This window comes from Paenibacillus sp. P22 (assembly GCF_000469945.2).
GTDB lineage: Bacteria > Bacillota > Bacilli > Paenibacillales > Paenibacillaceae > Paenibacillus_O > Paenibacillus_O humicus.
Genome location: NZ_CBRA020000006.1, coordinates 1 through 57,671, shown reverse-complemented (window position 1 = coordinate 57,671; position 57,671 = coordinate 1). Strand labels below are relative to the sequence as shown.

The 57,671-nt window shown below is 59.7% G+C and carries 47 protein-coding genes, 3 pseudogenes and 1 riboswitch (1 of these 51 running past the window's edge); of the genes and pseudogenes, 35 read left to right on the top strand and 15 right to left on the bottom strand.

Annotated features, from left to right (window positions below):
- The 11 genes and pseudogenes from BN871_RS02015 to BN871_RS01965 form a co-directional block, all read left to right on the top strand.
- Positions 1-417: the final stretch of a Zn-dependent hydrolase gene (locus BN871_RS02015; RefSeq protein WP_048744120.1), read on the top strand. The gene continues 885 nt to the left of window position 1, outside the view; the window shows 417 of its 1,302 coding nt (coding positions 886-1,302); its start codon lies beyond the left edge, outside the window; it ends in the stop codon at positions 415-417.
- On the top strand, positions 389-1,762 hold the full coding sequence (locus BN871_RS02010) for an NAD(P)-dependent oxidoreductase (protein WP_048744118.1): 1,374 nt from the start codon (positions 389-391) through the stop codon (positions 1,760-1,762). Before BN871_RS02015 ends, BN871_RS02010 begins: the two co-directional genes overlap by 29 nt.
- A 115-nt stretch (positions 1,763-1,877) precedes the next feature.
- Complete coding sequence (preA, locus tag BN871_RS02005; RefSeq protein ID WP_021880783.1) at positions 1,878-3,164, top strand: NAD-dependent dihydropyrimidine dehydrogenase subunit PreA; 1,287 nt, start codon at positions 1,878-1,880, stop codon at positions 3,162-3,164.
- A 2-nt stretch (positions 3,165-3,166) separates the two neighbouring features.
- A pseudogene (hydA, locus tag BN871_RS02000) lies at positions 3,167-4,602 on the top strand (dihydropyrimidinase).
- Positions 4,599-4,838: a hypothetical protein gene (locus tag BN871_RS01995; protein WP_021880781.1), complete on the top strand. Its 240-nt coding sequence runs from the start codon at positions 4,599-4,601 to the stop codon at positions 4,836-4,838. Before hydA ends, BN871_RS01995 begins: the two are co-directional and overlap by 4 nt.
- Positions 4,839-5,101: 263 nt before the next feature.
- Positions 5,102-5,776, top strand: coding sequence for a deoxyribose-phosphate aldolase (gene deoC, locus BN871_RS01990; protein WP_021880780.1), 675 nt, complete (start codon positions 5,102-5,104; stop codon positions 5,774-5,776).
- Positions 5,777-6,008: 232 nt separating this feature from the next.
- Positions 6,009-7,190, top strand: coding sequence for a phosphopentomutase (gene deoB / locus BN871_RS01985; RefSeq protein ID WP_048744112.1), 1,182 nt, complete (start codon positions 6,009-6,011; stop codon positions 7,188-7,190).
- A 48-nt stretch (positions 7,191-7,238) separates the two neighbouring features.
- Positions 7,239-7,955 (top strand): purine-nucleoside phosphorylase, encoded by a 717-nt coding sequence (deoD, locus tag BN871_RS01980; RefSeq protein ID WP_048744110.1) that lies wholly within the window; start codon positions 7,239-7,241, stop codon positions 7,953-7,955.
- A 169-nt stretch (positions 7,956-8,124) separates the two neighbouring features.
- Positions 8,125-9,425 (top strand): annotated as a pseudogene (locus BN871_RS01975) (pyrimidine-nucleoside phosphorylase).
- A 204-nt stretch (positions 9,426-9,629) separates the two neighbouring features.
- Entirely contained in the window at positions 9,630-10,676 is a 1,047-nt protein-coding gene (locus BN871_RS01970) for a M42 family metallopeptidase (protein ID WP_021880775.1), read from the top strand.
- A 52-nt stretch (positions 10,677-10,728) separates the two neighbouring features.
- On the top strand, positions 10,729-11,340 hold the full coding sequence (locus BN871_RS01965; RefSeq protein ID WP_048744107.1) for a thymidine kinase: 612 nt from the start codon (positions 10,729-10,731) through the stop codon (positions 11,338-11,340).
- Positions 11,341-11,427: 87 nt separating this feature from the next.
- Here the strand turns inward: BN871_RS01965 and BN871_RS29555 are convergent, their stop codons facing one another.
- Positions 11,428-11,556: a hypothetical protein gene (locus tag BN871_RS29555; RefSeq protein WP_021881879.1), complete on the bottom strand. Its 129-nt coding sequence runs from the start codon at positions 11,554-11,556 to the stop codon at positions 11,428-11,430.
- A 216-nt stretch (positions 11,557-11,772) separates the two neighbouring features.
- Here BN871_RS29555 and BN871_RS01960 point away from each other — a divergent pair, with 216 nt between their 5' ends.
- A complete protein-coding gene (locus tag BN871_RS01960) occupies positions 11,773-12,033 on the top strand; it encodes an HPr family phosphocarrier protein (RefSeq protein ID WP_021881878.1) in 261 nt (86 codons plus the stop codon).
- Between the two features lie 81 nt (positions 12,034-12,114).
- Here the strand turns inward: BN871_RS01960 and BN871_RS01955 are convergent, their stop codons facing one another.
- Positions 12,115-13,053 (bottom strand): DMT family transporter, encoded by a 939-nt coding sequence (locus BN871_RS01955; protein WP_048744104.1) that lies wholly within the window; start codon positions 13,051-13,053, stop codon positions 12,115-12,117.
- A 124-nt stretch (positions 13,054-13,177) separates the two neighbouring features.
- Here BN871_RS01955 and BN871_RS01950 point away from each other — a divergent pair, with 124 nt between their 5' ends.
- A complete protein-coding gene (locus BN871_RS01950; protein WP_021881876.1) occupies positions 13,178-13,501 on the top strand; it encodes an antibiotic biosynthesis monooxygenase in 324 nt (107 codons plus the stop codon).
- 79 nt (positions 13,502-13,580) lie between these two features.
- Positions 13,581-13,772 (top strand): hypothetical protein, encoded by a 192-nt coding sequence (locus tag BN871_RS01945; protein ID WP_021881875.1) that lies wholly within the window; start codon positions 13,581-13,583, stop codon positions 13,770-13,772.
- 85 nt (positions 13,773-13,857) lie between these two features.
- Here BN871_RS01945 and BN871_RS01940 read toward each other — a convergent pair whose 3' ends face one another.
- The gene (locus tag BN871_RS01940) at positions 13,858-14,559 is read right to left on the bottom strand and encodes an HAD family hydrolase (protein WP_048744100.1); all 702 of its coding nucleotides are present in this window, start codon (positions 14,557-14,559) and stop codon (positions 13,858-13,860) included.
- Between the two features lie 167 nt (positions 14,560-14,726).
- Between BN871_RS01940 and BN871_RS29550 the strand changes: the two genes are divergently transcribed.
- A complete protein-coding gene (locus tag BN871_RS29550) occupies positions 14,727-15,770 on the top strand; it encodes a globin-coupled sensor protein (RefSeq protein WP_048744098.1) in 1,044 nt (347 codons plus the stop codon).
- A gap of 68 nt (positions 15,771-15,838) precedes the next feature.
- On the opposite strand, the gene BN871_RS01930 is transcribed toward BN871_RS29550, so the two are convergent.
- Positions 15,839-17,302, bottom strand: coding sequence for an NAD(P)/FAD-dependent oxidoreductase (locus tag BN871_RS01930; RefSeq protein WP_048744097.1), 1,464 nt, complete (start codon positions 17,300-17,302; stop codon positions 15,839-15,841).
- Between the two features lie 48 nt (positions 17,303-17,350).
- Positions 17,351-17,450: riboswitch (purine riboswitch) on the bottom strand.
- Positions 17,451-17,740: 290 nt separating this feature from the next.
- On the opposite strand from BN871_RS01930, the gene BN871_RS01925 reads away from it, so the two are divergent.
- From BN871_RS01925 to BN871_RS01915, 3 genes are all read left to right on the top strand, one after another.
- Entirely contained in the window at positions 17,741-18,427 is a 687-nt protein-coding gene (locus tag BN871_RS01925) for a Na-translocating system protein MpsC family protein (RefSeq protein WP_021880766.1), read from the top strand.
- Positions 18,428-18,535: 108 nt separating this feature from the next.
- On the top strand, positions 18,536-19,420 hold the full coding sequence (locus BN871_RS01920; RefSeq protein ID WP_021880767.1) for a histidine kinase dimerization/phospho-acceptor domain-containing protein: 885 nt from the start codon (positions 18,536-18,538) through the stop codon (positions 19,418-19,420).
- Positions 19,383-19,574: a hypothetical protein gene (locus BN871_RS01915; RefSeq protein WP_048744093.1), complete on the top strand. Its 192-nt coding sequence runs from the start codon at positions 19,383-19,385 to the stop codon at positions 19,572-19,574. Before BN871_RS01920 ends, BN871_RS01915 begins: the two co-directional genes overlap by 38 nt.
- On the opposite strand, the gene glsA is transcribed toward BN871_RS01915, so the two are convergent.
- Entirely contained in the window at positions 19,571-20,512 is a 942-nt protein-coding gene (gene glsA / locus BN871_RS01910) for a glutaminase A (protein WP_021880768.1), read from the bottom strand. The two genes, BN871_RS01915 and glsA, sit on opposite strands and share 4 nt — an antisense overlap.
- A gap of 203 nt (positions 20,513-20,715) precedes the next feature.
- On the opposite strand from glsA, the gene BN871_RS01905 reads away from it, so the two are divergent.
- On the top strand, positions 20,716-22,065 hold the full coding sequence (locus tag BN871_RS01905) for a PDZ domain-containing protein (protein ID WP_021880769.1): 1,350 nt from the start codon (positions 20,716-20,718) through the stop codon (positions 22,063-22,065).
- A gap of 59 nt (positions 22,066-22,124) precedes the next feature.
- Here the strand turns inward: BN871_RS01905 and BN871_RS01900 are convergent, their stop codons facing one another.
- Entirely contained in the window at positions 22,125-23,195 is a 1,071-nt protein-coding gene (locus BN871_RS01900) for a permease (RefSeq protein ID WP_021880770.1), read from the bottom strand.
- Positions 23,196-23,377: 182 nt separating this feature from the next.
- On the opposite strand from BN871_RS01900, the gene selD reads away from it, so the two are divergent.
- Both selD and mnmH read left to right on the top strand, forming a co-directional pair.
- Positions 23,378-24,427 (top strand): selenide, water dikinase SelD, encoded by a 1,050-nt coding sequence (selD, locus tag BN871_RS01895; protein WP_021880771.1) that lies wholly within the window; start codon positions 23,378-23,380, stop codon positions 24,425-24,427.
- Between the two features lie 11 nt (positions 24,428-24,438).
- Entirely contained in the window at positions 24,439-25,482 is a 1,044-nt protein-coding gene (mnmH, locus tag BN871_RS01890) for a tRNA 2-selenouridine(34) synthase MnmH (protein ID WP_048744088.1), read from the top strand.
- A gap of 114 nt (positions 25,483-25,596) precedes the next feature.
- Here the strand turns inward: mnmH and BN871_RS01885 are convergent, their stop codons facing one another.
- From BN871_RS01885 to BN871_RS01870, 4 genes are all read right to left on the bottom strand, one after another.
- Complete coding sequence (locus BN871_RS01885; RefSeq protein ID WP_048744085.1) at positions 25,597-26,460, bottom strand: SDR family oxidoreductase; 864 nt, start codon at positions 26,458-26,460, stop codon at positions 25,597-25,599.
- An 80-nt stretch (positions 26,461-26,540) separates the two neighbouring features.
- Positions 26,541-27,512 (bottom strand): electron transfer flavoprotein subunit alpha/FixB family protein, encoded by a 972-nt coding sequence (locus BN871_RS01880; RefSeq protein ID WP_048744083.1) that lies wholly within the window; start codon positions 27,510-27,512, stop codon positions 26,541-26,543.
- A 35-nt stretch (positions 27,513-27,547) separates the two neighbouring features.
- Positions 27,548-28,315 (bottom strand): electron transfer flavoprotein subunit beta/FixA family protein, encoded by a 768-nt coding sequence (locus tag BN871_RS01875; RefSeq protein ID WP_048744081.1) that lies wholly within the window; start codon positions 28,313-28,315, stop codon positions 27,548-27,550.
- A gap of 33 nt (positions 28,316-28,348) precedes the next feature.
- Positions 28,349-28,933: a TetR/AcrR family transcriptional regulator gene (locus BN871_RS01870; protein ID WP_048744078.1), complete on the bottom strand. Its 585-nt coding sequence runs from the start codon at positions 28,931-28,933 to the stop codon at positions 28,349-28,351.
- A 343-nt stretch (positions 28,934-29,276) separates the two neighbouring features.
- Here BN871_RS01870 and BN871_RS01865 point away from each other — a divergent pair, with 343 nt between their 5' ends.
- From BN871_RS01865 to BN871_RS01850, 4 genes are all read left to right on the top strand, one after another.
- On the top strand, positions 29,277-31,547 hold the full coding sequence (locus BN871_RS01865; protein ID WP_021881710.1) for a (Fe-S)-binding protein: 2,271 nt from the start codon (positions 29,277-29,279) through the stop codon (positions 31,545-31,547).
- Positions 31,548-31,705: 158 nt separating this feature from the next.
- A complete protein-coding gene (locus tag BN871_RS01860; RefSeq protein WP_048744074.1) occupies positions 31,706-34,105 on the top strand; it encodes a 3-hydroxyacyl-CoA dehydrogenase/enoyl-CoA hydratase family protein in 2,400 nt (799 codons plus the stop codon).
- Positions 34,106-34,382: 277 nt separating this feature from the next.
- Complete coding sequence (locus BN871_RS01855) at positions 34,383-35,567, top strand: acetyl-CoA C-acyltransferase (protein WP_048744135.1); 1,185 nt, start codon at positions 34,383-34,385, stop codon at positions 35,565-35,567.
- 145 nt (positions 35,568-35,712) lie between these two features.
- The gene (locus BN871_RS01850) at positions 35,713-37,422 is read left to right on the top strand and encodes an acyl-CoA dehydrogenase family protein (RefSeq protein WP_083436189.1); all 1,710 of its coding nucleotides are present in this window, start codon (positions 35,713-35,715) and stop codon (positions 37,420-37,422) included.
- A 115-nt stretch (positions 37,423-37,537) separates the two neighbouring features.
- On the opposite strand, the pseudogene BN871_RS26475 reads toward BN871_RS01850, so the two are convergent.
- A pseudogene (locus BN871_RS26475) lies at positions 37,538-37,756 on the bottom strand (AraC family ligand binding domain-containing protein); the annotation flags it as partial.
- 652 nt (positions 37,757-38,408) lie between these two features.
- Here BN871_RS26475 and BN871_RS01845 point away from each other — a divergent pair.
- The 9 genes from BN871_RS01845 (at position 38,409) to BN871_RS01810 (ending at position 52,136) form a co-directional block, all read left to right on the top strand.
- On the top strand, positions 38,409-43,895 hold the full coding sequence (locus BN871_RS01845) for a S8 family serine peptidase (protein WP_083436186.1): 5,487 nt from the start codon (positions 38,409-38,411) through the stop codon (positions 43,893-43,895).
- Between the two features lie 215 nt (positions 43,896-44,110).
- The gene (locus BN871_RS01840; protein ID WP_048744070.1) at positions 44,111-45,445 is read left to right on the top strand and encodes a maltose ABC transporter substrate-binding protein; all 1,335 of its coding nucleotides are present in this window, start codon (positions 44,111-44,113) and stop codon (positions 45,443-45,445) included.
- A gap of 132 nt (positions 45,446-45,577) precedes the next feature.
- Positions 45,578-46,912: a carbohydrate ABC transporter permease gene (locus tag BN871_RS01835; RefSeq protein ID WP_048744129.1), complete on the top strand. Its 1,335-nt coding sequence runs from the start codon at positions 45,578-45,580 to the stop codon at positions 46,910-46,912.
- Positions 46,909-47,751 (top strand): sugar ABC transporter permease, encoded by an 843-nt coding sequence (locus tag BN871_RS01830; protein WP_048744067.1) that lies wholly within the window; start codon positions 46,909-46,911, stop codon positions 47,749-47,751. Before BN871_RS01835 ends, BN871_RS01830 begins: the two co-directional genes overlap by 4 nt.
- Positions 47,748-49,241 (top strand): alpha-amylase family glycosyl hydrolase, encoded by a 1,494-nt coding sequence (locus tag BN871_RS01825; protein ID WP_232312757.1) that lies wholly within the window; start codon positions 47,748-47,750, stop codon positions 49,239-49,241. Before BN871_RS01830 ends, BN871_RS01825 begins: the two co-directional genes overlap by 4 nt.
- A 14-nt stretch (positions 49,242-49,255) precedes the next feature.
- Positions 49,256-49,417: a hypothetical protein gene (locus BN871_RS28760; protein WP_021881065.1), complete on the top strand. Its 162-nt coding sequence runs from the start codon at positions 49,256-49,258 to the stop codon at positions 49,415-49,417.
- Positions 49,418-49,693: 276 nt separating this feature from the next.
- A complete protein-coding gene (locus BN871_RS01820) occupies positions 49,694-50,107 on the top strand; it encodes an SET domain-containing protein (protein ID WP_048744127.1) in 414 nt (137 codons plus the stop codon).
- Between the two features lie 350 nt (positions 50,108-50,457).
- Positions 50,458-51,147: a helix-turn-helix domain-containing protein gene (locus BN871_RS01815; protein WP_021881063.1), complete on the top strand. Its 690-nt coding sequence runs from the start codon at positions 50,458-50,460 to the stop codon at positions 51,145-51,147.
- 17 nt (positions 51,148-51,164) lie between these two features.
- The gene (locus BN871_RS01810) at positions 51,165-52,136 is read left to right on the top strand and encodes an S-layer homology domain-containing protein (protein ID WP_048744065.1); all 972 of its coding nucleotides are present in this window, start codon (positions 51,165-51,167) and stop codon (positions 52,134-52,136) included.
- Positions 52,137-52,199: 63 nt separating this feature from the next.
- On the opposite strand, the gene BN871_RS01805 is transcribed toward BN871_RS01810, so the two are convergent.
- The 4 genes from BN871_RS01805 to BN871_RS01795 form a co-directional block, all read right to left on the bottom strand.
- The gene (locus tag BN871_RS01805) at positions 52,200-53,291 is read right to left on the bottom strand and encodes an amidase domain-containing protein (RefSeq protein ID WP_021881061.1); all 1,092 of its coding nucleotides are present in this window, start codon (positions 53,289-53,291) and stop codon (positions 52,200-52,202) included.
- A 196-nt stretch (positions 53,292-53,487) separates the two neighbouring features.
- On the bottom strand, positions 53,488-53,640 hold the full coding sequence (locus tag BN871_RS27345) for a hypothetical protein (protein ID WP_021881060.1): 153 nt from the start codon (positions 53,638-53,640) through the stop codon (positions 53,488-53,490).
- A 10-nt stretch (positions 53,641-53,650) separates the two neighbouring features.
- Complete coding sequence (locus tag BN871_RS01800) at positions 53,651-55,426, bottom strand: alpha-glycosidase (RefSeq protein ID WP_048744061.1); 1,776 nt, start codon at positions 55,424-55,426, stop codon at positions 53,651-53,653.
- A gap of 174 nt (positions 55,427-55,600) precedes the next feature.
- Positions 55,601-57,007, bottom strand: a complete 1,407-nt coding sequence (locus tag BN871_RS01795) for an FAD-dependent oxidoreductase (protein WP_083436184.1) — start codon at positions 57,005-57,007, stop codon at positions 55,601-55,603.
- A gap of 348 nt (positions 57,008-57,355) precedes the next feature.
- Here BN871_RS01795 and BN871_RS28755 point away from each other — a divergent pair.
- The coding region (locus BN871_RS28755; RefSeq protein ID WP_232312756.1) for a hypothetical protein at positions 57,356-57,671 on the top strand (316 nt) is incomplete at its 3' end.

Sequence of the window (57,671 nt, the reverse complement as noted above, 5' to 3'; positions counted from 1 at the left end):
GACATGTCGAGGCGCGGCAGGCTGGAGCGTCGGCTCCGCCTTCTCATCGCGGACAAGGCGGCCGACAACGGCTTGGAATGGGACCTTGTCGTCGATACGGACAGCGAGCCCCGCTATTGCGATCCGGACTTGATGGCTGCCGTCAGGGAAGCGGCGGCCGAAGCGGGCCTGCCGCTGCCGGAGCTGATGAGCGGTCCGTTCCACGATGCGCTTGCGATGTCCCATGTGTGCCCGTACGCCATGATCTTCATCCGCTCGCGCGATGGAATCAGCCATAATCCGCTTGAATATTCGAGCCCGGAGGATATCGCGGCAGGCACGGAGCTGCTGGCCCGGACGCTCATGCGCCTGGCGGCCCGGCCGCCGTACGGGGAAGGAGGACGGCGCGATGGGAATCGACAAGCTGAGAAGCTTTGAGGAGGCGGGCGGCCCATTCGCCGAGCTGACGCTGCCGCTAAGCCGCGCCGCCGCTATGGAAGAATCCAACCGCTGCCTGTACTGCTATGATGCGCCCTGCATCCGGGCCTGTCCGACCGGCATCGACGTGCCTGCCTTCATCAAGCGCATCGCAACGGGCAATACGGCCGGTGCCGCTTATACAATCCTGGACGCCAATCCCTTGGGAGCGAGCTGCGCGCGCGTCTGTCCGACGGAGCTGCTCTGCGAAGGGGCCTGCGTGCTCGGCGGCCCGTCCGCGCCGATCATGATCGGCAGGCTGCAGCGCTATGCTACGGACGATGCCGCCGCGAGCGGACGCCAGCTGTTCCAGGCCGGCGAGCCCAATGGACGCAGCGTCGCTGTCGTCGGCAGCGGCCCGGCGGGACTGTCGGCCGCCCGCGAGCTCGCGAGAGGCGGCTTCAAGGTTGTCGTCTATGAAGCCAAGGCCGAGGCGGGAGGGCTCGGGCATTCCGGAATCGTCTCCTTCCGCCTCCCGCCTCATGTGCCCCGCTGGGAAATTTCCCAGATCGAGGGGCTTGGCGTCGAGATCCGCACCGGCGTCCGCATCGGCGGCTCGGTGAGCGCGCAAGAGCTGCTGGGCGGGTACGACGCGGTTCTGCTTGCGGCAGGCATGGGATATGTGCCTCCGCTCGGACTGCCGGGAGAGGAGCTGGATGGCGTCTACGACGCGATCCGCCTCATCGAGACGACGAAATCGGGCCGCATCCCCTCGAGGCTGGAAGGAGCGCGGGTCGCCGTCATCGGAGCCGGCAATACGGCCGTCGATGCGGCGACGAGCGCGCTGAGGCTCGGCGCGGCTTCCGTCCGCATCGTCTATCGGCGGACGCAAACGGAGATGACGGCTTATCCGTTCGAATACGAGTTCGCCAAGCGGGAGGGAGTGGAATTCCGCTGGCTCACCCTACCGGTCGGCATTGCCGGCGACGGTTCGGGAGGAGTCGCCGGACTGGATTGCGTGCGGCTGGAGCTGACCGGGGAGCGGGGACGGGACGGCCGGAAAATTCCGGTTCCGCTTCCTTCCTCGGAGTTCCGCATGGCAGCGGATGCGGTCATTTTGGCTACGGGACAGCAAAGGCTGATCTCCCTTTCGGAGCAGTTCGGCCTTCGCCATGAACGCGGAATTCCGGAGGTCGACCCCCTCACCGGGAGAACTTCTCATCCGCGGGTCTATGCGGCAGGGGATATGATCCACGGCTCCGGATCCGGGGAAGCGACCGTCGTCTCGGCGGCGGAGCAGGGCAAGCGGGCCGCCGCGGCGATCGCCTCCGCTCTGGCGGGGGGGACGGAAGCTGCGGCCGGATGACAGCAGCGCCGTCAGAAGACTGCGAGGCTGCCAGAAGACAGCGAGGCTGCCAGAAGACAGCAAGGCCGGCAGATGACTAGGGACCGTCCCAGGTCCACCGACAGGAGGCGAAGGCATGGCCGATTTATCGATTTCCATGGCGGGAATCACATCGCCGAACCCGTTCTGGCTGGCGTCCGCTCCGCCTACCAATACAGGGTATCAGGTGCAGAGAGCGTTTGAAGCCGGCTGGGGAGGAGCGGTCTGGAAAACGCTCGGCGAGCCGATCATCAATACGTCCTCCCGCTTCGCGGCCGTCCACTACGGCGGGAGGCGCGTGGCCGGCTTCAACAATATCGAGCTGATTTCCGACAGGCCGCTGGAAGTGAATCTGCGGGAAATCAGGGAAACGAAAAGGCTTTATCCGAAGCACGCTGTGGTCGCCTCGCTGATGGTCGAGCCGAAGCGGGAGAAGTGGCATGAGATCGTGAAGCGCGTCGAGGATGCGGGAGTGGATGGACTGGAGCTCAACTTCGGCTGTCCGCACGGAATGGCGGAGCGCGGCATGGGCGCGGCATCGGGGCAGCAGCCGGATCTCGTCGAGATGCAGACGCTGTGGGCCAAGGAAGCCGCCTCGACGCCGGTGATCGTGAAGCTGACCCCTAACATTACGGACGTCAGGATAACGGCCCGCCATGCGGTACTTGGCGGCGCGGACGCGGTCAGCCTGATCAACACGATCAACAGCTTGGCCGGAGTCGACCTCGATACGTGGAACACCGTTCCCCATGTCGGCGGCCTGGGAGCGCATGGAGGCTACTGCGGTCCGGCCGTGAAGCCGATCGCCTTGAACATGGTGGCGGAATGCGCCCGGGATTCCGAGATAGGCGTGCCGATCTCCGGCATCGGGGGGATCTCCTCCTGGCAGGATGCGGTCGAGTTCATGCTGATGGGCGCTTCGGGCGTGCAGGTATGCACGGCGGCGATGCACCACGGCTTTCGGATCGTCGGGGACATGATCGACGGCCTGAACCGGTATCTGGACGACAAGGGGCTGGCAGCGGCGAGCGAGCTGACCGGCCGCAGCGTCGGCCGCTACGGAGACTGGGGCGATCTGGATCTCAACTACAGAGTCGTCGCGCGGATCGATACGGCGGCCTGCATCAACTGCAACAAATGCCATATCGCCTGCGAGGACGCTTCGCATCAATGCATCGACATGCTGACAGGAAGCGGCGGCAAGCCGTTCCTGCAGGTGAGGGAAGAGGATTGCGTCGGCTGCAACCTCTGCTCGATCGTCTGCCCGGCCGACGGCGCGATCGAGATGGTGGAGCTGCCGGGAGCCGCGCCCCTTACGTGGAATGAACGCCAGCGGGCGCTGGAGAAGCTGAATGCCGATTCGGCCGAGATGGAGGCGGTATGACGATGAGCTCAACGAAAGTGATTGTCGGCGGGACGATTGTGACGGCAAGCGATATGTACCAAGCCGATATTCGGATCGAGAACGGCATCGTGGCGGCGATCGGCAGCCGCCTCGATGCTGCCGGAGCCGAAATCATCGATGCGGCAGGCTTGTATGTATTTCCGGGTGGAATCGATCCCCACACCCATCTGGACATGCCGTTCGGCGGCACCGTCACCGCGGACGACTTCGAGAGCGGCACGATTGCGGCCGCATTCGGAGGCACGACGACGGTGCTCGATTTTTGCCTGACCAAACGGGGCGAACCGCTGTCCGAGGCGGTGCGGACCTGGCATGCCAAAGCGGCCGGCAAAGCGGCCGTCGATTACGGATTCCATCTCATGGTGGCGGATGCCGGAGAGCAGGCGCTGAGGGAGCTGCCGGAAATTATCGGGAGGGAAGGCATTACCTCTCTCAAGGTGTTCATGGCCTACAAGGACGTCTTTCAGGTGGATGACGGAACGATGTTCCGGACGCTGCAGCTTGCCAGGGAGGAAGGAGCGCTCGTCATGGTCCATGCCGAGAACGGGGACGTCATCGACTTTCTCGTCGAGCAGGCGCTGGCGCGGGGCGACACCGATCCGATCCATCATGCCCTTACCCGTCCTCCCGAGCTGGAAGGAGAGGCGACCGGGCGGGCCGCGGAGCTGGCGGGGCTTGCGGGAGCTCCCTCTATGTCGTCCACGTCACCTGCGCGCAGGCGGTTCAGCGCATCGGGGAGGCCAGGGCGAGGGGACTGGCGGTATACGGCGAGACCTGCCCCCAGTATTTGACTCTGGACATCTCCAGCCTGGAAAAGCCGGATTTCGAAGGAGCCAAATACGTCTGGTCTCCGCCGCTGCGGGAACGGGAGCATCAGCAGGTTTTGTGGGACGCCTTGTCCAGCGGAACGCTGCAGACGGTCGGGTCGGATCAATGCTCCTTTCATTTCAAAGGACAAAAGGAGCTGGGACGCGGCGATTTCTCCAAAATACCGAACGGCGGCCCTACGATCGAGGACCGGTTCACTCTTCTCTATTCCGAGGGCGTGGAGAAGGGGAGAATCACGATCCATCAGTTCGTCGACCTCGTATCGACGGCAAGCGCCAAGCTGTTCGGGCTGTTTCCGCGCAAAGGCACGATAGCGGTAGGGAGCGATGCCGATCTCGTCCTGTTCGACCCGTCCGCCAAACGGATTTTATCGGCGGATTCCCATCATCTTAAAGTCGATTACAGCGCCTTTGAAGGGATGGAGGCGACGGGGAAGCCGGTATCGGTGCTTCTGCGCGGACAGTTCGTCGTTCGCGACGGCGAGTTCGTCGGTCAAGCCGGCCGCGGACGGTACGTGCCGAGAGCCAGATTCGGTGCAAGGACGCCGATATCCGTACCGGAAGCTTCTGCGGGGGGGAGGGGGGGATGAGCGCCTGCGAATCCGCATGGGAAGAGAAGCGGCTGCTGGACCGGCTGCTGGAGGAAGAGCGGAGCATCCTGGACGTCCGCGAGGATTTGGACGGAACTGTCGTCCGCTTCTCCGCTCCGGTCGCCGGTTCCGGCCGGCATGCTTCTGCCCCTTGCCTCATCCGGCTGCAATCGGCCGATGCCCGCAAATACGTCGCCAATCTGGTCATCCTTCAGATTCATGCGGCGGAGTTATAGGCGGCTGGGGACGATCGAATCGATAGGAGAAATGTGCAGGCTGCCGCAGCTTGCAAGCTGCATCGGCCAGACCGGGGCGTGCAATCCGAAATTCGTAATGAGAGAAGATGGAAAAACCGAGAAGCCTGCCGAATAATCGGCAGGCTTTTTATGGCATTCTAGGGATAGGAAACCGGTTGAACAAATGCTTATCTACCGTTTTACAATTGTTCAGAGCGGTGATATGATGAAGGCAGCATGCATAATTAGGGGATGATGAGCACATGGAGCATAAGCAATTGGCAGGCATGATCGACCACACGCTGCTTCGCGCGGACGCGGTCAAGGAAGAGATCCTCAAGCTGACGGAGGAGGCGAAGCAATACGGCTTCGCTTCGGTCTGCGTGAACCCGGCATGGGTAGAGCTTGCGGCGGCGCAGCTTGGCGGAACGGACGTGAAGGTATGCACGGTGATCGGCTTCCCGCTCGGGGCGTCGACAAAAGAGGCGAAGGCTTTTGAAACGACGGACGCAATCGCCAACGGCGCCGGAGAAATCGACATGGTCGTCAATGTCGGCGCTCTCAAAGGCGGAGACGACGCGCTTGTCGAGGCCGACATCCGCGCTGTCGTCGAGGCGGCTGCGGGCAAAGCTGTTGTCAAGGTCATTATCGAGACCTGCCTGCTGACGGATGAGGAGAAAGTCCGCGCCTGCGAGGCTGCCGTGCGCGCCGGAGCCGACTTCGTGAAGACGTCTACAGGCTTCTCTACGGGCGGCGCCACTCCGGAGGACGTGGCGCTGATGCGCCGCACGGTCGGTCCGGACCTGGGCGTCAAGGCATCGGGCGGCGTCCGCAGCCTCGAGGACATGCAGCGGATGGTGTCCGCAGGCGCGACCCGAATCGGAGCAAGCTCCGGCGTCAAGATCATGCAGGGCGGCCAATCCACCGCTGCTTACTGAGGAGCTCGATCCGAAGCAAGGCTTCCATGAAGCCGGAAGAACCGGAAGGTTTTTCCGGCTTTTGATTTTGCGCGCGCAGCGGCTTCGCGCCGGCATTTGCCGCGAAGCCTGCCTCGGGCTATGATGGAAGAAGCGGCTCCCGAGACGCGGCGTCTGCCGGCCATTCTACCGGCCCAACAGCATCCGGTTCGATCGTCCGCTTACTTATGGAATTCAGAAAGGAAGGGCCCAAATGCAGCCATTCAAACGCATTCATGTCATCGTCATGGACTCCGTCGGCATCGGAGAAGCTCCGGATTCAGCCGATTTCGGAGATCATGGCGTCAACACTTTGGGACATATAGCCGATCATATGGGCGGGCTCTCGATGCCCAACATGGAGAAGCTGGGGTTGTCCAACATCGCTCCGATTCTCGGAGTCGAGCCGGCGACGGCTCCGCAGGCCTATTACGGCCTCATGCAGGAAGCCTCCAGCGGCAAGGACACGATGACGGGCCACTGGGAGATGATGGGGCTGCGCATCGATACGCCTTTCCGCGTATTCGAGCATGGATTCCCGCAGGAGCTGATCCAGCGGATCGAGGAGCATACCGGCCGCAAGGTCATCGGCAACAAGCCGGCCAGCGGAACGGAAATCATCGACGAACTGGGCGAGGAGCATATGCGCACCGGAGCGTTGATCGTGTATACATCGGCTGACTCGGTGCTGCAGATCGCTGCGCACGAGGAGATCGTGCCGCTGAAGGAGCTGTACGACATCTGCGAATTCTGCCGCGAAATCACGCTCGAGGACCCATATATGCTCGGACGGATCATCGCCCGCCCGTTCATCGGCGAGCCGGGGACGTTCAAGAGAACGGCCGGACGGCATGATTATGCCCTCAAGCCGTTCCAGCCGACCGTCATGAATACTCTCCAGGAGGCCGGGCTTGACGTTGTCGCAATCGGCAAGATTTCCGATATATTCGACGGCGAAGGCGTAACCCGCTCTATCCGCACCGCGAGCAATATGGAAGGGATGGACAGGCTGGCCGAAGTGTGCGGCGAGGATTTCACCGGCATGAGCTTCCTCAACCTGGTCGATTTCGATGCCCTGTACGGGCACAGGCGCGACCCGCAGGGGTATGGAGAGGCTCTGCAGGAGTACGATGCTCGCCTGCCTGAAGTGATCGGGAAGCTTGGCGAGGACGATCTGCTTGTCATTACGGCGGATCACGGGAATGATCCGACCTATATCGGCACCGACCATACGCGCGAATACGTGCCGCTGCTGGTCTATTCCCCGCGTTTCCAAGGCCGCGTCAGCGCTCTGCCGCTCAGGACGACTTTTGCTGACGTAGGGGCTACGATCGCCGACAACTTCAAGGTGAAGGCTCCCGAGCACGGCCATAGCTTCCTGGGGGAGCTGCAGTAGCTCTCCCGCTTTCGTTTTTCAGACCGACAATGCAAAGGAGAAATGAGCATGAGCGTACATATCGGAGCCAAGGAAGGCCAGATCGCGGAGACGGTGCTTCTGCCCGGAGACCCGCTGAGAGCCAAATATATCGCTGAAACGTATTTGTCCGAGGTGGAGCTTTACAATGAAGTCCGCGGAATGCTGGGCTATACGGGCATGTACAAAGGACAGCGCGTCTCCGTGCAGGGCTCGGGCATGGGGCTGCCGTCCATCAGCATCTACGCCCAGGAGCTGATCCGCAGCTACGGCGTCAAGAACCTGATCCGGGTCGGCACCTGCGGAGCGATGCAGCAGCATGTCCGGGTGAGGGACGTCATTCTCGCTCAAGCGTCATGCACCGACTCCAGCATGAACCGCCATCAATTCCTCGGCTACGACTATGCCCCGATCGCGGACTTCCAGCTGCTGAGCAAAGCCCATGAGCTGACATCTGCAGCCGGCATGAAAGTCCATGTCGGCAACATCTTCAGCACCGATGTCTTCTACAAGGAAGACACCTCCGCAGTTCAGCGCCTGATGGATCATGGCGTGCTCGGAGTGGAGATGGAGACGACGGCGCTGTACACGATCGCCGCCCGCCACGGCGTCAAGGCGCTGACCGTGCTTACCGTCAGCGACCATCTGCTTACCGGAGAGGAAACGACGGCAGAAGAGCGCCAATCGACCTTCAACGACATGATGGCAGCCGCTCTCGATACCGCCGTGTCGATCGATCCGAAGTAGCTGCAGGGCCGCATCATTGATGCCGTTAAATTTCGACAGAAGCTTCCGGATTCCGGCAAATCGATTAGCGTCATTAAAAATGGGCGGATAGGCTCTGTAGGGGCATGGGATGAGAATTAATCGTATATATCATTTACGACATTAACTATTGAAGGGATGGTCTTCGTTCATGAGAATGGTGGACTTGATCGAGAAAAAGCGCGACGGACATGAATTGAGCGAAGAGGAAATCGCCTTCATCATCCAAGGCTATACGAACGGGGATATACCCGATTATCAGATCAGCGCCTGGGCGATGGCGATCTTCTTCCGCGACATGTCCAGACGCGAGAGGGCGGATCTGACGATGGCGATGGTCCGTTCCGGCGATTCCATCGACCTGTCGGATATCGAGGGCATCAAGGTCGACAAGCATTCGACGGGAGCGTCGGCGATACGACGACGCTCGTACTTGCTCCTCTCGTTGCCGCTGCCGGCGTGCCGGTGGCGAAGATGTCGGGGCGCGGGCTCGGCCATACGGGCGGCACGATCGACAAGCTCGAGGCGGTGGAGGGTTTCCATGTAGAGCTGACCAAGGAAGATTTCACCCGTCTCGTCAACGAGCATGGCATCGCCATCATCGGCCAGAGCGGCAATCTGACGCCGGCCGACAAGAAGCTGTACGCTCTCAGGGACGTCACGGCTACGGTCGATTCCATCCCGCTGATCGCGAGCTCCATCATGAGCAAGAAGATCGCGGCCGGAGCCGATGCGATCGTCCTCGACGTGAAGACCGGCGCCGGCGCATTCATGAAGGATGAGAAGGATGCGAGGGAGCTGGCGGAGGCGATGGTCGCCATCGGCAACGAAGTCGGCCGCAAGACGATGGCCGTCATCTCCGACATGAGCCAGCCGCTCGGCCTTGCGATCGGCAACGCGCTTGAAGTGAAGGAAGCGATCGATACGCTGCGAGGCGAAGGACCGGCCGATCTGCTGGACCTGTGCCTCGCTCTCGGACGCCAGATGGTCTATCTCGGCGGCAAGGCGGCATCGCTCGAGGAAGCGGAGGACAAGCTGCGCGCTCTTATCGCGAGCGGCGCGGCGCTTGACAAGTTCAAGGAGTTCATCGCCAACCAAGGCGGAAATCCTGCCGTCGCCGACAATCCGGAGCTTCTGCCGCAGGCGCCGTACCGCATCGAGCTGCCGTCCAAGGAGGACGGATTTGTCGCCGAAATTACGGCTGACGCCGTCGGCACGGCCGCGATGATTCTCGGAGCCGGCCGCGCGACGAAGGAATCCGAAATCGATCTGTCGGTGGGCCTCGTGCTGAACAAAAAAGTCGGCGACGCCGTCAAAGCGGGAGACTCCCTCGTTACGATCCATGCTTCCAGCGAGGACGTCGCAGAGGTCAAGGAGCGCCTGTACAAAGCGATTCGCGTTGCGGGCAGCGCCAAGGCGCCTGTGCTGGTCCGGGGAATCGTAACCGAATAAGCGATTCAGGATTCATGCCGCCGGCTGCGCCGACAAGCCGCGGCCGTCATGTCCCTTTCGATCAGCCTGCATGGACGGCTGGCCGGAAGGGACTTTTCCGTGCTGCGCTGCAGCCGCCTTGGACGGCGGTCCGGCCAAGCAAAATATGGTACAATGTCGAAGGATTCAGGATGATGAAGCTTAGTTGGAGAGGGGAATGTCGGAATGGCTGTTCTGAAGGATAAGCTCGATCGAGCGTACATTCTTGATTTTTTGCAAAAGCTTCTGGAGACGCCCAGCCCGAGCGGCTTCTGCATGAATATTATGTCGCTGGTCCAGCGGGAGGCGGAGCGTCTCGGCTACAAGATGGAATTGACGCCTAAAGGGAACGGCATCTTGACCGTTCAGGGAACGGGAAGCAAGGCTCCGCTGCTGCTGTCCGCCCATGTCGATACGCTTGGCGCGATGGTCCGCTCCGTCAAGGGCAACGGCATGCTCCGCATGACGCCGATCGGCGGTTATGCGATGCATACGGTCGAAGGGGAGTATTGCCAGGTGCATACCCGCAGCGGCCGGGTGTACGAGGGCACCGTGCTGTCGACGGCGACGTCCGTGCATGTGTATCCGGATGCCCGCAGCCAGAAGCGCGAAGAGGCGACGATGGAGGTCAGGCTCGACGAGTCGGTGTTCAGCAAGGAGGACACGCTTGCGCTCGGAATCGCGCCGGGCGACTTCGTCTCGTGGGATCCGCGCGTGCGCATCTTCGACAACGGCTGGGTCAAGTCCCGCCATCTGGACGACAAGGCCAGCGTCGCAGCGCTGTTCGGCATTCTCGAAGCGCTTAAGCGGGAAGGGCTCCAGCCGTCAGGCAGCGTTACCTTCCTCATTTCGACCTACGAGGAAGTCGGCCACGGAAGCGCCCATATCCCGGCGGACATCGTCGAGATGATTGCGGTCGACATGGGCGCGCTCGGCGACGATTTGTCGGCAACGGAGCTCGACGTATCCATTTGCGCCAAGGATTCCTCCGGTCCTTACGACTACGGCATGACTTCCAGGCTGATCGAGCTCGCCCGGCGCGAGCAGCTTCCGCATGCGGTCGACATTTATCCGTTCTACGGCTCGGATGCCTCGGCCGCTCTGCGCGGCGGAGCGAACATCCGGGCGGCGCTGATCGGCCCCGGCGTCCATGCCTCCCACGGGATGGAGCGCACGCATGCGGATGCGATCCTCCATACAGGCGCGCTGCTGCTCGCCTACATGATGGAATAGGAAGCTGCCGTCCGGCAGCGCAGAAGGATCGATTGAAGAGGGGGAAGCCGTTTTGGCCCAGCTGTATTACAAATACGGGACGATGAACAGCGGCAAGTCCTTTGAGATCATCAAGGTTGCCCATAATTACGAGGAGCAGGGAAAAGCGGTCCTGATCTTCTCTCCGGCCATGGATACGCGCAGCGGAGAAGAGCAGGTCGGGTCCCGCGTCGGCTTCACGCGCAAGGCGCTCCCGGTCCGCGAAGAAACCGACATCTTCGAGGAGGTGCTGCGGCATCAGCCTGCGGGAGCGCCGAAGGCGATCTACTGCGTGCTCATCGACGAGGCGCAGTTTCTGAAGAAGGAGCATATCCTGCAGCTGACCCGGGTCGTGGACGAGCTGAATGTGCCGGTGATGGCATTCGGGCTCAAAAACGATTTCCGCAACCAGCTGTTCGAGGGAAGCTATTATCTGCTTGCGCAAGCAGACAAGATCGAGGAGATCAAGACGATCTGCTGGTATTGCGACCGCAAGGCGACGATGGTGATCCGCTTCCTGGACGGAGTTCCCGTGAACGAAGGGAATCAGATTCAAATCGGAGGCAACGACGACTACAAGCCCGTCTGCCGCAAATGTTATAACGCGGCTTTCTCGGCGAGCATGAAAAACGAACCGGATAAATGAATGAAGCCGGCCTCTTCAACGCCTGTCAAATGGCGTTGAAGAGGCCGGCTTTTGTTTCGAGCCCGCTTTGAGCTGCCGCTTGTCTTGTCAGCGGCTTTTCCTTTTCGCTTTCCTGCTCAGCCAATATATCCACCCGCCGACGCCGATTACGACCGCAGCGGCGAGGATGTAGAACAACACGGCATACATCCTGTCCTCGAATGGGGACATCATCATCACAATCGCCTCCCGTATATAGGTATTCTTTACCCAACTGCGGGCGATTTAAGACATGCCGCAGCAATTAGGGACGCAAGTCCGCTTACGACCTCGCCAAGGCCATTCATTATTTTGGTGAATGCGCTTCAAGCAGGAACCCGGCTCCTCATTTCGAATATAACGTACACATGCGGTGATTCGATTTTATCCCGAGGAAAAGAAGGTCAATGCAGGATGCGAGTTCATGAATTTGTGATTGCTGCCGATTTTACCCGCGAGGATCTTGCCCGGCTATCCTCGGAATCCGCCCGCTTCCGTTCGGACATCAAGCTAGAGTTCGCTCATGGGGACGGCATCAACATCGTGGACGTGAAAAGCCTGCTCGGCATGCTTCTGCTGCCGATCCGCTCCGGTACGCGCGTCATGCTGCGCGTCAAAGGGAAGGATGAGGAGGAGGCTTTCCTCCATATGCTGGAGCTGCTGGAGAAGGAATAAGCAGGAAGACGGGCGGAACCGTATAAAAGAAAGGCCAGCCCGGAATGGGGCTGGCCTGTTCGGCTTGGCAGCATGGCAGGCTCAGGAAACGGCGCCGCTCGTCGTGTCCAGAGCAGCATCTCCTTGCTTGGCGGCGGAAGGGCGTTCCTCCGACTTGAGATAGAGGATGAAGCCGGCAATCATGAATACGCCGCCGATCAGCTGGAACCCTGTGATCAGCTCGCCGAACAACAGGAGGCCGAGAAGGCTGGCGCCGATCGGCTCGGCCAGTACGGCCATGGAGATCGTCGTCGCCTTGATCGATTGCAGCAGCCAGTTGAAAATCATATGGCCGAAGACGGTCGGGATGATGGCGAGCAGCAGGAACAGTCCCCATTCCCGTGATTCATACCCCATCATCGGGATGCCTGCGAACACATTGTAGACAGCGAAGCAAAGCGCGGTGATGCCGAATACGATCAGGCTGTAGACGTAAGATGGGATTCGCGCCATGAGCTGCTTGGCCAGAATCATGTTCACGGCAACGGCGACCGTCCCGAGAAGGGACAGCGTATCTCCGAAAAAGGCGCTTTGCGACAGGCCGAAGTCGCCTGAGCTCACCAGGATGGCTCCGGCAATCGATACCGACATGCCAATGACCGCTGAGCGGCGCAGCCTGTCCTTGAAGACGAGGTAAGCGCCTATGGCTACAAATACGGGCTCAAGAGTGAGCAGAATCGTAGAGCTTGCGATCGAGGTGTAGGACAAGGAAGCCATCCAGAGCAGGAAATGCAGCGCCAGGAAGAAGCCTGCGACGGTCAGCTTCACCCAGTCCCGAAGAGTGATCGACGCGAAGGCATGGCGATGTTTCCAGCCGAAAGGCAGCATCAATAAAAAGGTGAAAAGCATCCGGTACAGCCCTTGAACGGATACGGGAGCACTGGAATAACGGACAAGTATGGGAGAGCAGGAAATGGCGGCCATACCGACGACAAGGGGCAATAGAATCGACAAAGTTGATTTCGGCTGCAAAGTATTCATCCGAATATTTTAATCGTTCCGAAGCTTTGCTGCAATTCCTTTTTCATTGACAATGAGAATTATTATCAATTATCATAAGGAGGATGGATAGCAGAATGGAGACGATCGAAAGGGGACAAGCCGCATGCTCGTCATTCAACGCCGGATCAAAGTGAAGGAAGGTTTCTCCGGACAAATCGTGGAGCGGTTCAGCAAGCCGGGACCGGTACAGGAAATGGACGGATTCATTGATATGAGCGTCCTTGTGAAGGCTGTTCGCCGGGGCGAGGAAGAAGTCATCGTCCAAATCCGATGGGAGTCGGAAGAGGCTTGGAAGGGCTGGGAAAAAAGCGATGTCCATATCCAAGGCCACCGCGAGAGCCGCGGCAAGACGCCGCCGGATTATGTGCTGGAAACGGAAGTCTCCCGATATGAGGTTGCGGCTGTGAAGGGTTCTATTGCCCGCTGATTGTCACATTTATAGCCCGAAAGAGTCATACGCATGTCCCGGCTCCAAGCTAAGCTAAAGGTGGAAGGAGCTGCTGCCCATGCATGTCGGCGAGGATACATCCTTGACGGACTCGCTTTATTTGATTTTCTTTGGACTTCTCATGATCGGGACGATTATACTGTTCGTGTACGGCTTCAAAAAGATGGACGATTCCGGCGATGACGAGGAGGAGGCAACGCCTGCTTCTGCGCCGCCTCATCGTCCCCAGGACAGCCAGGCTCAGGATTAGGCCGGCATCCGCAGCATCCATAGACTCCAATGAAAGTCCAAAAAAACCGCCGATCGGCGGTTTTTTTTTATGCTGTCCATGCGCGTCAGGAGGCGCGGGTCGGATCCGTAGGCTGCCATAGCTCGAGCCAGCGAGCCATTTCGCCGATGGACGGTATCGTGCCGCTCGGCTGGAGAGACGGAGAGGGGCTGAATTGGCGCAGAGCCAAGCCTTGGCGGACCCATAGGGCATGCATGCCGACCTGGCGCGCGGGAACGATGTCGTTGTCGATCCGGTCTCCTACCATTAAAGCTTTGCAGGCGGGACAGCCCGTCGTTTGGAGGGCATGCTCATACAGGCGCGGATCCGGCTTCACCAGGCCCGTCTCCGCGGAGGAGAATACCGCTTCAATATGCTCCATGAGCCCGTAAGACTCCAACCGATGGACGGTTCCGGCGCTCTGATTGGCGATGACTCCGATCCGATAGCTCCCGCTGAGCGACTGCAGGAGGCTCTTCGCCTCCGGGAACGGCTTGTCCAGCTCCTTGCGGTATTTCATTTCCTTCCAGATCGCTTGGCGAAGCGCGTCGTCGGGGAACAGCCGCAGCAGGATATCGGCCATCGGAAACGGAGAGAACCGTTCATGGGCCTGCATCCAAGCTTCCCGGATGTCCCGCTCGCATACCGCGATGCCCCGGCGCCCGGCTGCGCGGATGAGCTGCGAGATAATATCGGCTATCGGCGCGGATTCATCCACGAGTGTCTCGCCGACGTCGAAAAAGATCCATTCCACCGGATTGCTTTTCACTTGTTTTCTTCCTTCCCGTTGCATGCAGTCGATTACTATATCGTACCATGACGGAAAGCGGGCCTCAAGAAAGGAGGGAGCGTTTTCAATTTGCTGCGGCACTAAACTATTTCAACGCACCAGCCGATAAAGTCAGGATTAGGTTAACGAGGCAAGGAGATGGGGACATGATTGCCGTTGCGCCGGAAAGAGAAGCCCAGCTACAATTCATCGGGCTGAAGCAAGAAGACCTGGATCTGCTTCAAGGCAGCAGGGCCGTATTCGAGAACATCGTGGACAGGCTCGTAGACTCGCTGTATGGGCAGATCGCGGCGAAGCCCGAGCTGAGAGCGATCATTGAAGCCCACAGCACGCTGGAGAGGCTGAAGGCGACGCAAAGGACATACTTCCTGTCGATGACGGATGGGAAGATCGACGAAGCCTATTTCAACAACCGCCTCCTGGTAGGCAAGATCCATTCCCGCATCGGGCTGACGACCCGGTGGTATCTGGGCGCTTACATGATTTATTTGGATCTCGCCGCCTCCCACCTGGCAGCCGAGCTTCCGGGACAGTGGACGCCGGTGCTCCATTCCTTGACGAAGATGTTCAACCTCGATTCGCAGCTTGTGCTCGAAGCCTATGAAAAGGACGAGAAGGCCAAGCTGGAGAGAGTGCTGGACAGCCAGTCCCATATTCTGACGGGCGTCAGCGAAGCGATCCGCCAGCTGGCGGCGGGAATGGAGCAGGTAAGCCGCAGCACGGCAGCAGTCAACAGGCTGGCCCGAGCGACGGTGCTGTCGCAGGAGCAGACCGACGCCGAACTCGGCTTGCTCGGCGAACAGATCGGCTCCATCGAATCCATGGGCGCGCTCATGGGCGACATTTCCGACCGGACGCATCTCCTCGGTCTCAACGCCGCTATCGAAGCGGCGCGGGCCGGCGAGCAGGGTAGAGGCTTCGAAGTCGTCGCGGGGGAAGTGCGCAAGCTTGCCCGGCATTCCAAGGAATCGCTTGAGCTGATTCAGGAGAAGGTGGAATCGATCGGCGAGGTGCTGCACAAAGTGCAGGCGATGTCGAGGGACACGGCTCAGGCTGCCGGAGAACAAGCCGCAAGCTCGGAGGAGCTGGCTCTGTTCATCCGGATCATCGAGAACGTTTCGGTGGAGCTGGAGCAATTGAAAAGCGAGGCGGAGCGATCCATAACGGACGGAGTCCAGACGGACGGTTAAAGACGACAGCAATTGGATAGGCAAAAGGAAGGCAGACCGGATAATCCGGTCTGCCTTTTTGATTGAATTCAGGACAGCGCAGCAGCCGGAGCGGATGCCGTACCGATCCGCTCCAGCATGGAGCGGGCGATCCAGACGCCTGCGGCGCCAGCCTGAGCCAGTCCGCGCGTAATGCCGGCGCCGTCGCCGCCGCAGTACAGGCCGCGGATTTCCGTCTCAAGCTTCGTGTCGAGCTTCGGCCTGGCGGAGTAGAATTTCGCCTCGACGCCGTAGAACAGCGTGTGTTCCGAAGCAATGCCGGGTGTTACTTTCTCCAGCGCTTCCACCATCTCGATCAGGCTGCGCATCGTGTTGTAAGGCAGCACGAGTCCGAGATCGCCGGGGACGGCCTCCTTCAAGGTCGGCTCCAGAAACCCTTCGGAGATGCGGCTTGCCGTCGAGCGGCGCCCGCGGATGATATCCCCGTATTTCTGGACGATGACGCCGCCGCTCGAGAGATCGTTGGCCCGCCTGCATATTTCCCTCGCATATTCGTTCGGCTTGTCGAACGGCTCCGTGAACGTATGGGAGACGAGCAGCGCAAAGTTGGTATTCCGGGATCCGAGGCTCGGATCCTTGTAGGAATGGCCGTTGGCGGCCATGACGCCGCTGTGGTTCTCGACGACGACATGTCCGGAAGGGTTGCTGCAGAACGTGCGCACCCGGGTGCCGACCGATGTGTTGAAGACGAATTTTCCTTCGTACAGATGCTCGTTGATTTCCCGCATGACGACATCGGACGTTTCGACCCTGACCCCGACATCGACCTGGTTGTTGTACATCTTGAGCCTGCGCCGCTTGAGCACCGACGTGAGCCAGGCGGAACCATCCCGGCCGGGAGCGATCATGACGAGATCCGCCTCATGCGTGGTCCCGTTTTTGAGCGCGATTCCCGTAATGCGATGTCCGCCATCCTGTTTCTCGGTGACAATGTCCTCGACTTCGGTCTTGAACGACATCTCGATGCGCGTTTTCAAATATTCATAAATGGACTTGAGGATGTCCAGATTCTGCTCGGTGCCCAGATGCCTCACTTCCGCCCGCAGCAGCTTGAGTCCGGCGGCATAGCCGCGCTGCTCGATGCTTCGGATCGTATCCGTCGTAGGATCGGTGATGGCCGCTGTCGCTCCGTGCTCGAGGTTGATGCTGTCCACATAGCGGATCAGCTCCAGAACTTTGGAAGGGGCGAGATAATCCGTCAGCCAGCCTCCGAATTCGGTCGTAATGTTGAATTTGCCGTCGCTGTATGCGCCCGCCCCGCCGAAGCCGGCTGTAATGGAGCAGGCCGGCAGACAGCCGGCGAAGTCTTTTTTGCCTGCCGCCGGCGGGCAAAGCTGAATCTTTTCTTCCAGTATGGGACAGCTGCGGCGATAAATATCATGGCCTTTGTCCACAAGCAGAACGTTCAGTCCCGGATGCTGCAGCGTCAGCTCGTAGCTGGCAAAGATGCCTGCGGGTCCGGCTCCGACGATGATCACATCATATTTTCCCATCCTAATCATCCTCCCGGCTTCATCAAAAAATCCCGGCTGCAAACGGGTATGCGAAAGCATCCCGTTCGTAGCCAGGAATTTGAGGTTCCTTGTAGAGACCCCCGAACCTTATTATCGGGGATATACGAACGCGCCGGGTAAGGCGACAAGTGAAATGGTAACCGAGAAGCGCGTATGTGTCAACGATTTTGAATGAAATTATTCGTAATTGATTGAATTACACACTATCAATATCATTATATATAGGTTTATTTGGTCTAAACACGAACATTGATGAAATCAACAAGGTCTTCAAGCGGGTTTCAAAATAAGCAGGGCCCGTTTGCCGGCGGCCATTCTGTCGATAAGCATCTCTATCTATCGATGGCATTATATGCTATAATGGCGACGTCCAAGTTCAAAATCGTTTTTGATACTAGCTAAAAGGATGACTAAAGGTTGGAGAACCGTGCCGCTCTGTCCCAATTGACCAGCCAAATGGGCAAATTGCTCCGAGACCGCTTCGGCAAAGGTCCGGAATCGATTTTCGTTTCAAGCAATGAAGTATGCGTGACCATGCATTTTCGCCAGTTCGTCAGCGTGGTCGAGAAGATCATGCTGCAGCAGAACAAGGACGAGGCTGTCAGGGAAATGCGCCAGCTCGTAATGGATCTCCTTCTGCCGGATTTCAAGGCTCTCGTTCTGGAGTCGCTGGATCTGGAGATTACGGATGTGTATTACGACTGGAACCTGGACAACCACTCCGGAATCATGGTCGGTTTGGTGGACAGCTCCAAATTCGAAGCGCATCAGGAGAAGTACAGGGGCAAGCCGTACATACACGAATCGGTGAGAAGGATATCGGAAGAAGCAGAGAAGCTTCCTGACAAGCTTTACTCGTTCTGGACGAATCCCCGGACGTTGATCGTGTACCGGTCCGGCATTCTGATCAAGCTGGAGAAGGAATTGCTCCGGGCCGGCTACGAGCCGGCGCTTCGCGTAGCGAAGCGCTCGCTGGAAAAATCCATGCTGCTTACGGAAGTCGACATGAACCGTGCGGTGGGCCGCAGCCCCGACGGTCTGTACCTCGACTGGAAGTTCGACAAGGATCAAAGCATTATCGTTTATACGTTTCCAAACGAATAACGGACTTTATGACCAGATATTACGATACGCTGTTCATGAGCCAAGAACCGGTGCCGGCAAGGCGCCTATTCTTGGCTTTTATTATTTTTCGGGGTGGGCGTTGATGCGATGACGGAATTAACACATGATCATTTGGCGGAAGAAGAAAATGTCCGCTTGCCGATGGACGCGCTGTTGACGGGAATCTCGAAGCTGATCGATGCCGACGCCTACTTCGTTTCCGAACGGCAAGGGAACGAGGAGCATGTCGCGCATCTGCATCATAAGGGGGAACCGATTCTGCACTGCGGTCTGGAGGTCGATGAACCGGAAGCTGGAGCCGAAGGAGATACCTGGCTCGGGTTTCATTACTGCGGGCTGCAGGTGAGAACCGGCGGCAAGGCATCGACGGGGACGCTGGGACTGCTGCGGAGGGAAGCGGCGTTCACCGAGATGGAGAAAGCCGTCCTGCAGATGGCGGCGGCCAGATGGCTCCTTCAGAAGGAATCCGGACTCGAGGAAGAGAGCCTGGAAGACAAGCGCCGCCTCGAAGCGATTAGTTCCGCCAATGCCAGGCTGGAAAAGGATAAGGATCAGCTCTACGAACTTGGACTTGAGATGATCACTCCTATGACCGGCATTTCCGGCATGGCGGAGCTTCTGGCGGAGACGGAATTGACCGACGAGCAGAGAAGCTACGTCGATACGATTATTGGAAGCAGCGGCTATCTCATTCAACTGATCCAGCATATGATGGCCAACTCGCGCATGGCCGCCGGTTCCGTCGATCGCCGGATAACGCCGTTCTCGCTTCATTTGCTGCTGGCTGGATCCCGAGCTTCCGATCCGGGTGGTCGGGGACGAGGAGCTGCTTCGGGAGACGCTCATCATCCTTCTCTCGGCAGCCGCCTTCGGCGCAGAGCCGGGAACGGTCGGCGCCCGTGTTCATGTGAATTCCCGAAGCATCGGCAACGATATGCTCGATCTGCTCTTCACGATCTGGCATCCCCATGAAGTCGAGAGCCGCATTCAGCCCATATCCGGCGTCAGGGACCGGATCGAGGGAATGGGCGGCGAGCTGTGGTTCGAGCATGACGGGGAAGGCTACCGCATCCGCTTCACCATCCAGGTAAGGGAAGGTGAAGCGGAAGGCGAGGAAATTCTCTAGAACATGCTCCAGTCGAATTCACGGGACAACGAACGCAGCAGATGAACCCCGGCCAAGCTGTTGCCATGCGGGTTGAGCGCCGGACCGATGACCCCGATTCCCGCCAAGCCCGGCACGAGCGCCAGAATGCCGCCGGATACGCCGGACTTGGCAGGCAAGCCGACATCGATGGCGAATTGTCCGGAGCCGTTGTACATGCCGCAGGTGACCATGAACGTTTTGGCGATCTGCACGTAGCGTCTTGGAATCAAGGCTTGTCCCGTGACGGGATCGATGCCGTCGTTCGCCAGAATGACGGCCATCCTCGCGAGATCGCTGCATGTGACCGAGATGGAGCAATGGCGGAAATAGACTTCCAGAACTTCCTCGACTCCGCCTCGGAGAACGCCGTTGTCGGTCAGGAAATACGCCATGGACCGGTTCAGGTTGCCGGTTGCGGATTCGGAATAATAGGTGGCGTCGTCAACCGCCAGATCAGGATTGCCTGCAAGTCCGGAGATGAAATCCAGGATGCGCCCCGCCTTCTCGGCGGGGCTGTTTCCGTTGATCAAGGAAGAAATGACGATGGCCCCGGCGTTGATAAGCGGATTGAAGGGAATTCCCGGCTGTACGAGCTCGAGCTTGAGCATCGAGTTGAAATTGTCTCCGGTCGGCTCCATGCCGACTTTGCTGAATACAGCCTCCTCGCCATTGTCCATGAGAGCGAGGATCAGCGTGAATACCTTGGATATGCTTTGCATGGTGAATCTGGTCCCGCAGTCGCCTGCCGAGACGGAACCGCCGTTCATGTCGGCGATATGGATGCCGAGAGTATCGGGATCCGCCTTGCTGAGCTCGGGAATATAGGAAGCGGTCTTGCCGTCTGCCGTTCGGGCGCGGCTGTTGTCCAGCCATTGCGGCAGGCCGGCTTGCAGGGCGTTCCAGGTTGCGATGTCCATAGGCTGAATCGATCTCCTTGGTGTGCCGGCACCAAGCCGGGCCGGCATTATGGTAGCGAACTTCTTCATTGTATCGGCATTCGCCGGGTCTGTAAAACGGCCGACCGGAAGCCTGCATTGAATGTAAGCCTCCCTCTTGTGTATCCTAGTAGAGAAGGAAGACAAGGGAAAGTCAGAAGCAGTCATTCGGGGAGGACGAGGAAATGGGCAAAAGCTCCCGCTGGTACGCGGCATCCCTGATCGCCGTTGCGGTTGGGTCCGTTTGTGGAGAACTGATCTGGATCGGGGATCCATTGCGGCTGGGCAGCTATTATTGGATGGATCTGATTCAAATCCTGTCCCGGACCGCTGCGGCCATCCCTCTCATGTGGGCTGCCGGCGCTTATTCCTCCTGGCTGCAGAGGGGAAGAAGCTGGCTTGGCGTCATTAATCTTCTCGCCGTAGCCGGAGGCATCCTGACGGCGCTGCTGCTTCTTACGCGGCCGGACCGCTTCGGAGCCGCCGCTGCGGCAGCGGCGGCTACCGGAGCTCTCATCCTCATCGACGCTCTTGTGAGCGAGACTGCAAGACGGGGAGGCTTCCCTTGGAGATCGTTGACGACCGCCTTGGCAGCGGCGGCGGTCGGAGCGATTCTTTTTTACCCGACCTCATATGGCGTCACCACTCCGGGATTCACGATGAACATGAACCGGTATGCCCATATCCAAGGAGGTACGGACAGGGGGAGCCTGGAAGGCGTTCTCGTCATCGAGCGTCCGGCTTTTCCGGTGGACTGGATCTACGCCGGGCTGTTCCCCCATTTGCATATTGAAAAGAGGGATACGAGCATTTCGCTGGGAGAAATCCAACGGCAGGTGTTCATCCAGCGGGCAGGCGCCAACGACGTCGGAACCGCCGTCGCGCTCAAAAAGCTCGGTCTCGGCCAGGGCGTGATCCCGACCGGGGTTCAAGTGCTCGCTCTGCTCAAGGACAGTCCGGCGGAAGGGCGTCTTGAGCCCGGCGATGTGCTGATCCGCTTGAACGGCAAGGAGGTCGGCACGACGGCCATGCTGGCGAAGGTCATGGGCTCCGTCAAGCCGGGCGATACGGTCCGTGTAGGGCTTAAGCGGGGCACTCAGGAGATGTCGGCGGATATCGAAACGAAGGAGAATCCCGAGCAGCCGGGCCGCGCGGCATTCGGCATCCAGGTGCAGGACCGCACCCGGGCGGATCTGACGAGAAAGGCCGACTACCGCTCCTATATCGTGTACCAAGGAGGCCCGTCGCATGGGGCGATGCTGGCTTTGACGGTTATCGATCAGCTGACTCCGGGAGGCGTTACGTACGGCAATCGGGTGGCCGGCACTGGCACGCTGGACGGGAATGGGAACGTCGGGGAAATCGGCGGCATCGAGCAGAAGGCCTATACGGTCGCCCGAGCAGGCGCGGATGTGTTCTTCGTGCCGCAAGGCCAGGAGAAGGATGCCCGCAAAGGCAGCGCCTCGCTGGAGATCGTTCCCGTCCGCACTCTCGACGACATGCTGTCGTGGCTGAAGGCTCATCCGAAAAATTGAAGCGATGAAAAAAAAGGCCGTCTCCGATCATTTTCGGAGACGGCCTTTTTTTCATGCGGCTATAGGAAGAAGGAGCCGATGATGCCGCTGAGCACGCCGGCGGCGACGACGGACCCGAACACAAGCCCCAATACTTTGGCCGGGAACGCGCGGCGGATCATCAGGAGCGACGGCAGGCTGACGGCAGGCAGCGTGATGAGCAGAGCGCCTGCGGCGCTGCCGCCGAAACCGAGCGAGGTGAATGCCTGCACGAACGGAATCTCGGCTGCAGTCGGAATGACGAACAGCGTGCCTGCGACAGCGAACAAAAGCAGCGTCAGAATGGTCATGCCTGTCCCTTCGCCGAGGCTCGGGAAGAGCCAGGCGCGCGCGGCGCCGAGCAGCAGAACGGCGATGATGTAAGCCGGGACGACGTTCAGCAGCATTTGGCCGAGGCTTCGCAGCCAGCGCAGCCAGAACGGACGATCGTCGTCAGCCGGCACGGCGGTGAGCACCTGATCTTCCGGGATGGCGGCGTCCTTGACGAAGCGGTTCGCAAAGTAGCTCACCCCGAAGGTGATGGCGATGCCGAACAACAGCCGCAGCAGCGTGAACTTCCACGTGAGCACGAACGTCATGAAGATGAGCGTCGCCGGATTCAGCAGCGGATTGCCGAGCCAGAAGGCGAGGGCGGCGCCGGCGGAAACGTTTTTTTTGCGCAGGCCGACAGCGATCGGAGCGGCGCAGCAGGAGCACATCATGCCGGGCAGCGAGGCCAGGCCGCCGATGGCGGTGCTCTTGAAGCTGCGTCCGCCGAGAACGCGGAGCAGCCAGCCTGACGGAATCAGCACCTGAACGAGGGAGCCGAGCAGGATGCCGAGCACGGCGGCTTTCCAGACGGCTTTATAATAAGCCTGGGCATAGTCCCACGCGGACTGCCACGACGGGGACGGAATGCTTTCAGAGCCGCCGGTCAGAATCGAGCTGCCGATCGTATGCTCCGTGATGGCTTTCAACGCTTTTCCGTAGTAGGGCCACCATTTTACATATGTCAGGCCGGCGACGGTAATCAGGATGAATGCGACAGCAAGCCAGACGGCCTTTTTGCCGCTCATCGCCGGGCGCGGAAGAGTTCCTTGGGAAGGACTCATGAATACAACCTCCTAAGATGGAATGGAAAACTTGATTATTATAGCATATCCCGCGATCCGTTCCTTCACTTTTTTGAAGCGTTAGGGCGATAGGGGCGAAGCTCGGCGCGCCATTTTGGTTTTTGCGCGGCCTTGGCGTATACTTAAGGGAGTAAAGTACTAGCCATCTGGGAGGATGAACCATGCCGGAATCCAATGTGATCAAATTGACCTCGCTCTCCACCAAAGGCGGCTGCGGCTGCAAAATCGGACCGTCCGACTTGTCGGAAGTGCTGAGGCAGCTGCCTCCGGCGCTGCCCAACGCCGATCTGCTCGTCGGGCTTGATACGAGCGACGACGCAGGGGTCTACCGGCTGAGCGACGAGCTCGCGCTCGTGCAGACGGTCGATTTCTTTACTCCGATCGTCGATGACCCGTATTCCTTCGGCCAGATCGCGGCTGCCAACGCCATCAGCGACATCTACGCGATGGGCGGCAAGCCGCTGACGGCCCTCAATATCGTCGCATTTCCGATCGCGACGCTCGACAAAAGCATCCTCGCCGATATTCTCCGCGGAGCTGCCGACAAGCTTGCGGAAGCAGGCGCGACGCTCGTCGGAGGCCATTCCATCGAAGACAAGGAGCCCAAGTTCGGCATGGCTGTCACCGGTCTCGTCCATCCTGGCCGCGTCCGCACGAATGCCGGCTCCCGTCCGGGCGACAAGCTCATCCTGACCAAGCCGATCGGGGTGGGCATCTATACGACGTCGATCAAGAAGGACCGGCTGACGGAAAAAGATGTCGCCAAGGTGACTTCCGTCATGGCGGAGCTGAACCGCAAGGCGGCCGAAATCATGGACGGCTACGACGTCCATGCCTGCACCGATGTGACCGGCTTTGGGCTGCTCGGCCATGCTTCGGAGATGGCAAAAGGCAGCCGGGTCGGCCTGAATATCCGACGCGGCGACGTTCCGGTCCTGCCGCGCACCCGCGAGCTCGCCGAAGAAGGCTTCGTGCCGGGCGGCACGAGAAACAACTATGCGCATGTGCAGCCTGCTGTCACGTTCGGCCCGGAGCTCGACGAGCTCGACCGCCTCATCCTGTGCGACGCGGTGACTTCGGGAGGACTCCTCATTTCCGTAGCCGGAGAAGAAGCGGATTCCCTGCTCGGCGAGCTGCTTGCCGCAGGTCTTGAGGCGGCTCTCATCGGAGAAGCGGTCGACGACCATCACGGCATCATCGAAGTATCGTAAGGAGAGATTCCATGTTTCAGGATTTGACCGTGCAAGAGCTGAGAGCGAAGAGGGACTCGGGAGAGCTCGTCATCATCGACGTCCGCTCCCCGTCCGAATACGAGGAATCCACGATTCCCGGAAGCATCAACATCCCCTTCTTCGACGACCGCGAGCGGGCGGAGATCGGCACGCTGTACAAGCAGGTGAGCGTCCAGGAAGCGAAGAAGCGGGGGCTCGAGATCATCTCGGCCAAGCTGCCGGCATTCATCGCGCAGTTCGCGGCCATTCCCCAGAAGAAGGCCCTGTTCTGCTGGAGAGGGGGCATGCGGAGCCGGACGACGGCGACTCTGCTTTCCTTGATGGACATCCACGCTTACCGGCTGTCGGGCGGATTCCGCGAATACCGGCGCTGGGTCGTCGAGACGCTGGCGGAATTCTCCTTCAATCAGCGCGCCTATGTCCTTCACGGCAATACGGGGACGGGCAAGACGGCAATTCTGTCCGAGCTTGAACGCCGCGGGTATCCGGTGCTGGATCTGGAGGGGATGGCGGGGCATCGCGGCTCCATATTCGGCCAGATCGGGATGCGCGCCCACAACCAGAAGACGTTCGAGTCGCTGCTGCTTGAGCGGCTGATCGCTCTGCAGCATTCGCCCTACGTCATTATGGAGGCGGAAAGCCGCCGCATCGGCAAATGCGTGCTTCCCGAGTTTCTGATGGAAGCCAAGGAGACGGGAATTCCGATCCGGGTCGAGCTGCCGATCGGGGAGCGGATCCGGCATATTCTGGAGGATTACCGTCCGGAGGAGCACAAGCAGCAATGCATGGCCGCCTTCCGCGTGATCAAGTCGAGAATCCATACCCCTGTCGCGGCGGAAATCGAGCAGAGCATTCGGAACGATGACTTCGGCCGCGCCGCGGAGCTGCTGCTGACCGCTTATTACGACCCGCGCTACGAGCACGGCTCCGACCGGTACGACAGCGAACAGGAACGGTTCGTTCAGGCCGATTCGGCTGCCGCCGCCCTGGAGCCGATCATCGCGGCGCTCCCGGGAAGCGGAGTTCCGGTCTGATTGGGCAGGAAAAGCCCTCGCCGGGCAGAAGCTTCAGCCCGGCGAGGGCTTTTTGGCGTATGCAGCTGCTTCCCCCATGAACGGAAGCTGCCGGTCGCACAGGCGGCAAACGCTTTATTGCCCTTTGCCGCCTGTGCGGGTAAGCTCGGCCAGCCGGTCCCACTGTTCCGGCGTCACTTCAAGCAGGCTGTTGAACTGTCCGGCGCCCTGGAGCCATTCGCCGCCGTCGATCGTCACCACCTCGCCGTTGAGATAAGAAGCGTAATCGGAGACGAGAAATGCGGCCAGATCGGCAAGCTCCTGCTTGTCGCCCACTCGCTTGAGCGGAATGCGGTCCGCCATGCGCTCGGCCAGCTCCGGTGTCGGAGCCAGCCTTGCCCATGCGCCTTCCGTCGGAAACGGACCTGGCGCGATGGCGACCTGGCGGATGCCGTAGCGCGCCCATTCCACCGCCAGCGAGCGGGTGAGAGCAAGCACCCCGGCTTTGGCGGCGGCCGACGGCGCCACGAACCCGGAGCCGGTCTCGGCATAGGTCGTGACGATGTTCAGCATCGTTCCGCCCCGGCCGGCCGCGATCCAGCGCTTGCCGAACTCCAGCGTCGCATAGAAGGTTCCGTGCAGCACGATGTTCAGCACGGCGTCGACGGCGCGGGGCGAGAGCCTCTCGGTCGGGCTGATGAAGTTGCCGGCGGCATTGTTGACGAGCACGTCGACGCCTCCGAAGCGCTCGTCCAAAGCATCCGCCAATGCGGATAGGGAAGCCGGGTCCCGGACGTCGCAGCTTTGGACGAACACGTCATGGCCGGCCTCGCGGAACGCCTCAGCCGCTTCCTGCAGCTTCTCCTCGCGGCGTCCCGCGAGCGCGATGGAGGCTCCATGCCGGGCGAAGCCTTCCGCCATTGCGCGTCCAAGTCCGGTCGCGCCGCCCGTCACGAGCACGGTTTTGCCTTTGAGCAGATCGGGTCGAAACGGTCCCATAACAAGCTCCTCCTCAGGAATGATTCATATCCATCGAAAAACCCTCCCGTAATGGCATCATCCGGGCGGGTTCATGCTGTTTACGCGAGCACTTTGCGGAACTCTTCCGTCAGCAGCGGCACGACTTCGAACAGGTCGCCGACGATGCCGTAGTCGGCGACTTTGAAGATCGGAGCTTCCGGATCCTTGTTGATCGCGATAATGACGCGCGACTGGCTCATGCCCGCCAAATGCTGGATGGCTCCGCTGATGCCGCAGGCGATGTACACTTCCGGCGTGACGACCTTGCCGGTCTGGCCGATCTGCAGCGCGTAGTCGCAGTAGCCGGCGTCGCAGGCTCCGCGGGAGGCGCCGACGGCGGCACCGAGCACATCGGCCAGCTCTTCGAGCGGCTTGAAGCCGTCGGAGCTCTTCACGCCGCGTCCGCCGGAGATGACGATCTTCGCCTCGGACAGGTCGACCTTGCCGCCGGCTTTGCGCACGACGTCCTTGACGATCGAGCGGAGATCGGAGGCTGGAGCATAATCGCGGTCGACCACTTCGGCCGGCGACGCGGCCTGTTCGGCTGGCGGAAGGTTGTTCGGCCGGACGGTGACGACGCCGGAGCCGCCGGAAAAGGCTTTTTCCTCAAAAGCTTTGCCCGCGTAGATCGGACGGGTATAGACAGAGCCGCCCGCGGAATCGATTACAGCAATGACGTCGGAAATTTGTCCGGCACCAAGATGGGCGGCGACAAGCGGCGCCAGATCCTTGCCTTCCGCAGTATGGCCGAGGAAGACGCGGCCTGGCTTCCGTTCGTCGAGAAGGCCTTTGACGGCGGCCAGATAAGCCGGAGCGTTGTATGACGCGAGCTCAGGATGATCGACGGCGTAGACTTTGCCCGACACGTAGGCGGCCAGCTCGGAGGCGACCGGAATGATGCCGCTGCCGATGATGACGGCGTCGACCGGAGCGCCGCCCGCGGACTGGTTGGCGGCATGGACGGCTTCAAGCGATACCTGGCGCAATTTTCCGCCGCGGATTTCGGCGATGACAAGAACGGATTGGCTCATGGTTTAACCTCCTTGGATAGGAAAAAAGGATGGGATCAGATCGCTTTGGCTTCTGTGCGCAGCAGCTCGACGAGGCGAGCGGCCTGCTCGGCCGGCGTTCCCTTGATGAGCTGGCCGGCTCCGCGCTCAGGCGGCAGGGAAAGGCCAAGCCGCTTGGTCAGCGGGGCGACGGCGGCGGCGTCGACGCCGAGATCGTCCAGAGACAGCGTCTGGAACGGCTTTTTCTTCGCCTTCATGATATTCGGCAGCGACGGGTAGCGCGGCTCGTTCAAGCCTTGCTGGGCGGTGAACAGCGCCGGCAGCGTCAGCTCGAGGGATTCCGTGTCGCCTTCGGCATCCCGCTTGACGCTGGCAGCCGTACCGTCGATGTCAAGACTCGTGATGGAAGCGGCGTGGGGAATGCCGAGACCCGCCGCAAGCCGGACCGCGACTTGGCCGCCGCCGGTATCGACGGAGAAGTTGCCTCCGAGGATGACGTCGAAGGGCTGCTTGGAGATATAAGCCTGGAGCAAGGAGGCGATGCCCGCTTCGTCGGATTGGATGCGCTCGTCGGAGATCAGCACCGCCTCATCGGCTCCCATCGCCAGCGCCGAGCGGAGCGCTTCCGCTGCCCGGGCGGGGCCGACAGAGACGACGGTAACCGTTCCGCCGTGCTTTTCCCGGAGCTGGAGCGCTTCCTCGACCGCATATTCATCGTAAGGATTGATGACATATTTGACGCCGTCGTCCGAAACCTGGCCGTCCTGGATTACGATCCGTTCTTCCGTATCAAAGGTTTGCTTCAGCAGGCAGAAAATGTTCATCTCGATTCTCCTCCTCGAATGGTTGAATCCCTGTTATTTTTTGAGGCCATGCAGGAAAAATTCGATGGTTTTGTCGACTTGGGCGGTCAGGGAGAACTTCTGCCCGGATATGAGCCAGGAGGAAACCGCCTCATCCATCGCTCCGAATATAAGATGCCGGGTCAGCTTGACGTCGAGATTGTCCCGGAACGCTCCTTCTCTCACCCCTTTTTCCAGAATCTGCTCAATGAGCTGGATGTAAGGCCGTACGGTCAGGCCGATCGCCTTGCGCAGCTCCAGCGAGCTCTGCCTCAGCTCGATCTGGGTCACGTATGCGAGATTGATGTTCTGCTCCAGGACGGAGTAGTGGATCTCGCAGATGGCGCGCAGAGCTTCGCCGGCAGTCGCCGTATCCTCCAGCCGGGCTTTGAACCGTCCGACCAGATCCCCGAGCCTTTCCTCGAACAAGGAGATCAGGATATCTTCCTTCTTCTTGAAATATAAATAGATCGTACCGTCGGCGACTCCGGCCTCCTTGGCGATTTTCGACACCTGCGAGCCGTGGAACCCGTTTTCGGCAATGACTTTTTGGGCGGCTTCCAGGATCTGATAATATTTTTCCGGCTTCCTACTTGTCATGATGGCACCTCGGTGGTAGTATTTACGTATGGTGAATGAATGCTCATTCATTTTCTTCATCTTAGGGGATATCACACGGATTGTCAACGATTTATCCGGAACTTGGACGCTAACCGCCTTCCAGAAGGCGGAACATGCTTGGGATCGGAGAGGAAGAGGCGGGATATCTTCCTTCTTATTTCTTAGTAGTGGAGCGGAGGATTTGGAGACGTATGCAGCCGCGCCGGACAGCATCACAGGCGGGATACCACTAAGATTTTTTTGAACCGGCCTTGTAAGCGCTTCATCTAAGAATGCCCGGCGAACGGCCGGCAAAAGGAATTTGCAGAGAGGGTGAGCCGCAATGGCAGGACAGCTGATCAATCTCATCTTGTTTTTGGCTCTGACGGGCTGCGGAGTCTATCTGTTCTACAGGGCGGTGTACCACCGCTGGCTCTATATGAAGCTGGGGAAAAAGACAGCCGTGCCTCTCAAGGGAGAGGGCAGATGGGGCGAGTTCCTCGCTCAAGTATTCGGCCAGACGAAGCTGCTCAAGGATATCCGCAGCGGCATCATGCATATTGTCATCTTCTATGGATTCGTCATTCTGCAGTTCGGAGCGCTCGACCTGATCATCAAAGGCCTGACGGCAGGCAAGCACCATCTGCCGGTTCCCGGATACGGCTGGTTCAGCCTGCTGCAGGAAATCACCGTATTCGCCATTCTGGTCGCGATGGGGTATGCGGCCTACCGCCGCTACGGCGAGAAGCTCGCCCGTCTGAAGAGAGGGTGGAAGCCGAGCATCGTCGTCTTCTTCATCTTCGGACTGATGGCATCCGTCCTGTTCTCCCTTGCTTTCGAGCGGATTTGGCTCGGCATGGCATTTTCCGGCTACGCGCCGATCACCTCCGTGATGGCCGAAGGCATGCAAGGAATCGGAGCCGGAGCCGCGCATGTGCTGTTCATGGTTTCCTGGTGGGCGCATCTGGCCATCCTGCTCGCGTTTCTCGTGTACGTGCCTCAGTCGAAGCACTTCCATATCCTCACCGCGCCGGTCAACATCTATCTGCGCAAGCAGGAGCCGGCCGGAAGGCTGAGCAAGATCGATCTGGAGGACGAGGAAGCGGAATCGTTCGGCGTCGGCAAGATCGAGGAGTTCAACCAGAAGCAGATGCTCGATTTCTATGCCTGCGTGGAATGCGGCCGCTGCACGAATGTGTGCCCGGCATCCAATACCGGCAAGGCGCTCTCTCCGATGCACATGATCGTGAAGCTTCGCGACCACTTGATCGACAAGGGAGCGGCCGTCACCGGCAAATCTCCCTGGGTTCCCGAGTTCGCTTTCGGCACAGGAAGCGCCGGGGGAGGCAAGGCGCATGCCTTTGTCCCTCGTTCTGCGGAAATGCCCGGCTCGCTGCTCGAGATGGCCGGAGGAAGCGCGGAGGAGGTGGCGGCCGGCGCGGAAGAGTCGGACTCCGTCGCATGGAGGGATCCCGGCGGCGCCATCACGGATATCCGGCCGACGATCGGCTGGCAGAAGGCTTCCTGGCATCAAGAGGAGCGCAGCCCGCAGGAAGTCGAGCTCATCGGCGAAGTCATGACGGAGGACGAGATCTGGGCGTGCACGACATGCCGCAACTGCGAGGACCAATGTCCGGTCGGCAACGAGCATGTCGACAAGATCATCGACTTGCGCCGCCACCTCGTCCTCATGCAGGGCAGCGTGCCGCATGAAGGCCAGCGCGCAATGCAGAACATCGAGCGCCAAGGCAACCCTTGGGGAATCAACCGCAACGACCGCGTCAAATGGACCGGAGACGTGGAAGGGGTCAGCGTTCCGCTCGTCAAGGAAAACCCGGAGTTCGACTATCTGTTCTTCGTCGGCTCCATGGGCTCCTACGATCTCCGCAGCCGCAAAATCTCGAGGGCCGTCGCCCGCCTGCTGAACGAATCCGGCATCCGCTTCGCGATTCTCGGCAACGAGGAAAGAAACTCCGGCGACACGCCGCGGCGCATGGGCAACGAGATGCTGTTCCAACAGCTGTGCATGGAGAATATCGAGACGTTCCGGAAGTACGGAGTGACGAAGATTGTGACGGCATGCCCGCATACGTTCAACACGCTGAAGAACGAGTATCCGGACTTCGGTCTCGAAGGCGTGGAGGTGCTCCATCATACGCAGCTGTTCGACCGGCTGCTGAAGGAAGGCAGGCTGCAGCCGAAGCATGAGGTCAACGAGCGGATCACCTACCATGATTCCTGTTATCTGGGCCGCTACAACAACGTGTATGACGAGCCGCGCGATGTGCTCCGTGCCATTCCCGGCGTGGAGCTGGTGGAGATGGCGCGCAGCCGGGAGAACGGCATGTGCTGCGGAGCGGGCGGCGGCATGATGTGGATGGAGGAGACGGCAGGCAAGCGCGTCAACCTGGCGCGCACCGAGCAGGCGCTCGAAGTGAATCCGACGCTGATCAGCAGCGCGTGTCCGTACTGTCTGACGATGCTGGAGGACGGCACGAAGCTGAAGGAAGTCGATGACAGGGTGAAGGCGCGCGACATCGCCGAAATTCTCGAGGAAGCCGTATTCGGATGCGCGGGCAGCGCTCCGGCCGGCAGCGAAGGGATGGCCGTATAACGCATGGAGGCAGCCAGAGCCGGCAGCATAAGGGTACGCGCACCTTAGTTAGCGGACCGTCCTTCTTCGATCGGCCATGAAGAGGAAGAGAGCATCCGACACGGGAAAAGCATTGTTCTTGAAAGCCGTAAAAACCTTAATCAAGGAGGCAAGCAACGATGAGCATTTCGATCCGCAAAGCCGCCGTCATCGGCTCCGGCATTATGGGTTCCGGCATTGCCGCCCATCTGGCCAACGTTGGCATTCCGACGCTGCTCCTGGACATCGTGCCCAAGCAGCTCACCCCCGAGGAAGAGAAGAAAGGCCTGACGGCCGAGCATCCGGCTGTCCGCAGCAGGCTGGCCGCAAGCGCCATCGCCAAGCTGAAGAAGACGAATCCGGCGCCTCTCTACGATCCGGCCTTCGCGGGCCGCATCACGCCGGGCAACCTGGAGGACGATCTCCACAAGATCGCGGATGCCGACTGGATCATCGAGGTCATCGTCGAGAATCTGGACGCGAAGCGCAGCCTGCTCGACCGCATCGAGCAGCACTGGAAGCCGGGAACGATTGTCAGCTCCAACACTTCCGGCATCTCCATCAACGCGATGGCGGAAGGGCGCAGCGAGCCGTTCCGCAGGTCGTTCATGGGCACCCATTTCTTCAATCCGCCCCGTTACATGAAACTGCTGGAAATCGTTCCGGCGGACGGAACGGATGCGGAGCTTGTGAACGAGATGAAGGCATTTGCAGAAACCGTCCTCGGCAAAGGCGTCGTCATCGCCAAGGACACCCCGAACTTCATTGCAAATAGAATCGGGACGTACGGTCTGCTCGTGTCGCTGCAGGAAATGGAGAAGGGCGGCTTCACCGTCGAGGAAGTGGATGCGGTCACCGGTCCGGCTATGGGACGCCCGAAGAGCGCCACCTTCCGCACGCTGGATCTCGTCGGCCTCGATACGTTCATCCATGTCGCGGACAACGTCCGCCTGAATGTGGACAACGAGGCCGAGCGCAAAGACTTCACGCCTCCGGCCGCCCTGACGCAGCTCGTCGAGCGCGGCTGGCTGGGCGAGAAATCCGGCCAGGGCTTCTATCTGAAGCGCAAAGGAGAAGGCGGCAAGAGCGAGATTCTGTCGATCGATCTCGGCACGCTGGAGTATACGCCGCAGAGGAAGGCGGCTTCCGGCTCCCTGGAAGCGGCGAAGAGCGTCAAAGGCGCCCGTGAAAAGACGAAGGCTCTCATCGGCGCCGGAGACAAGTATTCGGAGCTGGCCTGGAATATTTTGAAGCAGGTTCTGGTCTATTCCGCCGACAAGGTCGGGGAGATCGCCGACTCCATCCAGGAGATCGACGAAGCGATGAAATGGGGCTTCAACTGGGAGCTGGGGCCGTTTGAGACGTGGGATGCCATCGGGCTGGCGAAATCGGTGCAGCGGATGGAGAAGGAAGGCCTCGCCGTTCCGGCATGGGTCAAGGAATGGATCGATGCCGGCCATACGAGCTTCTACAAGAAAGACAACGGCAAGCGCTTCTACGTGAACGGCAGCCAGTATAAGGAAGTGGAAGCCCCTGTTCAAGAGATCGACCTTCGCTCGCTCAAGGAGCAGAACAAGGTCGTCAAATCCAATGCAGGCGCCAGCCTGATCGATATCGGCGACGGCGTCGTCTGCCTGGAATTCCATTCCCCGAACAACGCCATCGGCGACGATATCCTGTCGATGATCCAGCAGAGCGCGGAGGAAGTCCGGCGCAACTGGAGCGGTCTCGTTCTGGCGAATCAGGGCCGCAACTTCTGCGTCGGCGCGAATCTGATGCTGCTGCTCATGGAAGCGCAGGACGAAGAATGGGACGAAGTCGACGAAATCATCAACCTGTTCCAGCAGAGCATGTATAAGCTGAAGCGGCTGGAAAAGCCGGTCGTCGCGGCGCCCCACCGGATGACGCTCGGCGGCGGCGTCGAAGCCTGCATGCCGGCGGACCAGGTCATCGCCGCGGCGGAGACTTATTACGGCCTCGTCGAAGTCGGCGTCGGCCTCATCCCGGCCGGCGGCGGCTGCAAGGAATTCGCCTTGCGCGTCAGCAGGCAGGCCGGGCATCCGGAAGCGGATCTGCTGCCTCTGCTCGGCCAGGTGTTCGAGACGGTCGGCTCGGCGAAGGTCTCCTCGAGCGGGCATGATGCCAAGCGGCTCGGCTACCTCCGCACGAACGACCGCATCCTGCCGAACGCGGACCATCTGATCTACGAAGCGAAGCAGGCTGTCCTGCAGATGGCTGCGGACGGCTACACGCTCCCTCCGGAAGAGAAGATCCGCATCGCCGGCGCCGAAGGCAAGGCCGCGCTGCAGCTCGCGGCGATCGGCATGAAGGAAGGCGGCTACATCAGCGACCACGACCTTCTCATCGCCAAGAAGCTGGCGCATGTGCTGAGCGGCGGCGACTTGCCGGCCGGCACGCTCGTATCGGAGCAATATCTGCTCGATCTGGAGCGCGAAGCCTTCCTCAGCCTGACGGGCGAGCCGAAGACCCAGGCCCGCATGCAGCATATGCTCTCCAAAGGCAAGGCTTTGCGGAATTAGGATATCGCTCGGCACAGAAACGACATCTTCCTGTGGAATCAAAGCCATCCGGATTTAAGAGCGATGTGACCGCTCAGTATTCTGGAGGAGTTTGGGACGGCTGTGCAGAGATCGCAGGAAATGTAAGCGCCATGGAGAAGAGGAGCGGTCGCATTTGCAGCCGGATTTCCACATTCATGCGGAATCAAAGAAATCCGGGGGCAAGAGCGATCGGAAGGGCCTTTTATTTCCGGAGCGGCTGCTCACAAAACGCGAACCATTAAAGGAGCGTGAAGTCATGAGAGAAGCGGTAATCGTATCCATGGCCCGGACGGCAATCGGCAAAGGCAAGAAAGGCAGCCTTCGCCAAACCCGCGCGGACGACCTCGGCAAAATCGTGCTGCAGGAAGTGGTCTCGCGGGCGCCGGGGCTCAAGAAAGAAGATGTGGAGGATATCATCATCGGCTGCGCGATGCCCGAAGGGGAGCAGGGGCTCAACTTCGCCCGCATCATGTCGCTGTATGCAGGCTTCCCGGTGACGGTTCCGGCGCTGACCGTCAACCGGTTCTGCTCCTCCGGCCTGCAATCGATCGCCTTCGCGGCGGAGCGCATCATGACCGGCAACGCGGATGTGATGATCGCCGGCGGGGTGGAGAGCATGAGCCACGTTCCGATGACCGGCTTCAAAATTTCCCCGAATCCGAAAATCGTCGATGAATACCCGGAAGTCTATATCGGGATGGGGCATACGGCCGAGCGCGTCGCGGAGAAGTTCGGCGTCAGCCGCGAGGACCAGGACATCTTCGCTGCCCGCTCCCATGAGAAGGCGGCGGCGGCCATCGCCGCAGGCAAGTTCGCCGATGAGATCGTCCCGTTCGAAGCGGAGCTCAAGTCCATGGAAGACAGCGGCAAGGTGAAAACCGAGAAGTTCGTCTTCAACACCGATGAAGGCGTCCGCGTCGATACGACGCCGGATACGCTCGGCAAGCTGCGCCCTGCGTTCAAGCTGAACGGCTCGGTGACGGCGGGCAACTCCTCGCAGATCAGCGACGGAGCGGCTGCGGTCGTCATCATGAGCCGCGAGAAAGCCGACGAGCTCGGCCTGAAGCCGCTGGCTACATTCCGTTCGTTCGCCCTTGCGGGCGTCGAGCCGGAGATCATGGGCGTAGGCCCGGTCGAGGCGATTCCAAAGGCGCTGAAGCGAGCCGGCATTTCCCAGGAGCAGGTCGATCTCTATGAAATCAATGAAGCGTTCGCCTCCCAGTGCCTCCATATCATCCGGGAGCTCGGCATCGACGAGGAGAAGGTCAATGTCAACGGCGGCGCGATCGCGCTGGGCCATCCGCTCGGCTGCACCGGCACCAAGATCAGCGTCTCGCTGATCAACGAGCTGCGCCGCAGAGGCGGCGGCTACGGCGTCGTGTCGATGTGCATCGGCGGCGGCATGGGAGCGGCAGGCGTCTTCGAAGTCCATCCCGCTTGAGCAGGTAGAGTGCAGGCAAGGGATGCTGCACCGGGGCGTCCAGCCGGCCGAGGCGGAGCAGAATTCCGCTGGCGGCCGTCTCTGCGGCGGGGAAATCCGAGGGCAGCATGGCTCATCAATCAACCCATTCCAAGGAGCGATTATCATGACGACCAAAAGCAAAGTGCTGGGCGGAAGCTTCATTATCGAGGATATCGACGCGAGCAGCATTGTCATCCCGGAAGAATTGACCGAAGAGCAGCGCATGATCGCCGAGACGACGGAGGATTTCGTCGCGGGCGAGATCGCGCCTGTCGACGAGGCGATCGAGAAGCTCAATTATGAGCTGACGGTCGAAAAGCTGCGCAAGGCCGGAGAGCTCGGCCTGCTGGGAGCCGATGTGCCGGAAGCCTACGGCGGTCTCGGCCTCGACAAGGTCAGCTCCACGCTGATCAGCGAGAAAATGACGAAGGCGTCGGCATTCGCCCTTTCCGCCGGCGCGCATGTCGGCATCGGCACGCTGCCGATCGTCTATTTCGGCAATGAAGAGCAGAAGCAGAAGTACCTGCCCAAGCTCTCGACCGGCGAGCTGATCGCGGCTTACTGCCTGACGGAGCCGTCCTCCGGCTCCGACGCTCTCGGCGCCAAAGCGACGGCCGTCCTGGACGAGGACGGCAAGCATTACGTGCTGAACGGCACGAAGCAGTTCATTACGAACGCCGGCTTCGCCGACGTGTTCATCGTGTACGCCAAGGTGGACGGCAAGGACTTCAGCACGTTCATCGTCGAGCGTTCGATGGAAGGGGTGAGCATCGGTCCGGAAGAGAAGAAAATGGGCATCAAAGGCTCCTCGACCTGTCCGCTCATTCTGGAAGACGTCAAGGTGCCGGCCGAAAACCTGCTGTGGGAAGTCGGCAAGGGCCATCTGATCGCCTTCAACATCCTCAACATCGGCCGCTACAAGCTCGCCGTCGGCTGCGTAGGCTCCTCCAAGGACGCCATCGAATACTCGGCCAAATACGCGAATGAACGCACCCAGTTCGGCCGCCCGATCAGCAGCTTCCCGCTCGTGGCGAAGAAGCTGGCCGACATGAACATCCGCACGTACGTCATGGAGTCGATGGTCTACCGCACGGCCGGGCTGTTCGACGTCGGGCTCGCCGACGTGGACTATTCCGCTGCCGACGTCGGCTATCAGTCGGCCAAGGCGATCGCGGAATACCAGCTGGAATGCTCCATCAACAAGGTGTTCGCATCCGAAGGCCTCGACTTCGTCGCCGACGAAGGCGTGCAGATCCACGGCGGCTACGGCTTCACCCAGGAATACCGCGTCGAGCGCATCTACCGCGATTCCCGCATCAACCGCATCTTCGAGGGGACGAATGAAATCAACCGGCTGCTCATACCCGGCACGCTCATCAAGCGCGCGATGAAGGGCGAGCTGCCTCTCATGCAGAAAGCGATGAAGCTGCAGGGCGAGCTGCTGGAAATGCGCTCCTCGCTCGGCGAGAAGTTCGAGGGCACGCTGGAGCTGGAAGCTCATCTGCTCTCCAACGCCAAGAAAATCTTCCTGATGGCCGGCGCCGGAGCCGTCCAGAAGTACCAGATGAAGCTGGATCAGGAGCAGGAAATACTGAGCAACCTGGCCGACATCATGATCTCGATCTTTGCGATGGAAAGCGCCGTCCTCCGCACCCAAAAGCGCATTTCGCTCCAGGGCGGAGCAAAGGCTCAGCTCGGCGTCGACATGACGACCGTCTTCGTGCAGGAGGAGTTCGCCCGCATCGCGGAGCTTGCAAAGGAAACGCTCGCCGCCATGGAATCCGGGGATACGCTTCGCACGCAGCTGTCCGTGCTGAAAAAGCTKCCGCTGTGAGCGCAAGCCTCGGCGTGCTGGAGCGTCCCGTATCCGCTGTCGGAGAGGAGATGTCGAACCCGGCGGCCGCGGCGGCATGCGGCGCCCATGGTCCCTGGAAGGCGATCCAGCGGTAGCACCAAGGGTCGGCCGAATCGGCTTGATAAGAGACCAGCTGCCCGGGCTCGATGAGAAAGGAATGGCCGGCTTCGAGCCGGTGAACGGTCCCGCGGCATAGAAACTCTCCTTTTCCCGACAGCACATGGTGAAGCAAATAGAAATCATGCACTTTCGGCCCCAATCGATGTCCAGGCTTCGTCTGGCTCTCTCCTGCGAACAAAACCTCCAGCGGCATCTCCGCGCCTTCTTCGGAAGCGGGAACGACCCTATAGTAAAAGCTCTTCTCCATCCCCCTATTCTCCTTTCCCGTCTCCGATCGTGTGCTGCAAGCTCTCTAGCGAAAGTGTACCCGAATTTTCCGCCGGGCGCGAGCGGGAGGAGGACCGGGACGAAGGAGGCATGCCCGCCAGACTGCAAGGGAAAAGAAGGATGGGCATATCGGCCTTCGGCTTTGCTGGAGATCCCGGCCTTGTCGAATGATGCCTATGTTCTATTTCCTAGAGGGAGAGGGACTTGGGAATCAATTTCAGTATTAGTAAGAAAATTCCAAAAATTTCGATTGTGAATCCGAAAATACGAGACTATACTTGCTTTATTCTAAGACAAGATTCCTTGTCAATCGGCATGATTCGGATAGATCCGCATTTCGCTCGCGCAGCCGTCGTGCCCGGCCCTTGATCCGCCTCCCTCCAGCCATCCCCCCAGGAGCTCCCGCTTCCAGCGCTGCTTTTCTGTCATCGGCTCCTGCAGCTAACATCCTGCGCGATGCTTCGAACTACAGCTGGACGCAATCCGATCCTTTTGAAGGGGGTGATGATTTCGACCGCCGTCCGGCGGCGGCAGCAGATAGCTGATCCCATTAAACCAAGTATAGGGAGTGGTTAAGTTTGATTTTTAGAAAGAAAGGCAAGAGACCGATGGCTGTCCTGATGGCCGTCCTGCTGACGTTTTCGTTTCTGGAGCCGATCCACGCGGCAGGCTCCGTAGCTTCGGACAAGCTTGACCGCAATTCATCCATTCAGAAAGCGGCGGCTGCCAAGGTGGACGGCAAGCTGCTCAAGCAGTTCGGACAGTCGGAATACGTCACTTATCTCGTCAAAATGAAGGCCCAGGTCGATACGGCATCGGTGTCCAAGCAGGCTCTGCAGAAGGCTGCGCTGCAAAAGGCGACGCTGTCCGCGGCGAAGCTGTCCGCCCGCAGCGCGGTCGTCAGCACGCTTAGGGATACCGCCCTGCAGACTCAATCGGAGCTGGACGATTACTTGGAGAAAGCGCAGAAGAGCGGAAAAGTGAAGAGCTACAAAAGCTACTTCATCGTCAACGCGCTGGCGGTCACGAGCACGAAGGAGGTCATGGAGGAGCTCTCCAAGCTTCCGGGGGTCGACAAGGTGCTACCCGACGAAACCCGCTATTTGCAAAAGACCGAGGTGAAGCCGGACGTGACGGCGCCCGGCGCCGGAACAGCGGCGCAGCCGGCCGCCGGAGTCCAGAAGGAGGCTGGAGCCAAGACGGCTGCCGCTCCGAGCAGCGTGGAGTGGAACATCGCCCGCATCAACGCTCCGCAGGTATGGGCCCAGGGCATCGACGGGACCGGCATCGTCGTCGCCAACCTCGATTCGGGCGTGGATTATACCCACCCCGCCCTGCAGCGCAAATGGCGCGGCCTGGACGCATCCGGCGCCGTCGTCCATCCCGAGCTGAGCTGGTACGATCCCCATAGCGGAGCTTCGCTGCCTTCGGACAGCGACGGCCACGGAACCCATACGATGGGAACGATGGTCGGCTCGGAAGCGGACGGCTCCAACCAGATCGGCGTGGCGCCGGGAGCGAAATGGATCGCCGTCCGGATTTTCAATCCGGATACGACCGACAGCATCATTCTGGACGGAGGCCAATGGCTGCTCGCTCCGGTCGATGCGCAGGGAAATCTGCATCCCGAGCTTGCGCCGGACGTCGTGAACAACTCCTGGGGCGGAGGCGCCGGCATCGACGAGTGGTTCCGGCCGATCGTGCAGGCATGGAGAAGCGCGGGCATCTTCCCCGAGTTCTCGGCCGGCAACACGACGCTGACAAACCCGGGCGGACCGGGATCGGTCGCCAATCCGGCGAACTATCCGGAATCGTTCGCGACCGGAGCGACCGACATCTCCGACAACCTGGCCGACTTCTCGCTGCGGGGTCCGTCGCCATACGGCGAGATCAAGCCGGAGGTGTCCGCGCCGGGCGTCAACATCCGCTCCTCGATTCCGGGCGGATATGAGGGAGGCTGGAACGGCACGTCCATGGCGGGACCGCATACGACCGCTCTGGCCGCGCTGCTGCTGCAGGCGAACCATTCCCTGACGGTCGACCAGCTGGAGTCCATCATCATGAATACGGCGACTCCGAGAACGGACAGCGCCTATCCCAATAGTCCCAACAACGGCTACGGGCATGGCGTCATCAACGCGCTGGACGCGGTCGGCTCCGTTCTACAAGGCATCGGAACCGTATCGGGCAAAGTCGTGACCGGCGGGGACGATCTGGAGGAGCCCGTGCTGGAGCATGTGCCCGTAACGACGGCCTTCACCGGCTTCGACGTTCCGATCACCGCCCATGTCTACGACAATGTGAGCGTGAGCTCGGTCGAAGTATTCGCGCGGGCCAAAGGAACCCAGACGTATGTATACCTTCCTGCCGAGAGAGTGTCGGGCGATTACAAGGACGGAGTCTACTCGGCTTCGATTCCGGCATTCCTCGTGACGAAAGCCGGACTGGAGTATTACATCCGAGTCAACGATTACGGCAATAACGGCATTCAATCGCAGGTCTATTCCGTTGATGTCAGCGACGGCGTGAAGCCTGGCTACACGCAGGACTTCGAGAGCGGCTGGACGGGCTTCTCCACCGGCGGCGAAGGCCTTCCATGGCAATGGGGCGTGCCGGTCAGCGGACCGGGCAGAGCCGCTTCGGGGCAGAAGGTCGCCGCGACCAATCTGACAGGCACCTATGCCTCGAATTCCAACTCCTATCTGCTCGCTCCTCCGATCGACCTGACGGACAGTCCGCAGGGCGCCGTCCTGAGCTTCAAGCACTGGTACGACTTGGAGACCAACTATGACAATGGAACCGTCTATATCTCCGCTGCAAGCACGAACCATGAATTCGTGCCGGTTGCATCCTTCACCGGAGCGAGCGGAGGCTGGAAAACCCAGCTCATCGACCTGGCTCCGTATGCAGGCCAGCAGGTTCTGGTCGCCTTCAATCTGTCGAGCGACAACACCCAGAACAAAGCCGGCTGGTATCTCGACGACATCTCCATCGACGGACCGGACAGCCAGGCTCCCGGTGCGCCGACAGGCCTTGCAGGCGAAGCCGACGTGCTCGGCAATGTCCGCCTGACGTGGACGCCTCCGGCCGACCAGGACCTCAAGCAATTCGTGGTCTACCGTGCGGCGGAGGGAAGCTCCTCTTACGAGCAGATAGGCATATCGCCGGCGGCTTCCTACACCGATACGGTTACGGCGACGCAAGCGACGTATTCGTATGCCGTATCGGCGCAGGATTACAGCGGCAACATCGGTCCGAAATCGGATCCCGTCACCGTGTCGGTCAGCAGGGCCGGCATTCTGTACGAGGATGACTTCGACGGGGATACGGATAACGGCTGGACCCATTCCGGCACGAAGGACGAATGGGAACGCGGTATTCCAACGGCTCCGGGACCTGCTGCGGCAGCCTCGCCTCCAAATGTGTGGGGCACGGATCTGGATTCGACCTATGAGTCGAGCGCCGATTACTCGCTCGTATCGCCGCCGATCGACCTGACCGGGGCAGGCCATGCGTCGCTGACGTTCAATCATTGGTACGAGATCGAGGGCCGCTATGATTTCGGCCTTGTGGAAGCCTCTCGCGATGGAGGCGCATCCTGGACGGAGCTGCTGCGCTTCTCCGACAACACCGCCGGCAAGCAGTGGACGCCGGTCGTCTACAATCTGGATGCTTATGCCGGCTCGACCGTGCAGATCCGGTTCCGGCTCAAGTCGGACAGCAGCGTCGTCAAGGCGGGATGGTATCTGGACGACTTCCGCATTCTGGATACGTCAGCCTCCCTGCAGACGCAAGGCGATGCCCCAGCCGCGGCGATTCCGGGCCGCCAGAAGAACTCGGTCCAAGCCCCGCTGCTGAAAGTCGGCCATACGGACGAAGCCGGCTTCAAGCCGCAGGCGCAGCCTCAAGCTCAGCCGCAGGCTGATCAAGGCAGCATCGGCATTCAGAGCCTTCCGGCGAGCGCGACGGTCACCGTGCTGGAGACGGGGCGCTCGGTCAAGACGGATCCCGCCACCGGCAAATTCTCCTTCTCCCATGTGGCTGGAAGCTACACGCTGAAAGCCGAAGCGTACGGCTACTATCCGCAAACGAAGCCCGTCGAAATTACGGACGGCGGCACGGCCAAGGCCAGCTTCAGCCTGGAAGCGATCCCGCACGGGCAAATCCATGGCGTCGTCCGCGACGAGCGGAGCGGGGAGCCGATCTCCGGCGCCGTGGTCGCCGTTCTGGAAGATGCGGCCGTCGCGCCTGTGCGCACCGCAGCCGACGGAACCTTTACGTTCGACCTGCTTGAAGGGACATACACCCTTTCCGTGCAGAGCGGAGACTATTACAGCAAAACGGTCTCGGTCGCGGTGCCGGCCAACAAGGCGGTGGAACTGGCCGTCCTGTTGAAGCCGTTCATCGGCTTCCCGGGCGAAATCGCCTACGATGATGGAACGGCCGAAAACGCCAGGGCGTTCAACGCCGCGAACAACGCCTGGGCGGTACGCTTTACGCCGGAAGGCGGAGCCGCCCAGGTGACGGGAGCGTCGCTCCGGTTCTGGAACACGGAATTCCCGAGTCCGGGAGGAACGGCGTTCAAGTATGCCGTATACGATGCATCGGGCTCCGCAGGAGCGCCGGGCAGGCTTTTGGCAGGACCTTATGACGGAACCGCCCTGCGCAACGATCAGTGGACGACGGTGACGCTTGCCCAGCCTATTACGGTAACAGGCGATTTCTACATCGTTTATATCCAACCCAATGCAGGTCTCAGCTCTCCGGGGCTCGGCACGGACGAAAGCGGCAAAAACGCGCTGCGCAGCTGGCAGCGGGTCAGCGGCGTCTGGAGCCCGTCTCCCGTCGAGGAAGGCAATTATATGATCCGGGCGCAGGTGCGCTACGCCGTAAATGCTCCTGTAATTACGGCCCCGGCACCGAATACGTATACGAATAATGCCGAGCTTGCCGTGTCCGGAACATCGGCAGCCGACGGCGCCGAGATCCGGGTCTACAACGACGGCCAGCCAAGCGGAACGGGAACGGTAGCGGGCAAGAAGTTCAGCGTTCCCGTCACCCTCCACGCCGGAGCGAATGTGCTTACGGCGGAAGCGGTGATCGGCGGCAAAGCGACGGACCGCTCGGAGCCGGTGACAGTCGTTCTGGACCGGACGCCTCCGGCTCTGGCCGTGACATCCCCTGCCGATGGTGCCGTGACGAACGCAGAGACCGTAACGGTAACCGGCACTGCGGCAGATGAGTTCTTCAACCAGCTTACCGTCAACGGGCAGAAGGTTCAGCCGAAAGCCGACGGAAGCTTCACGCAGAAGCTGCTGGTCGAAGAGGGCGCGAATGCCATTACGGTCACCGCTTCCGATCTGGCCGGCAACGAGAGTACGGTCGTCCGCAGCGTCTATGTCAGCCGCAAGCTGCCCGAGCTGACGAATATCCAGCCTGCGCAGGACGTCCATATCCAATCCGGCCAATCAGTCGCGATTGCTTTCGACAGCAGCCCGGGACTGACGGCCTCGTTCACGATCGAGCTGCCCGCGGCGGCAAGCTCGCCGGCCCGCAGCGGCTTCCCGCTGACGGAGACGTCGCCAGGCCATTACGCTGGAAGCTATACGACTTCTTCCGCCCTTCAGCTGCAGGGGGGCATCATCGTCCTTGCGGCCAAGGATGCGGCAGGCAACACCGCCGTAACGGAGGCTCCGGGCAAGCTGTATGTCAGCGCACCGGCGCCAACACCAACACCGACACCGGCGCCAACACCAACACCAACACCAACACCAACACCAACACCAACACCAACACCGACACCTACACCAACACCGACGCCAACGCCGGTACCGACGCCGACACCAAAGCCAACGCCGACACCAAAGCCGACACCAAAGCCGACACCGACACCAAAGCCGACACCAACACCGACACCTGGCAGAGGTGCATGGTTATCCCCTCTACAGCAATTTCGAGCAAATAGAAGGAAACCTAAGAATAAGGGAGCGAAAAACCGGTTTCCCAAAGGTTTCCCAACGAAATTGCCCGAAAACAAGAGTGCAAACGTTTTTACAAGAGAATGAGGCGGCGGGTATGATGGAATCAATCCGATTGACTTGAAGCGCTTTCAAACAGGCAATCGTTCGGAAATCGGCATTTCATAGGTAAGAAGACTCTTCTTCCGTACAAACGTTTGCGCTTTTGTAGGGAAATGCCAACGTATGGACGCCTATATTGTGGAGTGCAGGAGGGCGCAATCGGAATATCATCGAACCAGCTGGAAGGGGATCAGTAAAAAATGAACAGATGGCAAAAGCTCGCCGCCTTCGCGACGGTATGCACCTTGTCCGTATCACTGGCCGCATGCGGCAACGGCAACGATAGCAGCAACAATGCAGGCACGGAAAGCAACACGGGAGCTGTCAACGAACCGGCAGCCAACGCTGCAGGAAACACAGGCGGAGACACGGCCGATGCTCCGGCCATCCAGCCTGAAGAGGGAGCGAGCCTTCTCGTATGGGAAAGTAAAGAAGAGAGACCATTCACCGACGAGATCGCCAAGGAATTCACGGCGAAATACAACATTCCGGTCAAGATCGACGAAGTCGCTACGACGGATCAGGTAACCCGCCTCCAGACGGACGGTCCTACCGGCGTCGGCGCCGATGTCATCGTATTCCCGCATGACCACCTCGGCCGCGCGGTGACGGGACAGATGATCCTGCCGAACGAAGAGTTCGGTGCGGAAACGACTGCGAACAACACGGAAAACTCCATTCAAGGCGTAAGCTACGACGGCGTTCTGTACGGCTACCCGCGCGCTGCGGAAACCTATGCCCTGTACTATAATAAATCGCTCGTTCCCGAAGCTCCAAAAAGCTTCGACGACGTCATCGCCCTGGCTTCCAAGCTGAACGATCCGGCTAAAAACAAATACGCCCTCATGTGGGAAGCAGGCAATACTTACTTCAACTATCCGTTCATCGCCTCCACCGGCGGCTACCTGTTCGGCAAGAACGGCACCGACAAGACGGATCTCGGCATGAACAACGACGGCGCCCTGGAAGGCATGAAGGTCTACCAAAGCCTGAAAGCCATCCTGCCGATCAAAACCGGCGACGTGAATCCTGACATCAAGCGCGGCCTGTTCACCGGCGGCGACGTGGCGATGGACATCAACGGTCCTTGGGAACTGAGCACGTACAAAGAAGCCCTCGGCGACAAGCTGGGCGTAGCTCCGATTCCTATGGTCGCAGGCAAGCCGGCCGTATCCTTCTCCGGCATCAAAGCCTGGTACGTCAGCTCCTACAGCCAGTACCCGAATGCAGCCAAGCTGTTCGCCGAGTTCGCATCCGACAAGAAAGCCCAGCTGCTGCTGAACTCCAAGGTCGGTTCCATTCCGACGAACAAGGAAGCTCAAGCCGATCCGCAAATTACGGGCGACGAGTACGTGAGCGGGTTCATGGAGCAGTTCAAGAACTCCCAGCCGATGCCTAACATTCCGGAAATGAACAACGTGTGGTCTCCGATGGAAGCCGCCTTCACGACGGTATGGAATGACAACAAGGATCCTAAGGCCGCTCTCGACAACGCGAAAAAGCAAATCGAAGAGCTCATCGCAAGCAACGGCTAAAGCTCTCCTCGGCGGCAGCCGAGGCCAAGGCCAGAGATAGAAATACACAAAAGAAAGGTTCACGCCGCCCCGCGCGCCTCCGTGCGCGCGGAAGGCGTGAACCTTCATTTTAGGAGAAGGAGAGAAGGCATGATGTCTTATCAACCGGCTGTACAAACAGAGAAGCCGCAGGCGTCTGCGCGCGGAAGAATGGCAGCCCTGCTGTCTCTGCTGTGCGCGGGCCTCGGCCAGCTCTATAACCGGCAATGGATCAAGGGACTCATTCTGCTCGCCGTCGAAGCGGCAGCCGTACCGTTCTTTGCAAGCAAGCTCGGCCATGCCGTCTGGGGAATCTGGACGCTTGGCGAAACCAAACGCAACATCGGCAAGAAAATCATGGGAGACAACTCGACCATCCTGCTGATCGATGGTTTGATTGTCCTCTTGCTGTTTGCTCTGTTCCTGCTCGTCTATGTGCTCAATATTAAAGACGCCTACAAAGTGGGTTCCCAGATCGAAGCCGGCCGCAAGCCGAACAGCTTCATCCAATCCCTTGCCTATATCCGGGACAACAAGTTCGCCGAGGCGTTTCTGGTCATTCCCGGCATCGGCGTCCTGTTCCTCACCGTCATGCCGATCATCTTCATGATCATGCTCGCGTTCACGAATTTCTCCGCGCCCAACCACCTTCCGCCGGCAAGCCTGGTCGATTGGGTGGGCTTCGACACGTTCAAGAAGCTCGTCACGCTGAAGACATGGAGCCATACGTTCTACGGCGTCTTCATCTGGACGATCATCTGGGCGGTGCTTTCGACGGTCACGACCTACTTCGGAGGCTTCCTCGTGGCGCTGATCATCCAGCAGTCCGATATCAAGCTCAAGGGACTGTGGCGCACGATCCTGATTCTCCCGTACGCCATCCCGCAGATGATCTCCCTGCTCGTCATGCGCAACCTTTTCAATGGCCAGTTCGGTCCCATCAACCAGTACCTCGGCTACTTCGGACTCGGCAGGGTGCCGTGGCTGACCGATCCGATGTGGGCCAAGGCGACCGTCATCATCGTCAACATGTGGGTCGGCATTCCGGTCTCCATGCTGCTGATCATGGGCATCCTGACGACCATTCCGAAGGATATGTACGAAGCCGCCGAGGTCGACGGAGCGAGCATGTGGCAGAAGTTCCGCATCGTGACGCTGCCGATGGTGCTCTTCTCGACGGGGCCGATCCTGATCACCCAGTTCGCCGGCAACATCAACAACTTCAACGCGATCTTCCTGCTTACCGACGGCAACCCGGTCAAGGGCGACTATCAATATGCGGGCGCGACCGACCTGCTCGTCACCTGGCTCTACAAGCTGACGCTCAATCAGAACCAATACGCGTTCGCTTCGGCGATCGGCATCATCATCTTCATCCTGGTCGCATCGATCTCGATCTATAATTACCGCAGAACCCGTTCGTTCCGGGAGGAGGATATGATCCAATGAACCGCAAAACCAGCAAAGTCTTCCGGCTTGCCTTCAGCTACCTGTTCCTGGCCATCGCCTGCGTATGCGTGCTCTACCCGTCGATATGGGTTATTCTCGCTTCCTTCCGGCCGGGCAAATCCCTGTACAGCAAAACGCTGATTCCGGAAAAATTCACCCTGGACCACTACCGGGAGCTGTTCACCTCCAAGAGCTTCCTGTTCGCGGACTGGTACATGAATACGCTCAAAATCGCGCTGATGACGATGGTGCTCGGCACGCTGCTCGTGCTGCTGACCGGCTACGCCGTCTCGCGCTTCCGTTTCAAGGGGCGCCAGAACGTGCTGTCCGTCGTCCTCGTGCTGGGCATGTTTCCGGGCTTCATGAGCCTGATCGCCCTGTACATCCTGCTCAAGTCGTTGAACCTGATGGATACGCATTTCGCGCTTGTGCTCGTCTACTCCATGGGAGCCCCGATCATGGGCGCCTTCCTGGCCAAAGGATTTTTCGATACGATTCCGAGGTCGCTCGACGAAGCCGCGCGGATCGACGGAGCGAACAACGTGACGATCTTCTTCCGCATCATGCTGCCTCTCTCCAAGCCGATGCTGGCCTACCTGGCGCTGACGCAGTTCGTCGGTCCTTGGGTCGACTTCATCTTCGCGAAAATGGTTCTCCGCACCCGGGAAAACTTCACGGTAGCGGTCGGCTTGTATGAGCAGATCTCTTCCATGCAGAACAGCAACTTCACGCTGTTCGCAGCGGCTTCCGTGCTGATCGCGGCTCCGATCGCCATTCTGTTCATGTTCATGCAGCGCTTCTTCGTCGACGGCCTCACCGCAGGAGCGAGCAAAGGATGAAAAGCTGGCCGAAATGGCTTGCCGCAGGCATTCTGGCGGCATCTGTGCTGTCCGGCTGCGAATCCGGGTCCGGCATGAATTCCGATCACGCCAACAACGGCAAGGAAGCGGAGAACGCTGCTGGAGGCGCTCCTGCGCCAAGCAAGGCTCCGGCTGCATCTCCAGCGGCCTCTCCCGCAGCCGCCGCCGTAGACGAGCAGCCCTCCACGGTGTGGTACGAAATCTTCGTCCGCTCGTTCTATGACAGCGACGGAGACGGCATCGGCGACTTGAACGGCGTCACCGAGAAGCTGGACTATGTGAAAGAGCTCGGCGCGGAGGGCATCTGGCTCATGCCGATCAATCCTTCCCCGAGCTACCATGGCTACGACGTGACCGACTATCGCGCCGTCAACAAGGATTACGGCACAATGGACGATATGAAGCGCCTGCTGGCGGAAGCTCACAAGCGCGGCATCAAGGTGATCATGGATCTCGTCGCCAACCACAGCAGCACCGACCATCCATGGTTCATCGACTCCGCAAAAGGAAAGTCCAGCAAGTATCGGGACTGGTACACTTGGGCCGAGGACCAAGGCATCGAGAAGCCCGCAGCGGTGAGCGCGACCAACGGCCAAGCGTGGCACGAGAAGAACGGCAGCCATTATCTCGGCGTATTCTGGGAAGGCATGCCCGACCTGAACTACGACAATCCCGATGTGCGCGCCGAGATGGTCTCGATCGCCGACTTCTGGCTCAGCGCCGGCGTGGACGGCTTCCGCATCGACGCGGCCAAGCATATCTACGATGACTTCAACACCTCGAAGTCCGATCCGCAGACAGCGGTGAAGAACAAGAAGTGGTGGCAGGAATTCCGGACGGGCATCATGGAGAAGCATCCGGACGCCTATCTCATCAGCGAGGTGTGGGACGGCCCGGGCACGATCGCGCCTTATCTCGATCATGCCTTCAATTCCTCCTTCAACTTCAACCTGAACGATTCCATCCGCAGCGCGGTCGCCGCCGAGCGCGCGCCGGACATCGCCGGCAGCCTGGACCGGGTCTACAAGGCGTTCGAGAAAAGCTCGGACGGCTCCTTCGTGGACGGCCTGTTCATCGGCAATCATGACTTCGACCGTCTGGCCAGCGCAGCCGGCAGTCCGGATCATGCGCGGATGGCGGCGCAGATCGAGCTGACGCTGCCGGGCAACCCGTTCGTCTACTATGGCGACGAGCTCGGCATGAAGGGCGCCGGGCGGGACGAATTCAAGCGGCTCCCGATGCGCTGGCATTCCGCCGGCAGCGGCAAGGGCCAGACGACCTGGCAGAAGGATCTGGCGAATCCGGCCTCCTCGGGCGTGACGGTCGAGGAGCAGGAGAAGGATCCTTCCTCGCTGCTGAGCCTGTACAAGATGCTGATTCAGTGGCGCGCGGCTGAGCCCGCTCTCCGGGATGGCGGCATTGCGCCGTCGACTGTGAAGGGCGACGGCATCGAAGCTACGAGCGGCTGACCGCCAAGGAGCGGGTGCTGGTCGTCCACAACCTGAAGGGCGCGGTCCGGAAGGTGCAGCTGGACGAGGCGACGGCCGCAGCCTATGGCGCCGTCGCGCATGGCACTTCGCCGGAGAGCAGGCTTTCCGGAGGCGTGCTGGAGATGGCTCCATACAGCACCGTCGTGCTGAAATAACTTTGGTTTGGCCGGGGCAGACAGCAGCGTTCCGCCAGCATGGCTTCGCTTTTACAAGCCTGGATAGACAGCTGTCTTGAACGGCCAATCCTTATGCACGTACAAGCACGGACAGGACCGCAGGCGCTGGCGCCCGCGGTCCTGTCCGTATTTGCCGATCATGGGGGCCTTAAGGTACAATTAGGCTTTCAAGCCGGTCGTTTGCAGGGCTTCGCCGCGGAATCCCCGCGCCGGACATCCGGCTTCAACTTATTTCGGAAGGTACAGGTGACAGGCATGCTCGAAGTTAAAACCTCGCCGATCAGCGGGGGAGAATTCCGGCGGGGCGTTTTCGCCACGCAGGACATCAAGAAGGGCGAGCTGATCCATGTCGCTCCCGTCATTCCCTATCCCAATGAAGATCACGAGCATATCGAAAAAACGATCCTCGATGATTACGTCTACAACTACGGCGCCAACCATACGGCGATTCTGCTCGGTTTCGGCAGCCTGTTCAATCACTCGTATACGCCCAACGCCACGTACGATATCAACTTCGACACGCACAGCTTCGATTTCTTCGCCTATACGGACATCAAGGCCGGCGATGAAGTCTTCATCAACTACAACGGCGAAGAGGACAACATGGACCCGCTCTGGTTCATGGAAGAGGATGAGGAAGGCGATACGGACGATCAAGAAGCGAAATAATGCCGTGAAGGACAGGCGGGTCGCTCGGCTCGGCATATCCGTACAGGCAAGTCATATCTTGCTCCTCCAAAGGGTGCACGGCAGGCGAAACATCGCCGCTTTGCGCCTTTTTGGCTTGCGTTCCGGTATCGGCAGAGAACGAGGTCGGTCTTCGGAATTTTGAATCCATTATTTAACAATATGTTTCTGTTTAGGCATCTACTACTTTAGAACTTGATTTCAATGAAATTGATTTTTTGGTCCTATTAACATTATTAGTAAAAAAATTTATGTTGAGAGAGAAACATAGAAGGCCGCTGCGGCGTCAAAAGAACGGACTAAGCCGGCGAGCCGAAGAAGGGAGTCGAAAGATGCCCATCGCCGTGGTCACAGACCGATTCGAGAAGGGACAGTTTTTGTGCCGATTGTTTCGCGAAGCCGTCTGCATGCTTTATTCGGCCAGCAAGCTGCTGGAGGAAGGAGAGTACACCCTTGTCATTTTCGTCGTCGACCGTATGGGAGAGGAGGAATGGAATCATCTCAAGAGTTTGCTGGAGCTTGGCATCGAAACCTACCTGATGGTTCCGGAGCCGCTGTCCAACGAAGAAGCCGCCATGGCCCATGATGCGGGAGTCGGACAAATTCTTCATCAGCCGCGGCCCGGCTTGCCGCCGTGGCCAGAGGAGAATCTCTCGGCCATGGAACGGGTCGGCAGGTCCTCGGCTTCGATTGCCGGCGGTGTCATGGATGTAGGCTGCGGAATGGTTTTTCATCCCGAACAATGCTGGGTAGGCGACGGAAAGGAAACGCGGGTGGAGCTCTCCGAGAAGGAAGCCTGCCTGCTGGCGTACTTCATCCGTCATGAAGGGAAGCTTATTACCAAGCATGCTCTTGCCGCCGAGCTGTGGGGCGGGTTTATTCAGCCGAGCGGCGTCTTGAAGCTCATCAAGCGGTTGAAAACCAAGCTCGGTCCGGCAAGCGTCACCATCTCATCACGAAGAGCGGGAGGCTGTTTGTACACCAGGGAACCATCCGGTCCAGGAGGCATTGCCCACTTTTAAGCCATGGAGGGTTAAGGATGAATTCAAATAAGAAACGTTTGGCAGCGATGCTGGCAGCTTTTGGTCTCTTCGCCTCTATTGCGGGCCAAGCGATGGCTGCGGAAGCAGGCTTTAATGATGTGAAGAAAAGCTACTGGGCTTATGACAGCATTCAGAAAGCAGTCGCAGACGGAATCGTAACCGGTTATCCCGATCATAGCTTTCACCCCGCTCAAAGCGTCACCCAGAGCGAGTGGCTGGCGATGCTGGTACGGGCTTATCAGCCGGCGGATGTCAACCAGCCCGGCTCAGGCTCTCCGTGGGATTCCGCTTATGCGGCCTATGCCAAAAGCAAGGGGTGGAAGCTGCTCCCTGCAGGAGGCGTCTTGACCCGCGGCCAGGCGGCGAGCCTGGCAGTCAACGCGTCCGGCCGGAACTATAGCCAGGACGACTCCGTGCAATACCTGCTCGACACCGATCTGGCCAGCGGCCAGAGCCGGAAAACGGTAGCCGGTTACGGCAAAGAGAAGCCTTTGACGCGGGCGGAGGCCGTCACGTTCATCCAGCGTCTGAAGGAGAGGCTGCCGGAGCTGAAAGCGGCGCCGAAGGACAAGCAAAGCTATGACCGGAGCGAAAACGTGTTTGTCTATCGAAACGAGCCATACAAGTTCACTCTGGCGATGCCGCTGAGCTGGAAGAATGCATTTGAGGTCGAAAAGGCTGCTGATAAGGATATCTTATCCTTTACAAGAGTGCCTAAAAGCCGTTTTGGAGGCATTGTTTTTGCCATCTCCACAAGGCCGAAAGAAGAATGGGAAGCCAACAAAGAAAATGTGATCGGCGAATATGCCAATCTTCATGTTCTTGGCGAGCTGGAGGGTCAGGTATATGTCTTTGCGCCTCCAACGGATGTGGAGTGGGATCCAGAGGACAAGACAGAAACGGATGCCTATCAAAAAATGGCCAAGGAAGCTTTCCGTTTCTGGTCGACATTTGAGTTCATCAAGTAGGCTGCAGGCGGGCGTACGGCCAAGGGGGGAGGCTTTTCGCCTCCCCCCTTGGCCCGTTTCCGCTTAGGAATTGAAAACATAGAATTCATATGCAGAAGTTGAGAAAGTGGCGAAAGAGTGCTTCAACCGATCCGTCGTGTGGGCGCTGTAAGTCATGGTTGTCCCGTCATTGGCGACAACCATCATGACATGGGAGTTGCCTTGTTGAATATCATTGATGATCCCTCCAGCCGCAGTGGTCGTTTTTGTCGCTTTTTTGAAATACCCCTTGGTTCCGACCATGTAATCCATAAGTCCGTCATCTCTATTTTGTCCGGTATTTATCCACGCGATCGTGTAAGGCTTCCAAGTCGTATCGGTCGGGATACCGCCCGCTTTCAGCGCCTGCGAGACGAAGTTGGCGCAGTCGTTGTCGTAATACGTGCCGTACTCTTTGGTATTGTATTTAGTCGGATCAGGGTCTCCCGGCGATCTTTCGGAAGTCCATTTGTTGGCGTAATCCCGGGCGGCCAGACGGTCGTAGGTGACGGCCGCTGCGGCTGCCGAGGGCTTGACGGAGATGGAATCCGAGGCGGCTGCGGACAAATCCCGTTCTCCGCTCAGCGCAAGGGCGGATGGCGATGCCGGCACGAATGCAGACGCTGGAATCCAATCCTCCACGTTCTGGAACTCCAGCTTCAACGTGGAAGCTTCAATAGCCCCATCCTTTACTTGAGCCGTGAGCAGGAAGGAGTCGTTTTGCTCCTGCTTGGCGCCAATGTATTCCTCGAATTCCTTTTTCCTCTTTTCCACGTAGCTCTCGGCTTGAGCGGCATTCCGGTCTTTGGACAGCTTGAGCGTTTCCGCTCCCTTCATGAGGCCCTGCACGTAGGGAATTTCCTCTACAGACTTCGATCTCAGCGTTTTAACCAGATGAATGTCGATTTGGGCGCGGAGCATTCCATCCGTGATGCTGAACGACTTGGCATTGGAATCATAGGCGTCGATGGTGTAATAGGGGGCATAGGCTTTCTGCACATAATCCTGCACCGTTTGAGCGGCAGCTGCCTGAAGAGCGGAATTGGGGCTGGCGTCCGGCGCAGCGATCGCCATAGGGACGGAGCTGACAAAAAGGCCGACAAGAAGGGAGAGCATGCCTGTCCGGTAGAAGTTCAAGCTAAAACCTCCTTAGGGGGATAATTTCGATTTAATTATATAATAAGGAATAAAATGTAAGAATATAGGGATAAAGGATGAACCATGCCCTGAGCAACGCCCAAGCATGGACAAAGCGTCGCCGACGGATGGAAAAGACTTTGAAGCGAAAAAGGCGTCCCGCTCTCGTCATCAGGACGGAACGGGACGCCTTTGCTTACGGGATCCGCCGGATGCGGGCATACAAGGCCAACACCGGCATGGGCAGGACAACAGACGCTGCCAGCGAAGCTCGGATGGCGTACCTGCTGCCGATCCATCCTGCGATCGGTCCGCCGGACAGCTGGCCGATCGCATCGCCCTGGCTCACCTGGTTTTGCTTACAGGCCGACGACGACCGGGTTCGCATGCGGCGCCGAGCGCAGCAGCGCGAAGCCGTGAGCAGGCAGCTCGATCTTCAGCTTGCCGGCTGCAGCGGCATGATTCGCGCCTCCCAGCAGCTCGGTCCAAAGGCCTTGCTGTACAGGCAGCAAGGCGGAAGCGGCTTCATCGCCCGAGTTGACCGCGATCAGGAAGTGGTCATGCTCGTCCTTGCGTTCGATGACGAGCAGATTGTCGCCCTCGGCCGCATGGACGAAGCAGAGCGTGCCGCCGCTGCGGAGCGCGCGATGCTCCTTGCGGATGGCGATCAGCTGCTGGAAGTGGCGGAACAGGTTGCGGTCCTGCTTGTCCTCGTCCCATTCCATGCATTTGCGGCAATCGGGGTCGCCGTCGCCGTCGAGGCCGATCTCGTCGCCGTAATAAACGCAAGGCGCTCCGGGGAAGACGAACTGGAGAAGCGTAGCGAGCTTCATCCGGTCCTTGCTTCCGCCGCACAGCGTCAGCAGGCGCTCGGTATCATGGCTGTCAAGCAGGTTGAACGCGGCTTCGTTGGCCTGGTCGGGGTAGCTTGCGAACAGCTCGCCGATCTTGTGGGCGAATACCTGTCCGTCGATGACGCCCTTGGCGGCGTAGTCCACGACGAGCTTGGTGAGCGGGTAGTTCATGACGGCGTCGAACTGGTCGCCTTGAAGCCAAGGCAAGGAGTCGTGGAAAATCTCGCCGAGGATATAGGCATCCGGATTGACGGCCTTGATCGTCTTGCGGAAGTCGCGCCAGAAGTGCATGTCGACCTCGTTGGCGACGTCAAGGCGCCAGCCGTCGATGCCGATTTCCTCGATCCAGTATTTGGCCGCGCCGAGCAGATACTCCTTCACTTCCGGATGCTCCGTGTTCAGCTTCGGCATCAGCGGCTCGAAGGCGAACGTCTCATAGGTCGGCAGTCCGTCCTTGACCGCGATCGGCCACTCCATGACATGGAACCAGTCCGCGTACTTGGATTTTTCGCCGTTCTTCTGCACATCCTTGAAGGGCAGGAACTCCTTGCCGCTATGGTTGAACACCGCGTCGAGCATGACACGGATGCCGCGCTCATGGCAGGCGTCGACAAGCTGCTTCAGCAGCTCGTTCGTGCCGAAGTGGGAATCGACCTTCATGTAATCGGAAGTATCGTACTTATGGTTCGTCGTAGCCTGGAAAATCGGATTGAAGTAGATCGCCGTGATGCCGAGCTCCTGGAGATGATCGAGATGGTCGATGATGCCTTGCAGGTCGCCGCCGAAGAAGTTGTCCGGCTTCGGCACGCCGCCCCAAGGCAGCACGCCTTCGGGATCGTTGGAGGTGTCGCCGTTGGCGAAGCGCTCCGGGAAGATCTGATAGAAGACGGCGTCCTTCACCCATGCAGGCGGCGCATAGACGTCGATGGCGTTCAAATACGGGAAGTCGAACATGCCGTTCGGGTCGAGCGGCTCATCCTCGCGGAAGCCTTTCTCTTCGAAATAGAGCTCCTCTCCTCCGGAACGGAGCAGGAAGGCGTAGCGCAGACGGCGCAGGGAAGGCTGGACTTCGGCCTGCCAGTAATCGAAGCGGTCGTCGCTCGGCAGCTTTTTCATGACGAGGCGGGAGACGGTGCGGTCCCAGGCGTATTTGTCTCCATGGACGAGGATGACCTCGTCCATATCGTCCTTTTTGGTGCGCAGGCGGATATGGATGGTGCGGGTGTCGTAGCCGTAGGCCCAGTTGGCCTTCGGGCGGTGGAGAATGGACTCAAGATTCATGCGGCGCAAGCCTCCCTAGAGATGGCAAAAGCAAGTCACATGCAAAAAAAAGGCACAACCGGGCGCGAAGATTGCTCGCGAGGTTGTACCTTACTTTTCAGCGGGTAGCATTGCCTTTGTCTTTGCACCGATTATACCTTATTCCCGGCTGCATTGACAATACGGCGGAGCAGCTTATGCGGTTTTCCGGACGCCTTCCTTGGGCTGGGCTTCATCTGCAGGAGCCGCTTCCGCCGCGGCCTCGGCTCTCTGGCGTTCGGCTGCATGGCCCGCTTTGTTGAGCAGATTCCACGGATGGTTGTAATGCGGCTGGAAGAAGAAGTCGGCATAGCCGAGATCCTCCGCCGTCATCCGGTTCTGGATGCATACCGACAGCGTATTGGCGGCCTGCGTGAGATCGGCTTTCGACATGACCTGTGCTCCCAGTATGCGTCCCGAGTCCGATTCGTATACAAGCTTGAGCAGGACATCCTCATAGTCGGGCATGAATTCCGGACGGCTGGCTTCGCGGACCGTTACGGCGGCCGCGGCGATTCCCGCCGCCATGGCAGCTTCCTCGGTCATGCCGGTCGAGGCGATGTTGAGATCGAACAGCTTGATGCCCGACGTGCCCTGCGTGCCCCGGTAGCGGACGAGCGGCTCCAGCAGGTTTTTGCCGACGAGCGTTCCCATCCGCACCGCGTTGGTGGCCAGAGGAATGTACGCCTGCTTGCCCGTAGGGTTGTAGCGGACAGCACAGCTGTCGCCTGCCGCCAGCACGTCGGGGTTGCTCGTGCGCATGTAATCGTCGACAAGAATGGCGCCGTTGTCCAGCATGTCGATCTGCCCCTTCAGCAGGTCCGTGCCGGGGCGGAAGCCGATGCAGAGCACGACGAGATCGGCTTCGTAGCTGCCGCCGGCGGTCATCACCCGCCGCACGCGGCCGTCCTCCCCTTCGAAGCCGGTCACCATCTCGCCGAGGGCCGTTTGGATGCCATGCCCGGCCAGCTCCTCTTCGGCCAGGGAGGTGAACTCGGCATCCAGATACTTGGCCATGACGCGGTCCATATTGTCGAGCAGGACGACTTCCTTGCCGAGCTCCCGGAACGCTTCGGCCAGCTCGATGCCGATGTAGCCGGCGCCGATGACGGCTACCCGGCGCGCTTCCTTCGAGCGCGAGATGATTTCCTTGGCGTGGAAATAGTTTTTGCACAGCTGAATGTTGTCGAGGCCGATGCCGTCCATACGGGGGACGACGGGCCACGAGCCGGTCGTGACGACCAGCTTGTCGTAGCTGTCCATGAACTCCTCGCCCGTCTCGAGGCTGCGGACGGCGAGCGTTTTGGCCGCCGTGTCGACCTGCACGACCTCATGCAGCATGCGGGTCGTGACGCCGAGCTCCGCGAGCTGCTGCGGCCGGCTGTAGAACAGGCTGTCGGGATCCTTCACGACGCCGCCCACATGGAGGGCGATGCCGCAGGACAGGAACGAGATGTTGTCATTGCGTTCGTATACGGTGATTTCGGCCTGAGGGTGTTCGGCGGCGATCGTCTTGACGGCGGCGGTGCCGGCATGCGTACATCCAATAACGGCTATTTTCATCGTGAATTCCTCCCGGAAGGTTTAATTCGATTTGATTGTGAAATAAATCACATACTAGCCGATAAAGCTGCGGCCTTGCTTCCACGAGCCGGTGTGAGAGAGGCCTCGGCCGGATAAGTTCGGCCAGCGTGGTTGGGATGGGCAAGACCGCCGCAATAAGTTGTGAAATAAATCACAATCTCTTCATGGCTTTATCTTACACCTGCCGGAAAGGGAATGCAATAGGCGCAGACTCCGGGAATATTGCGAATTTGTGACATGCGGCGGAACCCTTGTGCCGGCTGTTTAACGCCGCGGAAACCGATAGTCAATGCCGAATAGGATAAGGCTTGGAAGCTGCCGGGGAGCTTGGACGGAAGCCCGGGCTGCCGCAAGCAATCCGGAAGATCACAGCGTCGTCAAGGCTTGCGCAATGACGTCTGCGGCCGACAGCAACGCCCCTCGCGCGGCGCGCGAGGGGCGTGGGAACGTCCTTATGGACAGGGGACACGCTCTGCGACCGGGTTATTCCGGCTTCGCCAGCTGGCCGGACCGAAGCCGACGCACGGCATCGTCGAGACGGGAGATCGCTTCCTCGAGGATGGAGCGCGGACAAGGTACCAGATGTTTTTAATGATCACGGGTACGGCAGGCGGCAGCAATGAAAATCATCGGCAGCAGTGCA

Bases quoted from the DNA above. Each gene is read 5' to 3' on its own strand.
- BN871_RS02010 (WP_048744118.1), top strand. From the start codon at position 389: ATGGGAATCGACAAGCTGAGAAGCTTTGAGGAGGCGGGCGGCCCATTC.
- preA (WP_021880783.1), top strand. From the start codon at position 1,878: ATGGCCGATTTATCGATTTCCATGGCGGGAATCACATCGCCGAACCCG.
- BN871_RS01995 (WP_021880781.1), top strand. From the start codon at position 4,599: ATGAGCGCCTGCGAATCCGCATGGGAAGAGAAGCGGCTGCTGGACCGG.
- deoC (WP_021880780.1), top strand. From the start codon at position 5,102: ATGGAGCATAAGCAATTGGCAGGCATGATCGACCACACGCTGCTTCGC.
- deoB (WP_048744112.1), top strand. From the start codon at position 6,009: ATGCAGCCATTCAAACGCATTCATGTCATCGTCATGGACTCCGTCGGC.
- deoD (WP_048744110.1), top strand. From the start codon at position 7,239: ATGAGCGTACATATCGGAGCCAAGGAAGGCCAGATCGCGGAGACGGTG.
- BN871_RS01970 (WP_021880775.1), top strand. From the start codon at position 9,630: ATGGCTGTTCTGAAGGATAAGCTCGATCGAGCGTACATTCTTGATTTT.
- BN871_RS29555 (WP_021881879.1), bottom strand. From the start codon at position 11,556: ATGATGATGTCCCCATTCGAGGACAGGATGTATGCCGTGTTGTTCTAC.
- BN871_RS01960 (WP_021881878.1), top strand. From the start codon at position 11,773: ATGCGAGTTCATGAATTTGTGATTGCTGCCGATTTTACCCGCGAGGAT.
- BN871_RS01955 (WP_048744104.1), bottom strand. From the start codon at position 13,053: ATGAATACTTTGCAGCCGAAATCAACTTTGTCGATTCTATTGCCCCTT.
- BN871_RS01950 (WP_021881876.1), top strand. From the start codon at position 13,178: ATGCTCGTCATTCAACGCCGGATCAAAGTGAAGGAAGGTTTCTCCGGA.
- BN871_RS01945 (WP_021881875.1), top strand. From the start codon at position 13,581: ATGCATGTCGGCGAGGATACATCCTTGACGGACTCGCTTTATTTGATT.
- BN871_RS29550 (WP_048744098.1), top strand. From the start codon at position 14,727: ATGATTGCCGTTGCGCCGGAAAGAGAAGCCCAGCTACAATTCATCGGG.
- BN871_RS01930 (WP_048744097.1), bottom strand. From the start codon at position 17,302: ATGGGAAAATATGATGTGATCATCGTCGGAGCCGGACCCGCAGGCATC.
- BN871_RS01920 (WP_021880767.1), top strand. From the start codon at position 18,536: ATGACGGAATTAACACATGATCATTTGGCGGAAGAAGAAAATGTCCGC.
- BN871_RS01915 (WP_048744093.1), top strand. From the start codon at position 19,383: ATGCTCGATCTGCTCTTCACGATCTGGCATCCCCATGAAGTCGAGAGC.
- glsA (WP_021880768.1), bottom strand. From the start codon at position 20,512: ATGGACATCGCAACCTGGAACGCCCTGCAAGCCGGCCTGCCGCAATGG.
- BN871_RS01905 (WP_021880769.1), top strand. From the start codon at position 20,716: ATGGGCAAAAGCTCCCGCTGGTACGCGGCATCCCTGATCGCCGTTGCG.
- BN871_RS01900 (WP_021880770.1), bottom strand. From the start codon at position 23,195: ATGAGTCCTTCCCAAGGAACTCTTCCGCGCCCGGCGATGAGCGGCAAA.
- selD (WP_021880771.1), top strand. From the start codon at position 23,378: ATGCCGGAATCCAATGTGATCAAATTGACCTCGCTCTCCACCAAAGGC.
- mnmH (WP_048744088.1), top strand. From the start codon at position 24,439: ATGTTTCAGGATTTGACCGTGCAAGAGCTGAGAGCGAAGAGGGACTCG.
- BN871_RS01885 (WP_048744085.1), bottom strand. From the start codon at position 26,460: ATGGGACCGTTTCGACCCGATCTGCTCAAAGGCAAAACCGTGCTCGTG.
- BN871_RS01880 (WP_048744083.1), bottom strand. From the start codon at position 27,512: ATGAGCCAATCCGTTCTTGTCATCGCCGAAATCCGCGGCGGAAAATTG.
- BN871_RS01875 (WP_048744081.1), bottom strand. From the start codon at position 28,315: ATGAACATTTTCTGCCTGCTGAAGCAAACCTTTGATACGGAAGAACGG.
- BN871_RS01870 (WP_048744078.1), bottom strand. From the start codon at position 28,933: ATGACAAGTAGGAAGCCGGAAAAATATTATCAGATCCTGGAAGCCGCC.
- BN871_RS01865 (WP_021881710.1), top strand. From the start codon at position 29,277: ATGGCAGGACAGCTGATCAATCTCATCTTGTTTTTGGCTCTGACGGGC.
- BN871_RS01860 (WP_048744074.1), top strand. From the start codon at position 31,706: ATGAGCATTTCGATCCGCAAAGCCGCCGTCATCGGCTCCGGCATTATG.
- BN871_RS01855 (WP_048744135.1), top strand. From the start codon at position 34,383: ATGAGAGAAGCGGTAATCGTATCCATGGCCCGGACGGCAATCGGCAAA.
- BN871_RS01840 (WP_048744070.1), top strand. From the start codon at position 44,111: ATGAACAGATGGCAAAAGCTCGCCGCCTTCGCGACGGTATGCACCTTG.
- BN871_RS01835 (WP_048744129.1), top strand. From the start codon at position 45,578: ATGTCTTATCAACCGGCTGTACAAACAGAGAAGCCGCAGGCGTCTGCG.
- BN871_RS01830 (WP_048744067.1), top strand. From the start codon at position 46,909: ATGAACCGCAAAACCAGCAAAGTCTTCCGGCTTGCCTTCAGCTACCTG.
- BN871_RS01825 (WP_232312757.1), top strand. From the start codon at position 47,748: ATGAAAAGCTGGCCGAAATGGCTTGCCGCAGGCATTCTGGCGGCATCT.
- BN871_RS01820 (WP_048744127.1), top strand. From the start codon at position 49,694: ATGCTCGAAGTTAAAACCTCGCCGATCAGCGGGGGAGAATTCCGGCGG.
- BN871_RS01815 (WP_021881063.1), top strand. From the start codon at position 50,458: ATGCCCATCGCCGTGGTCACAGACCGATTCGAGAAGGGACAGTTTTTG.
- BN871_RS01810 (WP_048744065.1), top strand. From the start codon at position 51,165: ATGAATTCAAATAAGAAACGTTTGGCAGCGATGCTGGCAGCTTTTGGT.
- BN871_RS01800 (WP_048744061.1), bottom strand. From the start codon at position 55,426: ATGAATCTTGAGTCCATTCTCCACCGCCCGAAGGCCAACTGGGCCTAC.
- BN871_RS01795 (WP_083436184.1), bottom strand. From the start codon at position 57,007: ATGAAAATAGCCGTTATTGGATGTACGCATGCCGGCACCGCCGCCGTC.